The sequence below is a fragment of the Helicobacter pylori genome (assembly GCF_014496965.1).
GTDB classification, from domain to species: domain Bacteria; phylum Campylobacterota; class Campylobacteria; order Campylobacterales; family Helicobacteraceae; genus Helicobacter; species Helicobacter pylori_CZ.
Genome location: NZ_JACTCR010000004.1, coordinates 57085 through 102471 on the forward strand (window position 1 = coordinate 57085; position 45387 = coordinate 102471).

Sequence of the window (45387 nt, forward strand, 5' to 3'; positions counted from 1 at the left end):
CCAAACACAACGCTTATTTGTGCATTTATAAGGATTTTATCTTACTCAAGCCCCAAACTTACATGAATTTAAGCGGTGAGAGCGTTTTAAGCGTCAAAAATTTTTACAAACCCAAAGAGCTTTTAATTGTCCATGATGACTTGGATTTACCTTTAGGCGTTGTGAAGTTTAAAAAGGGTGGGGGGAACGGGGGGCATAACGGCTTAAAATCCATTGATTTATTGTGTTCTAATTCTTATTACCGCTTGAGGGTGGGGATCTCTAAAGGGATTGATGTAGTTGAGCATGTGCTTTCAAAATTCCACAACAACGAAGAACCTTTAAAAAACGCTGCGTTTGAACATGCCAAAAACGCCCTAAAATTTTTTATAGAAAGCCATGATTTTAACGCCATGCAAAATCGTTTCACGCTTAAAAAACCTTTACAAATAGAAAGTTAGGGGTTTAAAGTGCGTTTGTTTAGATTTGTAGGGTGGTATTATTTCAAATACTTTTTAATCGTGCTTTTAGCTTTGGAATTGTTTTTTGTAGGCATTGATAGCCTGAAATACGCCGATAAAATGCCCGATTCTGCGAACATGATCATCTTATTTTTCACCTATGACATTTTATTCGCGCTCAATTACACCTTGCCCATTTCCTTGCTTTTAGCGATGGTTTTATTTTATATCGCCTTCATTAAATCCAACCAATACACCGCCTTGCTCTCCATTGGCTTTTCCAAACGCCAGATTTTAAACCCTATTTTTTTCATCAGCTTGTTTTTCACGGCTGTTTATGTGGGGTTGAACGCGACTCCTTTTGTGTATATGGAAGAAAAAACGCAAAATTTGATCTATAAAGACAATTCTTTGAGCGTTTCAGAGCATTTGTTAGTGAAATATAATGACGATTACGTGTATTTTGATAAGATTAATCCCTTATTGCAAAAAGCCCAAAATATCAAGGTGTTTCGCTTAAAAGACAGGACTTTAGAATCTTATGCTGAAGCTAAAGAGGCTTTTTTTGAAGACAAATATTGGATCTTGCATGACACTACTATCTATGAAATGCCCTTAAGTTTTGAACTGGGTGTAAACGCTTTAAACACCACGCGTTTAAAAACCTTTAAAACGCTCAAAAATTTCCGCCCTAAAGTTTTAGACACCATTTATCAAAACAAGCCCGCGGTTTCTATCACAGACGCTCTTTTATCCTTGCATGCTTTAATGCGCCAAAACGCAGACACGAAAAAAGTGCGCTCGTTTTTGTATGTGTTTGCGATTTTGCCCTTTTTTGTGCCGTTTTTAAGCGTTTTAATCGCTTATTTTTCGCCCAGTCTCGCCCGCTATGAAAACCTGGCTCTTTTAGGGCTAAAGTTTATCATTATCACGCTCGTTGTTTGGGGGCTATTCTTTGCTTTAGGGAAGTTCAGCATTTCAGGGATACTCATTCCTGAAATAGGCGTGCTATCGCCCTTTTTTTTATTCTTAGCTCTTAGTCTTTGGTATTTTAAAAAGCTTAATAAGAGATTATGATTTTTAAATCTTACATATTACTAAGTGGTTTTATCCTCTTATTTTAAAGGTGGCTAGTGGAAAGATTTAATCTAAAAAACCGCCGGTATATCGGCTCAAAAACCAAGCTCATAGAGTGGGTATTTGGGAATTTAATAAAAGACTCGTTTATTGCGATCATGTTGATTTTTATAGCATTTTTGCTATAGTATTTGCCAAGAAATCAAAATTTTATAGGAATACTTGTTTTGTTAACTTATGTAGATTTATTTGCAGGTATCGGTGGCTTTAGGCTTGCTTTAGATTCTTTAGGCTTAAAATGTGTTTTTAGTGCAGAGAATAACTCTCATGCTATAGCCATGTATAAAGCGAATTTCAATGATGACTCCACTTGTGATATTACTATTTTAAATCCAAATACTATGCCAGATTTTGATATTTTATGTGCAGGGTTTCCTTGTCAAGCATTCTCGGTATGTGGCAAACAAAAAGGTTTTGAAGACACAACAAGAGGAACGCTGTTTTTTGATATTTGTAGAATTTTAGAAAACAAAAAGCCAAAAATTTTTATCTTGGAAAATGTAAAAAATCTCTTAAAACACAATAAAGGCAACACACTATTTGTAATGCTACAAGCCCTTAGTAATTTAGGCTATAGTGTTAGTTATAAAATTTTAAACGCTAAAGATTTTTCAGTCCCACAAAACAGAGAGAGAATTATCATTGTAGGATATTTAGGTTCTCAAGTATTTGATTTTGATCCTATCAAAACAAATCCTATTATTAACATGCAAAATTTTTTAGACAAGAGTGGTTGTTTTGAGATTTTAAAACCTTGTGAATACACATTATTAGATAGTCAATTGCTCAAAAGACAAAATTCAGGACTCATTTTTTGTGGCTATCGCAATAAGAAAATCCGCACTAAAGGTACAAGAGAAAATACGGAACACTTAAGCAGAGTTCATAAACAGCCTAATAGAATTTATCATGCAAAGGGTATACACCCAACACTTGCCAGTCAAGAACAAAGCGGTCGCTACTTTATCTACACTGATAATTTAGTGAGAAAATTAACCATAAATGAATGTTTTTCTTTTATGGGTTTTCCTAAAGATTTCAAAAAAATCGGCACAAATTCACAGCTTTACGAACGCATTGGTAACAGTATATGTGTTCCTATGGTTAAGGCTATCATAAAAGAAGTGTTAAATCAATTTTACAAACAACCCCTTAAGGAAAATAACATGCAAAATAAAACTTTGGAATTTTTAGAAAAAATTTATAAAGAATGCGTGAGCTTAAAAAATTTAGATAGCTTGGGTTTAAGCGAAATGCAACTTCAAAAAACTCAAATGATTGTTGAAAAAGAAGAAACATTTAAAGGTGTCTATACGGTTCTAATTACAAGTTTAGTCTATAAGAGCAATTACCCTAATCAAGATATTAGATTTCATCAAGCAAATATGGATAATGGGTATAGTGGCAGAAGTTTTGATACTAAATTTATCACACCTTTTTTAAAACAAAAACAATTTCTAGGGGCTATGAAAGAGAGTGGATGGCTTACGAGAAGTTTAGAACAAAATTTACCATATACACTAGACTATCCGGGAAAAATTTCAAATATTGCCATTAAAAAAGCGTTTTTAGAAATCTTAGATGATATAGAAAAAAATCCGGACTTATCTATACCATACTTAAAAGCCTTATTCTATTTGAGTATTAGAGAAAAATCTAAAAAAGCCATTATTCTTGTTAAACCTACCATAAAGGAATCTAGCTATACTATAGACTTTATTATCAATACACTGCAAAAACATTTTAACTTCACTTATAAAAGTAGGGGAGCTTCTATATTGCCTGTAGTAGCTTTGTTCAGTCTATATGAATGTCTAGTTTTGGAATTAGATCGTTTTACTAACAAAAGTTTAAAACCTTTAGATTCTCATTATAGTTGTGATAAGAGCAGTGGTAATGCTGGAGATATTGTAATTTTAGATGAACAAAAACAATTGTTTGAAGTTATAGAGATTAAATTTAATATCGCTATAGACAGCATTATATTACAAGATTCTTATAAGAAAATTGCTCAAACACCTATTAAACGATACTACATTTTAAGCACTCTACCTATTCAAAATAAAGCAGAATTACAAAAGATTACAGATAAAATTGAACATGAACATGGTTGTCAAGTAATTGTTAATGGGGTTTATGATACTTTAAAATACTATTTAAGACTGATTAAAAACACGGAAAATTTTATAAACAATTATCTTAAAAATATCTCACAAAATACGGAAATCAATGAAGAACACAAGCTTGCATGGAATAGTGTTATTGACTTAAATAAATAATTTTTTAACAAGTCCAACAACGAACTTTTAAAAAATAAAATAGTTGGGGCTATATTTTTAAACGCTCTGTCTAAATATGAAGTGGGAAACCCTTACAAAAAGAACTTAAACCATAACAACCCTTTCAAATTATTGCTCTCGCTTTTAAAACGGCTCAAAAATGCCAATCTGACTCCTCTCTCTGTCAAAGAAATCCCTATCTTACTTTGTTGGAAAGACGATAACGCTAATGGGCTTTATGACTATATCATTCATTTAAGACAAGAAATTATTACTATCAATAAAACAGAATTCAGTTACTCAGATGAATTTATCTATGAAAAATGCCTAAAACTTTTAGAAAGTGTTAATAAAACACGATTCAAAATGAGCCAAATCACTAACGAAGCCGTTGATGAATACATTAGAAAAATGCGTATTACAGGACTTATTTCATTGCGTGGTAATGGTAGGTTTATTGATATTAATACTAATGAAAATAATAAAATAGATTATATTTTACAAACCCATAAGGCTTTTAAAGGGGATTATTTAAACGACACTCAAGCTAACAGACTCGCCTTTTTTAACTACATGGCGATCGTGGATAGCTTTCTTGTTAGCGTTACTCCAACCAGCGCTGATGAGAGCGTTAAATCAAGTAAATTGAATGAACTAGCAACCACTTATACTAAAGATTTTATCAAGCAAGAATTACTCATTACTTGCAACAAGCAAGAATCAAAAGATAATTTCTTAAGACTCATTGATAAACCTTTACGCTTAGAATTTTTAAGCGCTATTTTCTTGAAACAACATTTTGAAAATTTAAGCGTGATGCCCAATTATAAAAGCGATGATGAAGGCTTGCCCGTATACACAGCAAGCGGTAATAAACCTGATATTATAGCTATGGACACAAAAGCCCAAAGTTATATAGAAGTGAGCTTGATTAGGGATAGAAGTCAAAGCACCTTGGAAATGATACCTATTGCCAGACATTTAAAAGAATTGATTAAAAATAGCGCTGATATTAGAGAGAAATTTAGCGTTTTCGTGGCTTCAAATATCCATGATGACGCCAAAGAATATGCGGGATTTGCCCATTTCAAAGACAATATTAATATACGCTGTTATGCTATCAATGATTTTATCAAAAAAGTAGAAAACAGCGCAGAGTTATTGCAACTCAATGACAACCCAAAAGCTTGACAAATCAAGCTTTCATATATAAGTATAAGTTATAAGCCTTACCCCAAAACCCTACTAAACTTAAAAAGTATAAACATAACGCAAATACATAGAATACTGACGGCGTAAGGTTTGGGTTAAGCTGAAATTGGTTTCTGCTCCGGTGATAGTGGTTGGTTTGCCATCTTTTAGCGGGCCTTGGCTTTGCTCTTTGATAGTGGTAGAACCTTTGAAAAAGTAATTAGGGAGCGTGGGGATTTTGATACCAAACTCAATGCCATGGTGTTCAAAAATATTGGTTCTAATGCCCACATTCACTAAGAATTGGAAAATCGTGTGATTCACTTTAGCGTTTAATTTTCCTGTGGTATAGACGCTGTTAGGGTTAATCCCCACATTACAACTCGCCGGCGTCGTGTCCCCGCAAGTGATTGTGCCATCAGCGTTAGTCATGTAAGCGTTAGCGTCCGTATTGACGCCATAAACATACCCGTCCTTAAAATACCCCACACGATTGTTAGTCCAAGTGTTACCCGCAAAATTCACGCCTAGAAAAAACCCGGCCGTGGCCTTAGGCTTGTCTATAATGTTAAAAAGCATGTCTGTGCCAAAACCATAAGTATACATGTCCGCTTTTTGATCGCTCAAATAAAAGGGCGATATGGCGTTAGCGGCTCTGGAGTTAGAGAAATTGGTATGCCCGTAATCAAAAAAGCCATAATAGCGCAGCCCAAACCACCTTTTTTTACCCACAAAATGCTTATACCCTGTCATCACGCCTAGCCCATACATCGGCTGGTTACGGCCAGGAATGTCCTTATTGGTGCTAAGCATGGTGCGAGAAGTCCAATTAACCACGCAATTAGCTTTAGTATAGCCTGGCGTTCCTGGCGTCCCTGAAGCTGGCTGACAGCCACCGGTCTGCCCGTCAGGGACTTTGCCATCATCATTAGCCGAAACATCGCCAAAAGGCACTTGAAACAACTCGCCGTTTTTATAAGCGTTGGTCTTTTGATCAGCCCTACCCACTTCCAAGCTAATCCCCACAAACGCGCCATTCTTTTCATGGGCATTTAAGGGGTTTGTCAGCCATAACGAACTCAAAAGAGCGCCTAAAATTACCGAGCCTTTTTTAGAAATATCTAAAGATTGAGCTATCAAAACAGATTCCTTACGATTAAAATTTTTACAAACCATTTTGCAATCTTGCATTCTATTTTTCTTCTTTGTCATAAAATTGAGCATCACTCTCTAGGGTCTCCGTTTAAGTGTTACTTTTTTAATTATTTTATTATAGCTAATTGCAATCTTAAAAGTCAAACAAAAACCACCCCTAAAATTCCCATAATAGTGGGATACTTGACAATAAAACCCTTTTATAGTAGATTAAAAACTCTTTAATTTTCCCATGAATAAAGGATTTTAAATGGATGCGATTTATCCTTATGTGTTGGTTGTTCATTTATTGTGCGCCATTATTTTTATTGGCTACTTGTTTTTTGATGGGGTAATTTTCCCTAATGTGAAGAAAATGTTTGGCGAAGAGTTTGCCAATAAAGCGAATACAGGAATCGCTCAAAGAGCGATCAAAATCATGCCCTTATGCGTTTTAGGGCTTGTTTTGACAGGGGGCATGATGCTTAGTCAATACATGGGGGGCGATAAAGGCTGGTGTGAAACCCCTTTTCAAAAAATACTCATGCTTAAAGTGATCTTAGCGTTAAGCATTTTTCTTTTGGTGCTTTTTTCTTTATCTTGTAAATTTTTGGGCAAGAAAAACCCTATTGGTAAATACACCCATCACATCGCTCTAGCTTTTGGCTTTTTAATCGCTATTTTGGCCAAAACGATGTGGTTTGTTTAAGAGCGTTTCAACCTCAAAGAATTTAAGACCACTAAGAGCGAGCTAGCACTCATGCTCAAACTCGCTATTAAAGGGTTGATGTATCCTAGCATAGCGACTGGGATTAAAATAGCGTTATAAATCAAGCTCAAAACAATGTTTTGCAACACCACTTGATAGACTTTTTGAGCGTTATCAAACGCTTTTTTTAGCAAACTCAAATCCTCTTCTAAAAGCAAAATATCGCATGCGCTTTTACTCAAAGCGCTTTTTTCAAACCCTAAAGAAACGCTCGCTTGTTTCAAGGCCAGCGCATCATTATTGCCATCGCCTATCATCGCGCAAACGCCCTGATAAGAACTGACGATTTGAGCCTTATCTTCAGGGGTCAAATGGGCATGATACTTAGAAATCCCTAATTTTTTCGCGCACTCCTTAACCGAGCTTTCATTATCCCCGCTTAAAATTTCTAATTCCAAGCCTTTATTTTGCAAAGCCTGAATGACTTCTTTAGCGTTAGCTTTCAAACGCTCTTCTAAAATGAATAACGCGCATAAAGTCTTGTTTTTCGCAAAGCCTACCATGATATTAGCACTCTCTTTAACCTTTAAATCAACCCCCATGGATTTTAAAAATTTCAAACTCCCCACTAGCAAGGTTTCGTTTTGATAGCTCGCTTTCAGGCCATGAGCGAAAAACTCTATCTTTTCTAAATCAACCTCATCGCCATTTAGAGTTTTAAGGATCGCGCTATGGGCTAAATGCTCCCTGGTTTTTAAAAGGCTCTTTAAAAGCCTTCCATCAAATTCTTCATGAATGATTTTTTCTTTTAAAAGGACTTCTTTTTGCGTGAGGGTGCCGGTTTTGTCTATAAAGATTTTTTTCACTTTAGCCAGGGTTTCTAAAAACAACGCTTCTTTAAACACGATCAAAGGGTTTTTAAACACCCCTATCACTAACGCAATGGGCGTAGCTAAAGCGAACGCGCAAGGGCAGCTTATGACTAACACGCTAATACACACCATTAAGGCTTTTTCAAAATTACCCCCCAAACCAAATTGCCACAATAAAAAGCTCACAAAGGCTAAAAACAACACCGCTTTAGAAAAAATATCCGCGATTTGATTCGCGCTGCTCTCAATTAAGGGCTTTTCTAAAAAACTCTTTTTTAAAGTTTCTAACAAACTAGAAAGGCGTGAGTTTTGAAAAGTCGCGCCCACTTGATAGCTAAAAGGCACGCCCACATTCACATAACCCCCTAAAATTGGATCATTAACCCCCAATTCCAAAGGCTTAAACTCCCCACTGATCAAAGACGCATCCACGCTCGCGTTATTTAAAAGCACGCCATCTAAAGCGATTTTAGCCCCGCTTGGCACCCAAACAACCGAGCCTATCGCCACATCTTTAGGGTGTTTTTCTATCTGCTTGCCATTTTCTACAATAATCACGCTATGGATCTCATGCGATTCTAGGGCCAAACATTTTTCATTCGCAAACAGCCTGGCCTTTAATTCCAAAAACTTAGAGCCAAAAACAAGCGTTAAAATCGTGCTGCTCGCTTCAAAATAGGTCTCTTGAGACACCAACATCGCATAAAGGGAATAAACAAACGCCGACAACGCCCCAAAAGACACGCTCAAATCCATGCCCAAAACGCCATTTTTTAGCCCATAAAACGCCCCCTTAATGAAAAAACGCCCCACCACCACTAGCACCAACAAGCTTAAAAAGAGCGATACGAGATCCAAATTCCTTTGCATGAGTTTATCCATGCCGCTACTATAACTCGCAGCGCCATAACTCGCGTTACCGTAGCTTGCGTATTTGGCAATGGCAATAAACATCAAATTCATGGTAGCAAAAAACCCCACGCTTAAAGTGAGCAAGTAGGAGCGTTGCTCTTTTTGGGCTTTTAGGGTGTAATTTTGCGCATTATAAATTTTAGCCCCATAGCCCAAACTCTCAATCTTTTGAATAATCTCTTTAGGGTTTAAGGATTTGTCAAACACGATTTGCAAGTGGTGGGTGGTGAAATTCACGCTCACTTTTTTAACCCCCTTTAAGCGTTCTAAAACCTTTTGATTGAGCCACAAGCAAGCGTTACAATGCGTTTTTTCTAGCAAAAGATTGAGGATAAAATCGCCCTTATTGTTTTCTTCAAGGGCTTGTTCTAATTCCAAAGCGCTCATTGAATCCTGGGGCGTTACGGGGGCTAAAGTGGAATCGTTTAATTTGTCATAAAAGCTCTCTAAATTCAAATCCAATAATAACGCATACACCCTAGCGCACCCTGCACAGCAAAAATGCAATTCTTTATGATTAATGGTCTCTTTAAAAAGATCGCTTTCTTTAAACTCCAACTGGCAATGCGAACATTTCATTTTTAATCCTCAATCTAAAGGCGCTTTGATAGAATAAGTGTTACAAATTTGATAGATGTTTAAAACTTCTTTGGTGTTGTCGCTTTGGTTTTTGGAATTGTGCGTGATTAAGGGGGGCAGAACCTTTAAAGCGCTTTTGGAATTATTCCTAGCCGCTCCAAGCATCAAATGGGCGTTTTTGTCTTTAAAACTTTGGACAAACCTTAAAGCCTCTAGCGTGAGTTTAACGCTTTTTAAGCTCTCTATGACCAAGCAAAGCGACAAGGCTTCATAGCAAAAAATAAAATACCCTTTAGGTTTCAGGCATTTTTTCACTTTAGCCGCTAAAGAAGCGAAGTCTAGTTCGCTCTGGTGCCTCGCATGCCCTTTGTTCTTGGATTTAATAGAGCCTAAAGCATAAAAAGGAGGGTTGCACACAATCGCATCATACAAAATCGGAGAGTTAAAATCTAAAAAATCGCTCTCAAACGCTTGGGCGTTAGGGAATTTAAGGGCGTTTTTTTGGGAGCAAAACGCCATTTTGCTATCCTTTTCCACTAAATGAACGCTCGCTAGCGGGTTATCTCTAGCGCAGAGCAAGCCTAGAACCCCACACCCTGAGCCTATGTCTAAAATCGCACCGCTATTTTTGATAAAAGGGCGTGAAAAATCGTATAAAAAAAGCGAATCGCTATTGTAAGAATAAGCGTTTAAAGGCTGGTATAACCTTAAGAGTTTTCTATCCATAAAAGGGCTTCATTTTCTAAGATTTGCGCATGCAACAACCGCCCTTTAAAAGGGGTTTTTAAAGCGAATACATTAAACGCTTTGCCAATCATAGACGCATGCGAATGCAAAAGCAACACATCAATTTTATCCCTCAAACTCTCAAACAATCCCCACCCCCCTTCAATGAAATTAAACCCCTTATCTAGGGGTAAATCTTTAGGGTCATGGAAAGTATTGACTAAGCGATTAAGCGCAGAAAAAACTTTTGAACTAGGGCTAATTGAACGCTTGGATAAAATAGCGATATTGGGGTTTTTACCTTGATAAAAATTATCGCAAAAGCGGGTGTCTAATAAGGGGTTATCCGTTCTTATGGTTTTCCCAGAAATGATGAGCGTGTCGCATACCGCTCGCTGGTTGTGCGTAAAAATAACGCTTTTTTGCCCGGTGATCTTGCCATGATGATAATCCCCATTCATCCTTAAAGCGAGTTTGAACAAATTAAAACGCCCCTTTTGTTCCATTATCCTAAAAGGCAAGAGCAAATCCTTAGCCTTGTTTTCTAAATTATGACAAATCATTGTTTCAATGTGAGCCTTTTGTAGCCTTGCTAACCCCCCTTTTTTGGCTTCGTTTTCTTCTGCGGCAATGATCACTCTTTTAGGTTTTAAGATTTCTAACAACCCGCTGCACGCCGGGGTTTTGCCATAAGAATTGCATGGCTCTAGGGTGATTAAAAAAACGCAGTCTTTAAAGGCGTTATCGTGGCGCGTTTTTAAAAAATCGCTTAAAATTTTAGGGTCTTCTAATTTTTCTAAATCGCTTTTTAAATGGGGGCGTAAAATCTTTAACGCCGATTTAGCAGCCAAGACTTCTGCATGCGGGGTTTTGGCTTTTTTATGGGTTTCTAAACTCAAGATCTCATGGTTTTTATCTAGCACCATGCAAGCCACGCTTGGATTTTCTAAGGCTAGGGTTTGATATTCCCACGCCTTATTCAAACAAATTTCTAATAAACTCTCATAAAGTCTCATGGTTTAACTAGGGAAAAAAGGCAAAAGCAAAAAGCCTTTAATCGCTAAAGCGTTAATAATATCAACAAAAAACGCTCCCACTAAAGGCACGACGATAAACGCCACATGCGATGGCCCATAGTGGTTGGTGATGGTTTGCATATTCACCATAGCCGTTGGGGTCGCTCCAAGCCCAAAACCGCAATGCCCCGCGCACAACACCGCCGCATCATAATCCTTCCCGCATACCCTAAAGGTTACAAGCACCACGTAAAGGATCATAAACACCACTTGAACGCTCAAAATAACCGCTAAAGGCACAGCGAGTTTTAACAATTCCAATAAATTCACGCTCATTAAAGCGTAGGCTAAAAACAGACTCAAACTCACGTTCCCTATGACTGAAACCTCTCTGTCAAACACGCTATGGATCTTAAAAAACGACAAGGCGTTCCTTAAGATAACCCCCACAAACAAACACCACACGAAAGTCGGTAAGGTGAAACTTTTAGGCATCAGATGCGATAAAAAAGTCCCCACTAACAAGGCGATCGCAATTAAAGCTAAAGTTTCCACAAAACTGGATGCGGTGATTAGGCGCTGCTCTTTAGGGGTTTCAAAACCTTTAGACACCACGCCCTCTAAAGTGTCTTTTTCTTTAGTGTCTTTAGGTTCTAGTTTGTATTTAGAAATCAAATACTTAGCGACAGGCCCTCCAATAATCCCTCCGCTCACCAAGCCAAAAGTCGCGCACGCCATGCCCACTTCCAAGCTAGAGCTAAAATTATAAGGTGGTTGGGTGAAAAAATTAGCCCATGCCGCGCTAGTGCCATGCCCACCCACTAAAGCGATCGATCCCCCTAAAAGCCCCATTAAAGGATTGACCCCTAAAAGGCTAGCGATAGAAATCCCCACTGCATTTTGGCACACCACAAACCCCGCCACAGCCAGCAAAAAAACCGCAAGCATTTTCCCGCCTTTTTGTAAAGATTTGAAATCCGCACTCAAACCAATGGTGATAAAAAAAGTCAGCATTAAAGGATCTTTTAAAGAAGAATCAAATTGCAAGCCAAAATGATAAAACTGACGCGCTAACATGATAAAAAAAGCGACTAAAACCCCACCCACAACAGGCTCTGGAATATCATAATCTCTTAAAAACTTGACTTTAGAAATCACATAACGCCCCAAAAGCAACACCAAAACCATGCACACTAAAGTGGCATAAATGTCTAATTTAATTTCTTGCAAGCCTGTATCCTTGTTATCAAATTTATCTTATTATAATATAATAGCCCCCTAAAAGAACGAGATTAGTTAGAAAGTAGGTGTTCCTTGCATACAGTATTACAAATTGGAGCTGGTGGCGTAGGCAGTGTCGTGGCACACAAAATGGGCATGAACAGAGACGTGTTTAAAAATATCATTTTGGCGAGCAGGAGTTTAGACAAATGCCATGCGATTAAAGAAAGCATGCTCAAAAAGGGTTTGGGGGAAATTGGCGTTGAACAAGTGGATGCAGATGATACGCAAGCTTTAATCGCTTTAATCCAAAAATACAAGCCCAAAGTCGTTGTTAATGTGGCTTTACCCTATCAGGATTTAACGATCATGCAAGCATGTTTAGAGACTAAAACGCATTACATTGATACCGCCAATTACGAGCACCCGGATTTAGCGAAATTTGAATACAAAGAGCAATGGGCGTTTGATAAGGCTTATAAAGAAGCAGGGATTTTAGGGGTTTTAGGGGCTGGGTTTGATCCGGGCGTTACGAACGCTTATGTCGCTCACGCTCAAAAACACCATTTTGACACTATCCACACTTTAGACATTTTAGACTGCAACGCTGGAGATCACAAACGCCCTTTTGCCACGAATTTTAACCCTGAAATCAATTTGAGGGAAGTCAGCTCTAAAGGGCGTTATTATGAAAATGGCAAGTGGATTGAAACTAAGCCTTTAGAAATCAAGCAAGTGTGGGCTTACCCGCAGATTGGCGAAATGGATTCGTATCTTTTATACCATGAAGAATTGGAATCCTTAGTCAAAAACATTAAAGGCTTGAGGAGGGCGAGGTTTTTTATGACTTTCTCTCAAAACTATTTAACCCACATGAAATGCTTAGAAAATGTCGGCATGCTAGGCATTAAGGAAATAGAGCATCAAGGCGTGAAAATCGTGCCGATACAATTTTTAAAAACCTTACTCCCTGATCCAGCGTCCTTAGCTAAAGACACCACCGGTAAAACCAACATTGGGTGCTATATGACCGGCATTAAAAACAACCAAGACAAAACGCTCTACATTTACAACGTGTGCGATCATAAAAAATGCTATGAAGAAGTGGGTTCGCAAGCCATAAGCTACACCACCGGCGTGCCAGCGATGTGCGTGGCTAAAATGATTTGTAATGACACTTGGAGCGTGGAGCATTTTAAAGCCGGGGTGTTTAACATAGAAGAATTAAACACCGATCCTTTCATGGAAGAATTGATCAAACAAGGCTTGCCTTATGAAGTGATTGAGCGCTAATTTTAGGCTTCAATCTTCACTGGGCGCGATAAACACCGATTCCCTTTCTATCGTAATATTCTTATCGTCTGCACTGTAAGCTTGTATCGTAATAGGGATTAAAGCGTCTTTAGCGTTCTTGTATTCTGTGGCGTTACTTTTTAGGGGTTTTCTTAAAATCACCACCGCTTTGATCTTTTGCCCGGCTTTAATGGCGATAGGGTTTAAAGGCTTTTTGATGTGAATGTCTTTTTGCCCTAAAATTTTGAAATAAAACTCATGGTCTTTATTGTCCGTGTTATGGAATAAAAACACGTAATCGTTATCCACATACCCACTAGAGCGCAATTCATACAGATCGCTGTTGCGGTTAATGTCTAAAAGCATGCGTTCTTTTTTAAACGAAGTGATGGCTAAAAGAGCTACCACAATAGCGATAACTCCCATGTAAGCGATCGTTTTTAAACGCACTAGGCGCACTTTTTGGCGCGTGTTGGTGGCGTTGGTTGAAGACCATTGGATGAGTGAAGGGCGGTTGTATTTAGCCATGGTAATCGTGCATGCATCCACGCATTCTAAGCAATTGATGCATTCTAATTGCAAGCCCTTCCTGATGTCAATATGCGTGGGGCAAACCTGCACGCAATGCAAGCAATTCACGCATTCGTTTTCAGCGCTGCGTTTTTTGGGGGGTAAGGGAAAAAGGCGACCCTGATTGTCATAAAGCACCCCGCCGCGCTTTTCATCATAAATAGGGTTTAAGGTGTCATTATCATACAACACCGATTGCACCCTAGCGTAAGGGCATAAATAGATGCAAAAACGCTCCGCAACCACCACTATATCAAACAGCACCACTAAGGCGCTAAAAAGCCAAAAACCCATAGCGATAGGGTGATCGCTAGGGTTTTTAAGATACATAAAAAAGTCTTCTGGAGCGATGAAATAAAAGAAAAACAACATCATTAGCCCCGCCACAACAGGAGCGAACAATAAAACGCTTAATGCTTTACGGATCTTATAGCTTGGGGTGTTTTTAGGGCTTTCTTGCTTGTTGCTGATCTTTTTATGGAGTTTGAAAATCTTGGTTTCAATCACATCTCTATAAAGCACCCTTAAAAAGGTTTGCGGGCAAGCCCAACCGCACCACACGCGCCCAAGGCTAGTAGTGATGAAAAAAATCCCTATAAAAAGCAAAATAACCATGAAAGGCAAAATTTGCAATTCTTCAGCGCTAAAGATCTTGCCTAAAAAATGCAGTTGTTTATGCTCAAAAGAGATCAAAAACAAATGCGCCCCATCAATGCGAACAAATGGCGTGATTAATAGCGCTAAAGAAATCAATAAAAACCCTATATAACGCTTCAAACGAAACGATTTTAAAAAATGGCTAGAAGATTCAAGCATTCTCAATATCCTAAAATTTTTAAGCCACTATACCCTAACAACTTAACGCTTTCACTTAAAAAGCAACATGTTATAATGATCGCTATTTTATTTGAAAGGGTATTTATGGAAGGCGTTTTAAATTTCCTAACCAATATCAATGTGATTTTCACCCTTTTGGGCTATTTGATTGGGGGGATTCCTTTTGGCTATGCGTTAATGAAAATCTTTTATGGCATGGATATTACTAAAATCGGATCGGGCGGTATTGGCGCGACGAATGTCTTGCGAGCCTTACAAAGTAAGGGCGTGAGTAACGCTAAACAAATGGCCTTATTAGTTTTAATCTTGGATCTATTCAAAGGCATGTTTGCGGTTTTTTTAAGCAAATTGTTTGGGTTGGATTATAGTTTGCAATGGATGGTCGCTATTGCGAGCATTTTGGGGCATTGTTATTCGCCTTTTTTGAATTTCAATGGAGGCAAGGGCGTTTCTACGATCATGGGCTCTGTGGTGTTGCTCATCCCTATTGAAAGCCTGATCGGCTTGACGGTGTGGTTTTTTGTGGGTAAGGCGCTTAAAATCTCTTCACTCGCTAGCATTCTAGGGGTAGGCACAGCGACTGTTCTTATCTTTTTTGTGCCTTATATGCATATCCCAGATAGCGTCAATATCCTTAAAGAAGTCGGCACGCAAACGCCGATGGTGCTTATTTTTATTTTCACCCTTATCAAGCATGCGGGCAATATTTTTAATTTATTAGCCGGTAAGGAAAAGAAAGTCTTATGAAAACTAAACAAGGCGTCCATATCCATAACTTGGTGTTTGAAACGATTTTAGGGATTTTAGAGTTTGAACGCTTAAAACCCCAAAAAATAAGCGTAAATGTGGATCTTTTCTACACGGAATTACCCAATAAGGCTTATTTGGACTACATGGAAATCCAAGAAATCATTCAAAACACCATGCGAGAAAAACAATACCTTCTCATTGAAGACGCCCTGAAAGATTTAAGCCAAATTTTAAAAACGCGCTACAAGGAGATCACTGAACTTTATTTGAAAATCAGTAAGTTAGAAATTTCTCCCAATTCTCAAGTGGGGGCGAGCGTGAAAATTTGCTATGAAAACGATCTTTAGTCTCTTTTTCCTCCTTATGGTTTTAAAAGCGCACCCCATAAACCCTTTATTAGAGCCGTTATATTTCCCCAGTTACGCGCAATTTTTAGATTTAGAACCTCATTTTGTCATTAAAAAAAAGCGTGCTTATAGACCCTTTCAATGGGGGAACACCATTATCATCAAACGCCATGATTTAGAAGAGCGCCAAAGCAACCAGCCAAGCGATATTTTCCGCCAGAACGCTGAAATCAATGTGTCTTCTCAAACTTTTTTAAGAGGGATCAGCAGCGTTTCTTCACGCATAGTGATCGATTCAGTCGCTCAGTAATCAGCCACTCAATAAAATGCTAAAACTTTTTTAATCACATTTTTCTTCATATTTTCTTAATCCTAAAACAAATTTAAGGTATTATTAAATAGAATAATGTAATAATAACCTTAGGTTTAAAACTTGACTAAATTTTTAGAAGAAAGTAAATAAAAAGGCTAAAAGAAATGCTTAGAAATCAATTTCGTATCGTGTTTGTCTCTTGTATTGTCGCTAGCAGTTTGCAAGCTCAAGAAAATACCCACACTTTGGGTAAGGTAACCACTAAGGGTGAAAGGACTTTTGAATACAACAACAAAATGTATATTGAAAGGAAAGAGCTCCAACAGCGCCAAAGTAACCAAATCCGTGATATTTTTAGGACTCGAGCGGATGTGAATGTGGCAAGTGGGGGCTTGATGGCGCAAAAAATCTATGTTAGGGGGATTGAGAGCCGTCTCTTAAGGGTAACGATAGATGGCGTCGCTCAAAATGGTAACATTTTCCACCATGACGCTAACACCGTGATCGATCCTAATATGATTAAAGAAGTGGAAGTGATTAAGGGGGCAGCGAACGCTTCAGCGGGTCCTGGTGCGGTTGCGGGTAAATTGTCTTTCACCACGATTGACGCTAACGACTTCTTAAGAAAGAATCAAACTTATGGGGCTAAAGCGGAAGCGGGCTTTTATACCAACTTTGGGTATCGCATGAACGCCACTGCGGCTTACCGGGGTAAAAATTGGGACATACTCGCTTATTACAACCATCAAAATATTTTTTATTACAGAGACGGGAACAACGCTTTTAGGGATCTCTTCCACCCTACTTTTGACTTGCAAGATCCGAGCAATAGCGACATTGGCGTAGGGACTCCGAGTGAAGTCAATAGCGTTTTAGGTAAAGTCAATGGCTATATCAACGACACGGATACCATCAGCTTAAGCTACAACATGACAAGGGAAAATTCCACCAGGCTTTTACGCCCTAACACCACTTCAGCCCTCTCCAAAGCCAATGACCCAGGAAGCCAGCCAGCGCCTTTTGTGATTGACTTTGGGAAAGAATTAGCCCATACGATCAACTTCAACCACAATTTGAGCCTGAAATACAAGCATGATGGAGGCACTAGTTTTAGTCAGCCGCGCGTTGAATCCACTGCCTTTTTAGGGGTAAGGGGGGGCGATTATAACCCTGTGGTGAATCCTTTCGCTTACAATTCTAATGAGCCGGCTAATCCGGATTATATCCCTGAAGTGAAAGAGTGGTGTAATAACCCGGACAATATCAGCCAGTGCACGCAAGGAGCTATCAGACCCTCTGATGGAGGCTATCAAATAGGCTATGGGCAGCCGGGATCGATCAATTGGCAAGGCGCTTCTGCAATTTCCACAGGATCTAATATTTACCATGGGCTTGTCCCTAAAAATCCTGATTATGACATGACCCCCCCTAACGCTCAAAACCCTAGCGCAAACGATTGGACTTTAGGGAATGCGGACGCTGAAGGGACTTTAGCCAGAAGGATTTTCTTAATCAACTCAGGCGTTAATTTTAAAGTAACCCACCCCATTAGCGAAGATTATGGGAATGTGTTTGAATACGGCATGATTTATCAAAACCTGAGCGTTTTCTCTGGATTGGATAAAGGCAAAAACGGCTATTATAAAAACAACATTGATCCTAACGACCCTAATGGGCCGGGCTTGCCTTACCGCCATTACTACACCGATCAAAGCTCTCAATACCCTCAAAATCTGAACGCGCCTAACCCGCTCTATCGTAACATGCCCCAAAATTCGCATGCGATTGGGAATATCATCGGTGGGTTTATGCAAGCGAACTACAATCTCTTGAAAAACCTCATCGTGGGTGCGGGAACTCGTTATGATATTTACACCTTGCTAGATAAAAACGGCCGCACGCATGTAACTTCTGGATTTTCACCTTCTGCAACCGTGCTTTATAACCCCATTGAAAGCATCGGTTTGAAAGTGAGCTATGCGTATGTAACTAAGGGGGCTTTGCCTGGCGATGGCGTTTTGATGCGTGATCCCACGGTGATTTATCAAAGGAATTTACGCCCTGCGATCGGTCAAAATGTGGAATTCAATGTGGATTACAACAGCAAGTATTTCAATGTGCGCGGGGCAGCGTTCTATCAAGTGATCAATAACTTCATCAACAGCTACGGGCAAGACACTTCTAAAAATGGTGGGGGTAACGCGACTGCAAAAAACATGTCAGGGAATTTACCCGAAACCATTAATATTTATGGTTATGAAGTTTCAGGGAATGTGCAATATAAAAATTTCGTAGGGACTTTCTCAGTAGCTCGCTCTTGGCCGACAGCTAGGGGGCATTTATTAGCCGATACTTACGCTTTAGCCGCCACGACTGGGAATGTGTTTATCTTAAAAGCCGATTACAATATCCACAAATGGGGGCTTACTTTAACTTGGCTCTCACGCTTTGTAACCAACATGTTCTATGAAGGCTATTCTATCTACTACCCTCAATACGGCTTGATGAAAATCCATAAGCCTGGGTATGGTGTGCATAATGTCTTTATCAATTGGACCCCCACTTCTAAAAAATGGCAGGGGTTAAGGATTTCAGCCGTGTTTAACAATATCTTAAACAAGCAATATGTCAGCCAGGCTTCCGTGTGGCAAGCGAGCGCGGACGCTCCAGCGAGCGATATGATCCCTAAAAATAAGCGCATGGCGCTCCCGGCTCCTGGGTTTAATGCGCGTTTTGAGGTATCCTATCAGTTCTAAAATGAAAGAAACCTTAGGATTTCTTTTTGAATTTTGAACATGGAAACAAGCATGAAAAAACCCTATAGAAACCGCCAAGCTCTATGGAAAAAGTTCCGCTCGCTCAACAAACTCATTAAAACGCTCTTAAGGATTTTAAAAAAGTAGTTTTATCAAAAATTTAGCGGGTTTAGATTAAAATAACGCTTTACTTTAACTCTCAAAAAAGGAATCAAACGCGCTTATTATGGCTAAAGAAACGCCCCCAACAACCCCGGATCTTTTGAAAAGCCCTTATCAAAAAATCATCAATGCGAGCGCGAGCGTTTTTGATGAAAACCATGGGCGATCGTTTTTTAGCCCGCAATTTTATGAAAAAATTGAACCTTATTTAAAAGAAGTTTTAACCCAACCCATTGATTTAGAATGCGATCTCAACACCGCTAAAAAAAAGAACCGCTTAACCCCTTTAAAACAGCTTTTTAAGGCGTGCTTTAACGCTGAAGAAATTTTAATTGTCAATAACAACACCAGCGCGATATTTCTCATCGCTAACGCTTTAGCGCAAGAAAAAGAAATCATTGTTTCTTATGGCGAATTAGTGGGGGGGGATTTTAACCTTAAAGATATTTTATTGAGTAGTGGGGCTAGGCTGCATTTAGTGGGGAATATTAATCGCGCTTATTTAAGGGATTACCGCTTGGCCTTGAATGAAAACAGCAAAATGCTATTCAAAACCCACAACCCCACTTTTCAAAAAGACACGCCCTTTAAAGATTTGCAAGCCCTGGCTAAAGAGCATGATTTGATAGATTATTACAATTTAGGGGATGTGGATTTGTTAAATAAAAGGGCTTTAGAAGAAGTTTTAGCTCTAAAACCATCGCTTGTAAGCTTTAGCGCGGATAAATGTTTTAATGGCGCGCAAGCGGGCATTATTATGGGGCAAAAAGAATGGGTTGAAACCTTAAAAAACCACCCCCTTTATAGAGCTTTGAGAGTGGGTAAAATCACGCTCACCTTGCTTTTTCACAGCCTAAACGCATGGGTCAATCACCAAGAAGAAATCACCATTCATGCACTACTAAACCAAACTAAAGACGCCTTATTGCAAAAAGCCCTCAAACTCTACGCCCTTTTAAAGCCTTTAGAATTGAACGTGAGCATAGCCTCTAGCTTTTCTAAAATAGGGAATTTATTTGGTAGGGAATTGGAATCCTTTTGCGTGAAAGTCCAGCCCAAAAACACCCAGAATTTAGATTGCGAGAAACTTTATTTAAAGCTTTTCCAAAAAGGCGTTATTACAAGAATTTCATGCGCATTTGTGTGCTTTGAAGTCTTTAGTTTGAATGGAGAAGATTTGGAAAAAATCGCTCTGGTTTTAAAAGAAATCCTTAACAAGGCTTAAAAATTCGCTATAATAAAATTTCTTTTAAACGCTATCTCCCCTACAAAATTTAAAGGAACTTAAGAATGGAAAAAATCAGCGATCTTATAGAGTGCATTGCGTATGAAAAAAATTTGCCTAAAGAGATGATTTCAAAAGTGATTCAAGGCTGTTTGTTAAAAATGGCGCAAAATGAGTTAGACCCCCTAGCGCGTTACTCGGTAATTGAAGAAAACAAGCAGCTCCAGCTTATCCAGTTGGTGGAAGTTTTAGAAGACGATGATGAAAGGTTGGTTAACGATCCTTCTAAATACATCAGCCTGTCTAAAGCCAAAGAAATGGATCCAAGCGTTAAGATTAAAGACGAATTGTCTTACAGCTTGAGTTTGGAGAGCATGAAACAAGGAGCGATCAACCGCCTTTTTAAAGATTTGCAATACCAACTAGAAAAAGCGTTAGAAGACAGCCACTTTGAAGCGTTTCAAAAGCGTCTTAACAGCGTTTTAATGGGGAAAGTGATTTTAGTGGATCACAATCAAAACACCTTTACTGAGATTGAGCAGCAATTTCAGGGCGTTCTTTCCATGCGCCATCGCATCAAGGGCGAGAGTTTTAAAATAGGCGATAGCATCAAGGCGGTTTTAACGCAAGTCAAACGCACGAAAAAAGGCTTACTATTAGAGCTGAGCCGCACCACCCCTAAAATGCTTGAAGCCTTGTTGGAATTAGAAGTCCCTGAAATTAAAGATAAAGAAATTGAAATCATCCATTGCGCGCGAATCCCAGGCAACAGAGCGAAAGTGAGCTTTTTTTCCCATAACGCTAGGATTGATCCCATAGGCGCGGCTGTGGGGGTTAAGGGCGTGCGCATTAATGCGATAAGTAACGAATTGAATAAAGAAAACATTGATTGCATAGAGTATTCTAATGTGCCTGAAATTTATATCACTTTAGCGCTCGCTCCAGCCAAAATTTTAAGCGTTGAGGTTAAAAAAATCCCCATAGAAGAATTGAATGCTGAAGAAAAAGAATCCGTTCAAGAGCGTTTCATTGTCAATAACCATTTGCAAAAGGCTAAGGTGCGTTTATTAGACATTGAAAAATCTAAGGCTATCGGTAAAGGCGGGGTGAATGTGTGCTTAGCGTCCATGCTTACAGGCTATCACATAGAGTTTGAAACCATTCCTAGCGTCAAAGAAAACGCAGAAAATGAAAGCGAAAAAGAAACGCCAAAAGTAGGGGTAGAAGCTTTAGAGTCTTTGTTTAAGAATTGAAATGATTTCTGTGAAACTTATTGAGTCCTTAATCAAAAGGGCTTTAGAAAATGCTATTCAAGATTTAAAACATTTTAAAAATGATATTACGCTCATTCTATCTAAAGAAAAATTAGCTGCTTATGACAGCCTAGAGCAATACAAAGAAAATTTAAAACTCATTTCTTTCATCACGCTTAAAATTTCTAATTTAGAGATTTATTTACGCAATGCTTTAGACTATTGCTTAACCCAAATTAAGGGGAGCGATTGGGTGTTTAATGAAAGTGCTTTAACCCCTTTAATCAAAGAATTAAAAGAAAAGAAAAAAGAAATCACGCATTCTTTAATCTTATCTAAAATGTCTTTAGGGGCAGTGATCAGGCTTATTTTTTGTTATAAGTTAGAGGGGGTAATATTAGATTTGAGAGCGTATCGTTTGAGAGCTTATTATCACGAAAATAAAGATACCTTGCTTATTAAAGGCAAAAAACGCCTTCTTTACAATTATATTAAAGCCCATATTGTTTTAAACTTGCTATGGACGATTAGAAATCGCGCGTATCATTGGGAAAATTTACTCAAAATCCAACCAAACAAGCGCCCACGAATAGCCACATCATTCAATGGAAAAACAAAAAACATTCCAATGGACAAAATTTTAGTGATTGGTGTTGAGCCTAATAAAATTACCTTATTTCTAGATGACTTGATCAAAAGCATTGGGAACAAAAACCTGGAAAGTTTAAGCAGTTTATAAAGAAAGTTGGGCTTCGGTCAGCCCTTATAATGTAAATGCATTATAACCCAAAAATCAAAATAAATCAAATTTCTTAAAAACCTACTCGCTTTTTTTATTTTTTAACAACCCCCCTAACACAAGAGCCGTTTTTTATTTAATTCTTCCACTAACATTACCCTCTTTTTGAAAGTTTTCCCATTGCCAATATACAGATTCAAAAGCAATTCTATGGTATTTTTTACACCGAATTTTTAAGGCGTTTGCTTTAAACATTACGATCCCTACTATTTATGGTTTTAGTCCAAAGCCATGCGGTAGAAAAAGCTTTTTTAATCTTTAAATCGCATTTGATTGTTCTTGCTTGTTTTTATAGGGTTAGGATAAAATCACGCTCACCCCCTAGTTTTTTTGCTAGAGATTAGGGGGTAAATCACCTTCAAAGGATTACTATGTCCAAAAAACATGGTAAAAAGCCCTTGTATTATACTTAAAAATACCTTTTTTTAAGTATAGGGTTAAAATTGTTGTTAAAAAAACCCATTAAACCAAAGGTTTCCCCTATTTAAGGGGTTTCCTTTAAGGTGAATCGTTTTTATTACTTGTGAAGTTTTTTAATATGATTTTAAATTAGTGATTTAAAGCTTTTATAAAAATCGTTTTTGCGAGATTAGGATAAAATAACGCTCACCCCCTAGTTTTTTTGCTAGAGATTAGGGGGTAAAATCCACTTTTAGGAGCTTACTATGAAAAATCATCGTAGTAAACACTCTTGGAGAGAATTATACCTAAAAATCAGTTTTTTTGGTTTAAAGTTTGATCTAGTGATTAAACGCTAATTCTTAAAAAGAGTTGCCCCCTAGATTAGGGGGTCATCCTTAAGTGGGAAATCAGCTTATTCACTGCCCGTTTTCAATGGTTTTGATTTCTTCATCGGTGAGGTGGTAGAGCTGATAGACTAAGGCGTCAATTTCTTTTTCTAATTCTTGGGTGTTGGCTTTAGGGTCTTTTTCTTTTACTTTTAAGATCCGCTTCGCGCCATCGGTGATTTTATCGGCTAATTCTTGGTTTTTATGAGTGATTTTAGGAATGGGGAGCCGTTCTATAAAAGCCTTTTTATAGCGATAACCACTCTCACCTAGTCCACCGCCTGCGTAGAAAGTTTTGAAAGCAAAAGTGATCAATTTAGAATGCAACATTCCTAAAAGATAGCGCAAATGTTCTCCTGTGAGAATGAAGCTCGTGGCTTCTGCGTAGAAACACCCTAATTCGCATTCTCCATTATCTAAATAAAATCGTGGCTCTTGCACGATCTCGCTATACACAATTTTCTCTTTTTCAAAATCTTGCAAATAACTATCTTTTGGATTATTGTCAAGTTCCAACCAATGATGTTGACCTGGATATGGCTTATTGCTGTTCTGTGGGCCTCTAGAATAACGACATTGTCCCCTTTGCTCCAATTGATCTTTATATTGTAATAGGTGATTATAGATTGTAGGATATTCAACTTCTAAAAATTCATGGCTACCAAATTTTGCGATAATCACCCACAAATCCGCCCACTCATAAGAATACCTTTTAATGTCTTTCCCTCTTAAAATGGGTTTGATGAGCGCTTCTGTGCGCTTTCTTTCTTCTTGCGTCTTGCAAGCGTTTAAGATTGCGTCTCTTTTTTCAGTGGGAATGATGAAGGCTTCGTTCGCGCCGGTTTTTATCCCGTAATTGATTTGAATGTCCCAGTCTTTAAGCGGGGTGCCAACACTCTCTATTTTGTCCCTCAAATCCAAAAGCGTGGCGTTGGCAAAAATAAAGCTTTCTGTTGAAAGCGCGTTTTGCCTCATGGAAAGGGAGGGGGTGCTTTTCAAATCGTCTTTATCGTTTGGGGTGGGTTCGTAATATTTAAAATCGCTCTCTTTAGGGGGCGTTTGTTTGATGAAACTCATGATGCTGGTATCCACTGCAGCGCTCTCAAAGACTTTTAAGGCGTTTAATTCCATGTAGCTGACAAGGGTGGTTTTTTTAAGCAGCCATTCTCTCAATTTAGCGCCGTATTTGGCTCGCGCGTATTTGTTGGAAGTGATGAAAGCGTTAAACCCCTTTTCTTTTAAAAGGTGGTAAGATAGGGCAAAAAAGTAGGTGTAAATGTCAGCGGTGCTGTTATAGAAATCTTGGTATTGCTTTTCTAATAAAGGCTTTAAGTTTTTGATTTGTTCTTGGCGGATATAAGGCGGGTTGCCTATGATGCAATCAAAGCCTAAAAAATCCCCCTCATCGTCTAAAACTTCAGGGAATTCAAAGCGCCATTCAAGAGCGTTAGCGTAGCGTTCGTTTTCATCTTGTAAATCTTTATAAGATGTTAGGACATAGCGGTTAAAATGTTCTAGCCCCACTACTTTATCCGTTTTGTCTAGTTTGGGGTAGGGTGTATAATCATGAAAAAGACCTTCATGCGCCATTTTCTTTTCTAATGCTAGGGCTTCCAATTCTAAGCCGTTATCGTTTGCCTCCTCTAAGATACTCTTGCCATAGAGTTCTAAATGCTCTTTTAAAAATTTTTTAAATTTTAATTCTTTTTGAGGGGGTTCTAAAGTGAGTTTAAAAGCTTCTTTAATTTTCTCTATCCTATCATTGAGAGCCTTTTTAAAATCTTTGTTAGGGTTTTGCGCTAATTCTTGATAAAGACGTTCTTTAGCGTATTTTCTAACGGCGTTAGAGTCTTTTATGGGGCGCGTTAGGGTTTCTAAGATTTTAGGGTCTTTGTAAATTTTAACGAGTTCTTTATATTCAGCGATGTAGTATTCTAGGTTTTTATTTTTTTCGGTTTTTAATAAGGCTTTATCTTTGAGGGCAAACCTAGAAATGAGCGAATTACCGCACTTAATGTTAATGTCAATGTTGGGGAGGGTTTCAAGTGCGTTAGTGTTCTTACCCTCTTCAAAAATATAATAGCTGTATTTTAAAAGCTCTATCCATAGCCTGAGCTTGGTGATTTCGCATGAATTGGGGTTAATATCCACGCCAAAAAGGCAGTTTTCAATGATGGATTTTTTAAGCTCAAAAAGTTCTTTTTGGATTTGGTGGTGGGGGTCGTTTTCGCTATGCGGTATGGTGTAGTTAAAGACTTTATCCTCTGGCGTGTGAATGATGATTTCATCGTTTTCTAATCTAAGATCGTGGCGATACAAGGAAGCAATAAGCCCTAGCTCGTAAGCAATTAACACCATTTCATTGAGCGCTGAAACTAAAAAATGCCCGCTCCCCACCGCCGGATCGCAAATGCGTAAAGTTAAAAGCGTGTTTAGGTATTCTTTAGCTTTTTCATTTGAAAAATTTCTGTCTATTTTTCCTTTCACAGTCCCACTGATAAATGGCGTTGAATTTATCCCGTACGATGGGCGTGATACTCTCTTTGCACATGTAGCTTGTGATGAAGCTTGGGGTATAAAAGCTCCCCTCTTTATAGCCGTTGAGTTTTTCAAAAACAAGCCCTAAAACGCTAGGGTTAATCAAACGGCTTTCGCTCTTATTTTGATTATCTTTAATGTCTTTAGGGGTGGTGGTGAAATCATAAACGCGCAAAAATTCAAAAAGGTATTCCAGCAAGGGCAAAGCTTTTTCTTTTTGATAATCTTCATGTTTTTTGAGAACGGAATTTTTATAGATTTCTAGCTTTTTATTGTCTAAAAGCTTGATTTCATGCCCCTTTAATTCCAAAGGCGTTTTATCAAACAAACTGGAATTCAAATAAGGGATTTTTTCTAAAATCTTGTCTTCTTTAATCTCTGATAAACGCTCGCTGTTTTTCTTGGCTAGGACTTCAAAAAAGAGGGTGTTTAGGGCGTTGAAATTCTCAAAATTTTCTGTGGTTAAGAAAGGATTTTCAAAATGCTTGAAAGAAATTAAAAGGCTTTCTAAAAGCCGTAAAAACAAGATGCGGTTATTCCAAGCGATGAGTAACGCCATGACTTCTTCATCGTCTAAATTTTTGTATTTCTCTTTTAGGGCATAACTTAGGGAGTTTTGGGTGCGGCTGGGCTTGATTAAAATTTTCCCTTTGTCATTTTGCTCTTCTAACCCTAAAATGTAAAGCAATTCTTCATAAAAATCTTTGTTAAGCGTGTTAGCGTCAGAATATTTTGGAATTTTGAGCAAAAAATTAGGGCTTAGGGCTTGATAGATTAGGGCTAAATTTTCTTTTTTGAGAGAGATATGGTGGTATTTCAAAGAACGATCAAGTTCATTAAGGCGCTTTTGGCAAACATCATAAAACGCTTCTGTGCGTGTATCGTTACCCTTTCTATCGTGGCAATTTTTAAAGGCGTTTTCAATTTCTTTATCTTTATTAAAAACCTCAAATTCGTTTGCATCAATGATATAAAGCTCTTTAATAGTGGCTAAGATAAGATGCTTAAGGTTGTTATTACCATTTTTTCTTTCTGTGAGGTAATAGAAAAGGCTTTCATGCAAGGCTTTAACATTCAAATCACCCTTTTTAATAAATTCGTTGGGGTTTTTAAGGGCTTTAAATTCAATGATCACCTCCACTTTGTCATTGTCATTAAGAATAGCGCTGTCTATTTTTTTGGTGGGCTTAACCTTGTATTTAAAAACACCTTTCAATAAATCATTAAAAGCGTCGTTTTGGTGATTTTCATTTTCTTGTGGGTTGGTTTCTAAAAAGGCGTTAAAAGCGGTTTCAAAAGCTTTCAGTTGCTCTTGATTTGGGTGGTTTGTGTTGGGTAAATCTAATTTTTTATAATCCATTCTAATTCCTTATACCGCTTAAAAACGCATGCTTTAAAAGTTTATCGTTGTTTATAAAAGCGTTTTTTAATGCCACGCTTTTATAAGTGTAATGCTCTTTAATACTTGAGATTTTGCCTAAAAACTTATTGATTTCATTTTTTTGAAATTCTTCATCATCTTGTCTTGGCGCGTTTTCTAATAAGCTGTTTATTTCTTTTTCAAAATTTTCTATAGTTTCTTTTGTGGGTGTTGGGGGATTGTATTTTTTAATGAAATCCTTGAGTAAAATGCGAGTGAAACTCATCATAAAACGCCTTTAAAATTGGATAAAAACGATTATAACAAAAGCACCATGAATTTTAAATAAAACGCTTTTCTTTAAAATTGTTCCATGTGAAACATTAGGGTAATCAGTTTGTTGATAATCCTTGTTTAATTTAAATTTTTGACTTTCTCCAAACATTGTATATAGATGATCAAGGGATATGTCCAAAATAGGTTCAAACATGAAAGAGTTAATGTGGATATTTTCAGAAGTAATCATTAAAACCTTTTGTATAACCCTTTTTTCATCATCAGATAGTTCTTTTTTGGTGGCATCATATAACTCCCTTGTTTGATTTTTCTCCGATTTGAATTCTCGATTTAGTTTATTTAACATCCATTCTTCAGCTTTTAATCTGATCGCCATTGAAAGAATAATCTTATTTTGTAATTCAATATGATTACAATCTTTATCGTTATAAATTTCTTCTGCAATATCATAAATTGCTTGAAAGTATAATTTTGAGTTATCTTTTTCAATCTTTTTATTTTTTCGCTCTATGCCAAAAACGCTATCAAAAATCTTTGAAATATCCTGAATGTGAATAGTTTTTGTATCTTTTTTCATGTGCAAGCAATTTGTAAGTTTTATATAATTGCTGTCTTTGTCTGCTTGAGAACTTGTGTATTCAATCAAATTCCTCACAAAAGGTATCAGTGCGAAAAAGTCTTTATCATTTTCTGAGTCTCTAATACATTTAATAAAACTCTTCAAATACCCACCATTTTCAAAAATTATTTCTCTAGCATCATTTTTGCGGATCATTTTAATCTGTTCTCTAGGAATATTCAAACGGCTTGCTAGGGTGCGATAAAAATCAAAATTATGCGTCATCACGAGCAATTTAAATTGTCTGCATTCTTGCAAATCCTTAAGATACTCAATAATTGCATATTTATTTCTATAATCAAAAGAGTCTGAAATATCATCAAAAACTAAGAGTTGGATTTCGTCGCTTCTTTTTCTAGCCTCAATTTCAAACAAGATTTGTAAGATATATAACGCTCTCTTTTCTCCTCCGCTTAAATGTTTTTGCAAATCTTCTTTTTGAACATTCATATCCTGATTGTCATCAGAAAATATAAATCTAAATTGCGCGGTGTCTTTATTCAATAAAATATCTTTTTGATTTTGAAGCTCCACTTTAAAGGGAACAAGAAATCTTTGATTAAAAATTTCAATGACAGATTCCCATTCTTTCTGGTCTTTGTTAGCCTGTTTTATAATTTCTTCTATTTTAGGCTTTTTCTCTCTATAAAGATTAACCAAACTTTTAACATTTTGAATAACTTGTTTAAGATAGCTAAACAACACCTTTTTTCTAAAAGAATCATAATCTAAAAGTTCTGTTAATAATGTATTATCCTTATTGATAGAATCTTTAAAGGCTTTAAGTTCCTTATTAGCATTTATGACTTTTTCAATCTTATCAAAGCTCTCTTTAAGCTTCTCATCATTGACAATTCTATTTTTTCATTTTCAAAAATATCTGACAATTTTTGATAATTCGTAATTTCCTCTCCAGCAATTTTCAAACTATGGTTAGCTTTAAAAAACCTGTTATTTTCTAAAGCTTTTTTAAGATCATCAGCATGGTTTGTTCCAAAATCCCCACCATCCATATGTTTAAAAATCTCAGATTGAGACAATAATTCTTGATATTTATTAAAATACTGCTCAATCAAATTACGATGCTCATTGACAAAATCTTTCACTTTTTTTGATCTATCAAATATATCACGATATTCAAAAGAATAGTGTTTTTCGCTGTTTTCTATTTCAGTCAAATAAGTGTCTAAAATTTCATAAAAATTTTTATTTTTTTCATTTTTAATTATTTCTTCTTCACAATCAAAACCGCTTGCAATATCTCTAAGACTTTTTAAAAGTGCCTTCTTTTCTTTTTCTAATTCTGAAAGAATATTATCATATCGTTGTTTGAGGTCTGATTTTGCCATAAAAGTTGTAACGCTATCTTCAGAGCTAAATTTTTCATCATAAGAATGAAAAACAGCAACATTTTCTTTTGACATTTTCTTACCATTAAACTCAATCTTTATTTCACTTTCACGATTAGGATAAAAATTATCTTTTGGCATTTCGTTATTTATCAAATCTGTCAGGCTTTTTGCAAATGAAGTTTTAAAAACCCCATTTTGAGCATATAAAAGATAGCTATTTGTTTTTGAAAAATCTAAAGATGTTTTTTGTATCTTTCCTATCCCATAACAATTCTCTATATTGATAATTTTTAACTCTATTGACTACTCCTTAGTAAATTTAATCAAACCTTATCGTATTCATTTTAATAAGACCTTTTTAAAGATTAAGTTTAAATTGATCCAAATTGAAATTGTTCCATGTGAAACATTAGAGTAATTGAGCTTATTAACTCTAATCTTTACGATTTAAAACTTCATTGATCAACGCGCTCAATTGATCATCATTCAGCTTGGTTTGGTATTCAATATTCACGCCTTGCTTTTTTAAAGCTTCAAAAAATTTCTTAGCGGTTGAAATTTTCCGCTCTTCTTCAGGGCGCAATTCGCTTTTTTTATCAACCCCTTTAGTTTCTACCACTAACAACACTTTTTTATCGTTATTTTCAACCACATACCCAAAATCAGGGCTATAAGTTTGGTTTAACCCTACCGGGATCTTAACCCTAGGGAGCTTGCCAAAAACAATGATTTTAGTGTCGTTAGATTCTTCAATCGTGTCTTTTTCAATCTCGCTATCCACTTGCATGAAATTTTCATACAGGCATTTTTCTCGCGCGCTTGAATTTTTAATCTCATATTTATCCGCCCCCAAACTCCCGTCTAAAAACTCTCTAATCTCTCCCTTTTCATCATAAAACGCATCGTTTTTTCTGTTTTTAATCGTCGTTTCGCGCATTTGATAGGAAATTTTATCTTCAATATTTTGATAAATGATTTCCAAAAACAGCTCTTCTAAGCGCTTTAAGCCCTCTTGTTCGTTTTTTTTAATTTCATTAAACTTGTTTTCATCAATGTTTTCCAACACTTTAGCCACGCTTTTAAAACTCAATTTCACCTTATTGGACAAGGCGCTGATAAATTCATGCAGACTCCACACGCATGCGTTTTCTCGCTCAAAAGTCTCTGTTTTAGCGTTATTCCCCATCGTTTCTACTTTTTTATGAGTCGTAACCGAAACGATTTTTGACTTGACTTTAAAAGAAGAATTAATATTTTTGACAATCTCATCAATCAAGCTCTCGCTATCCATAGCATAAGCGATCCTAGCTTGATGATTCAAACCCGCCCATAAGGTTTCAAATTTTTTAAAATTTTCTTTATTGATTTTGATTTTTTCAGTTTTTCGCTCGTTTTTGTTCCTAACTCTAAAATGGCCAACTAAACGATCTTTTAAAAAATCTTTTAATTTTTCAAAATCCAAGTATGTTTCATTTTTTAATGTTTCTAGTTCCGGTTCTTTTTTTAAAAATTCGTTTTGATTGAGAGTGAGTTTAAAGTTTTCATCATCTGTTCTTTCTCCAAAGCCCAAACCCTCTAACTTTTCAAATAAAGCCCCGTAATACCCTTTTTTAACCATGCCGCTTTTTTCTAACTCTCCCCCACTAAACGCTTGTTTGATCAAGCTGTGTTCGCTTATCTCTTGCTGGATCGCTCCCACAAAATCCCCCTCCACTTGCGGCACGATCACCACCAATTCATTGACAAAATCAAAATCAGCATGCTCTTTAGTGATGCGTTCGCCCTTATCATTCACAGCGAGCCTTAGCCCCCTACCGATTTGTTGCAATTTAGTGATGTTGGAATGGCTGGGGGCTAATTTGCAAATCGTCATCACATTAGGGTTATCCCACCCCTCTTGCAACGCCCATTGCGAAAAAATAAACCTGAGATCGGAATCAAAACTCAGCAATTTTTCCTTTTCTTTTAAAATGAGTTCGATCGCTTTATCTTCATCGCCCACTTTCTTGCTTTTAGCGAAATACCCTCCATGCACTCTTTTAATGTCTTCTCTAGTGCGCTCTAAATACGCTCTATAATTTTCATCTAAAGGCTTTTTTAAGACTTCTTCAAGTTCTTGTTGGTAAAGTTTTTCAAATAAAAGGGCTAATTTGGCCGGCTGTTCATTTTCGCTTAAATAGCTATTCACCCCGCTAATAAACACCATGCACAAGGCTTTAATCCCCTTTTTAAAAAGCCCTTCTTCTCTTTCAAAATGGCTTTTTATCGCTTCTTTCAGCATCACTTCTTGCTCGCCCTCTACAAAATAAGAAAAAGGCTCTTTTTGATCCAGCAACAAATTAACGCCGTTCAAAAAACGAACCTCATTTTTAGCGATGTTTTCTACAATGTAATCTTCTAAAGCGCTGATATGAGTTAGCGCCCCTAAATTATCATGCGTTTTGACTTTGACGCTTTGAGTTTTATTTTCCAAATTCGTGTAATTGATCGTGGCTTCATTTTGTTTTTTGTTAGCCTCTTTAAGCTCTAAAAAATACTCATCACTCTCCCCCACAGACGCCACGCTAATGCTTTTCACTAGGGCGCAATCAAACGCTTTTTTGCTGTCTAGCGCGTAAATCAAATTATTATAATCATCTTTAAAAGTCGCCCCAAACCTGAGCGTGATTAAAGCGTTTAATTGTTCCAAATATTTTTTTGTTTTATCGCCTAAAAATCGGTGCGGTTCGTCTAAGATCACGATAGGGCGGATACTGGCTAAAGCTTGCATGTAGCTTTTTGCGCCATTGAATAGATTCGTGTTTTCTAAGCATGATTGATTGATAGTGTTTTTCTCTTTATTAAAAGCAGAAAAAGTCATCACCAACACACAGCATTTATGGTTGCTCGCTAGAATGAATCTTTCTGCATTTTCATAGCTTTCTAAATGCGTGTTAGAATACTCGCTTTTAAAAAATTCTCTTGTGATTTCAATACTCTTTAAAACCCCTAATTTAATGGCGTTGCTTGGCACTAAAACGATAAATTTTGACAAATGGTAGTTTTTGTGCAAGGCATAAACGCATTCCAAAAAGCAAAAGGTCTTCCCGGTGCCTGTTTCCATTAAAATATCGCAGTTTAACGACTTCTCAATCCCCACGCTTCCCTGGGTTATTTTTTGCTCTGATCGTAAATCCTCAATATTTTCTAATAAAACACCTTTGAGCACCTCTGTTTCAAAAACAGGGTTAGCAATCCTTTGAGCGTCATTTTCTGGCTCCCTCAAATCAATCCCCTTAAACACCCCTAAAATCTGATTCAAGCATTTTTCTTGATAATCCAATCGTTTGAATTTGATTTTCACCTCTACCCCCTAATCTTTAAATCGCCGCTCTCTAATTTCAAATCAAACAAATTACTGCCCAATTCCAAACACAGCCTATCATTACTGATAGCGGGCATATACATGCTAATTTTTTCCACCCCTTTATCTTTCAAGTTTTCTAAAACCTCGCTCATTTCTATATCCCCCACAATGAAAGCCGTATTTTCAGCCAGATACAAGGCGTTTTCAATCAAGCAGGTTATAGGGGTAGTGAGCTCCAAACCCTCGCAACCTAAAAGCTTGATTAAAATCGTTTGGGTTTCCATTTTGTCAGGGTTAGAATAAGCGAACAAATCCTTTTGATGGGCTTGACTGAGATTTTTATCATTCGCATGCGTTCCATCATCAACGATTTCAAACGCTTGAAATCCCACATCTAAATTGGGGCAAGCTTCTTTTATTTTAGCCCCCGCTCTTTTAATCCTTTCTTCGGTGATGTCAAAAATGCTTGGGGATTCAGATTTTAAGGTGTTCAAACAAAAATCATGCGCGCTTTTGTTGTTTTTGGGATCAATTTTTTCATCTAACTGGACGAGAATGAAGCGCCTTTCTTTAAATGCGACGTTCAAGCCATTAAATAACCCCCCCCCTCACTTAATTTTTGATAATCGCTCTTATTACTCTCTAACACGGCATGCGCGGTCGTCCCGCTCCCGGCGAAAAAGTCTAAGATGATGTCGCCTTTTTCGGTAGCATGTTCTACAATCTTAGCCATAAAATCCACACCCTTTGGATAACTAAAATACTCCGCTAATTCAAGGCTTAATAATTCTTTAGTCGCCGCTTGGTTCATATAACAATTATCGCTAAATACTAAACTATCAAAAGTTTTTTGCGTGGTTTTTAAATCTTTCAAATAGCGTTTGTAAATAAAGCCCCTTTCATTATCCTTATGTTCTTTTTTAAAGCAAATCCGCCCCTCATCAATGTGTTTTTGTAATGTATTTCGTGTGGGTATCCACGAACGCCCTTTAGGCGGATAATCCACTTTACCTGTATAAGGATTAGTAATAGGATAATATTGTATTTCAGCATAGCCAGCCTTGCTAGGGTCAGCACTAATCCATGCCCCATTAGGGTCGTTATCGGGGTTTTTGTAATTTTCTAAATTCTTTTCTCCCCCCAAGAGATTGACAAATTCTTTATTTTTCGCATAACAGAGTAAAAATTCATGTTGGTAATTGACGCCCGTTTTAGCGTCATTAGTCGTGCTTTTAGTTTTTCTAATGAAATCAGCTACAAAATTCCCCTCTCCAAAAATTTCATCGCATAAAAGTTTGAGTTGGGCGGCTTCGTTATCGTCAATGCTGATGAAAATCACGCCGTCTTGCTTGAGCAAATCTTTAGCGAGTAGCAATCTAGGATACATGAAACTAAGCCACCCGCTATGGCTTTTTGACCCAAAAAGATTCTTGATATAATCCAGCTTTTCTTTAGAATAATCCAATGTTTTTAAAACCTCTTCATTGGATTGCGAGAAATCATCGCCATAGATAAAATTGTCGTTTTTCGTGTTGTAAGGGGGGTCAATGTAAATCATTTTGATTTTTTCACTATAGCTTTGTCTTAAGATTTTGAGAGCGTCTAAATTATCGCCCTTGATGAGAATGTGCTTGCTCGTGGATTTATTTAAGGGCTTTAAAATCTTATGATTTTTCTTAAAAGCTTGATTTAAGGCGATTTTCTTACCCACAAAATCCAACCCATAGCCCTCTTCTTTTATCTCGCTAAAATCCCCTAGTAACGCTTTTAATTTTCCTGTATCCAGCGTGAGCTTATTATCATTTTCTATACTCAAGCAACCGGGAAAATAACGATTAAAAACCTCTACATTTTTTTCATTAACGCTTTTTTCTCCACCCATTTCTTTATTTTGCATTGCTATCCTTTTTTTAAATGATGTGAATTACCCAATTCCGCCTTAATTTTCAAATGTTCCCCGTGAAACGCTAGCGGCCTTTAAAAAATCCTGTTTCACTTCAGCGATAATGTTTTCATCTTTGGCTAAGTCAATGTATTCAAAACTATTCCCGCTCTGCTCTCCGCCCTGAAGTAAATCCCCGCTTTTTCTGTATTCTAAATCCAATTCAGCGATTTTAAAGCCGTCTAATTCATCAGCAAATTTTTCTAATCGTTCGTTTTCTTCTTGGATCGTGCATAAAAAACAATAGCCTTTCAAGCCGTTACGAGACACACGCCCCCTTAACTGGTGCAAAGTCGCTAAGCCTAACCTTTCAGGCGCTAAGATCACTATCACGCTCAATCGTGGTAAAGAAATGCCCACCTCAATGAGCGTAGTCGCTAAAAGAATGCTCCCAAACTCTCTAAATTCTTCAATCACTTCTTCTTTATTTTTATCTTGCCCTGAAGTGGTATAAACCTTTTTAAAGCGTTTTTGCCAAAAACTTGCCCCCTCACTGAGCGATAAATACGGGATTTTTTCGCTTTCATTCACCAGCGGATAGACGACAATGACTTGGTGGTTTTTAGCGATTTCTTCGCTGATTTTTTCCATCACTATTTTAAAATCTCTTTTATGCAAGACCAGAGTTTCAATTTCTTTAGGGTAAGGGATTTCTCTAATCATGGTCGTTTTCACAAACGCGCTTTTGGCTAGGGCGAGCGTGCGAGGAATGGGGGTAGCGGAAAATTGCAAGGAATGGGGTTTATTACCCTTACTGCTCGCCATTTTTTCTAATTGATAGCGCTGCTTGGTGCCAAATCTATGCTGTTCATCAGTGATTACTAGTGCGAATTCATTCAAATCGCGCTTATCAAACAACAACGCTTGCGTGCCTATAATAACATGCGTGATTGTTTCAAACAAATGATTGGATCGCTTCTTGTGGCTCCCGCCAAGCAATAATTCCACTTCAAAATAAGGGGGTAAAAATTTTAAGGCTTCGTTATAAAGCTGTTTAGCGAGAATGGAAGTGGGCGCCATTAAAAGGGTTTTATTAGGGTAAGCTAATACCATGCTCGCTAAAATCACCATCGTTTTCCCGCACCCCACATCGCCTATAATCAAACGCTTGCACGCTATGGAGCTGGTGAGATCGTTTTGAATTTCTTTAATGGCGTTTTGTTGATCGCGCGTGAGTTTAAAGGGTAAAGAAGCGATAAACGCTTTCAAGCGTTCGCTGTTATTGGGGCATGCGATTTTAGCGCCAAATTGCAATTTTTTGCGCTCTAAATTTTTCATATAAAAAAGCATTTCAATGTATTTTAATGCATTTAAATGTTGTGAAGGGAAATTTTTATTCGTTTCAAAATCCTTGACAAAATGCGGCGTGGGGAAAAAGATTTCTAACAATAAACGCGCGATATTCTCTTTAACGCCTTCCTTTTTTAAATTTTCTAATGAAATGAGTTTTTGTAAATTTTCTTGTATTTTTTTATGATTTTTAACTTTTTTAAAAATTAAAGAAATTTTTCCAAATTCGGTAAGGATTTTAGGCGTGTTAATGATATAAGCTTGATTAAAAGAGCTTTGCTCTAATTTACCATAAATGAATAAACTCTCGCCGGTTTTAAACTGGCTGTAATAAAACGCGCTGTGATTGAAAAAAACAAGCTCTAAATTTTTGCAAAATCGTTTGGAATAGGCGAAAATCTTTAAAACTTTGGCGTAGTTTCTTTTATCTAAAATACCCACTTCTAAAACGCCGCTCAAGCCCATTTCAAAACGCTCTAATAAATTCAAATCTTTATAGCCTTTGGGCGTATAAACAAGCAAGGCTTCTAAAAGCGATTTCACATTCAATATTTTTAATAAGTCATCTGTTTCTTGCAATTTGTTCTTACCCTAGCCAATCCTTAATCGTTTTTATGATAAGATAGTCAAATTATACATTGACTTAAGGAAATTTAATTGATGAAATCTAAAATCACTCATTTTATCGCTATCTCTTTTGTTTTAAGCCTGTTTATTGCATGTAAAGATGAAGTTAAAAAATCGTCCCAATCGCACCAAAACAACACTAAAACCACTCAAAACAATCCAATCAATCAAGCGAATAAGGATATAAAAAAGATTGAGCATGAAGAAGAAGATGAAAAAGTCACTAAAGAGGTGAATGATCTGATCAATAACGAAAATAAAATTGATGAAATCAATAATGAAGAAAACGCTGATCCTTCGCAAAAAAGAACGAACAACGTTTTGCAACGAGCCACTAACCACCAAGACAATCTCAACTCCCCACTCAACAGGAAGTATTAAAGTGTGAAATTTTTTTCAAAGGATTTATTTAAAAAAGTAACCCCCTTATTTTTAAGCGTTTATTTTTTAAACCCTACCATTATGCAAGCTAAAAGCCGTTTTTATGTGGCTTCTCAATATCAAGTAGGCAAAATGATTATGAAAAAATACAACGATCTTAAACGCACGATTGAAGGGGCGAGCTTTTCTTTAGGCTGGGAGATTAACCCCACTCATTACTGGTTTTATTCTCGCTATTACTTTTTTATGGATTATGGGAATGTCATACTCAATAAAAGAACGGGCGCTCAAGCGAATATGTTCACTTATGGCTTTGGAGGGGATTTGATCGTGGAATACAACAAGAACCCCTTGTATGTTTTTTCCCTTTTTTATGGCATGCAAATTGCCGAAAACACATGGACGATTTCCAAACACAGCGCGAATTTCATCATTGACGATTGGCGCAGCATTCAAGGGTTTTCGCTCAAAACTTCCAATTTTAGGATGTTGGGTTTAGTGGGGTTTAAATTCCAAACTGTGCTATTCAACCATGACGCTAGTATTGAAGTGGGGATCAAATGGCCTTTTGAATTTGAATACGACTCAGCCTTTGTGAGGCTTTTTTCTGTCTTTATTTCGCACACTTTCTATCTTTAAACTAATTCCAACCCTACCGGGCAATGATCGCTCCCTAAAATATCTTTATAGATTAAAGCGTCTTTTAAGCGCGTTTTTAAAGGATGAGAGCATAAAAAATAATCAATGCGCCAACCAATGTTTTTATCCCTTGCTTGTTGCATGTAACTCCACCAGGTGTAAGCCTTTTCTTTGTTAGGGTAAAAATAACGGAAAGTGTCAATAAAACCGGCGTTCAAAAGCTCGTTGAATTTCCCTCTCTCTTCATCGCTAAAGCCCGCATTTTTTCGGTTTGTTTTAGGGTTTTCTAAATCAATTTCATTGTGAGCCACATTCAAATCCCCGCACACAATGACAGGTTTTTTTAACTCTAAAGCTTTTAAAAATTTTCTAAATTCCACCTCCCAACTCATGCGATAACTAAGCCTGGATAGGGCTTGTTGGGAATTAGGGACATAAACATTCACTAAATAAAACGACTCAAATTCGCAAGTTACCACGCGCCCTTCTTTGTCATGCTCTTCTATATTGATACCATAGCTCACGCTTAAAGGCTCTTTTTTAGTGAAAGTTACCACCCCAGAATAGCCCTTTTTAATCGCGCAATTCCAAAAATCAAAATACCCTTTAAATTCAAAGGTGTTTTGTTCTTGCTGCATTTTAGATTCTTGAATGCAAAAAACATCCGCATCAACGCTATTGAAAAAATCCATAAAGCCCTTAGTCATGCAAGCTCTTAGCCCGTTCACATTCCATGAAATCAATTTCATTGTAATCCTTGTTCCCTTTTGAGTAAATTATATTTTTTAGTCATTTTTTAAAAATTAAGCTTTATTTTACCTTTTTTATGTAATAATTGTCTTTTGCTTGGCTTGATAGCTCAGTCGGTAGAGCAGAAGACTGAAAATCTTCGTGTCGGTGGTTCGATTCCGCCTCAAGCCACCATCTTAAACTTCGTTGAATAAATAATTCCCCTTTTTGACACAAACAACACGAGAGTTTTCAATACTCAAAGGCGTGCTTTTGGCTCGTGGCTGCTCTTCTATTTCTAAAACCATGCACACCCCTTCTTTAAAGCGCACATGGTTTTTAACCCATTCTTTGTATTCACTGCTTTCTTTGACTATATCGTTTAAATAATGCCCCTCATACACTTCCACAAATTCCATGAACTTTTCATTTAAATTCAATTCATCGCGCGTTATTTCGCTTTTTCGTGTGGAAGAATAAGCCAATTCGCTGGTTTCATAAAAAGTCGGCTCTATTTGGTCGTCTTGTTTGGGGCGCTCATAAATGGCTTTCACTAATTGCGTGGTGATTTCATACTCGCTCTCCCATGCTTGTTTTAAAGGCTCTTCTATCAGATAGCATTGCCTAGTCGTGCCGTCTTTTCTCGCTCTAGCCCTTTTACACTTTTCTGTAGAGCTTCTGGCTTGGAGAATGGCGAAATTATTTTTAGCTTCAAAAGTTTGAGGGTCTTCTAAAGGCTCTGTTTTATGAACAGAGATTTTAGTATAGGGGGTAATGATCTTACCGCTTTTATTTTCAGCGGTGCTGTAATCGCAAGGGGTAATGTCTGTTGTAACCTCTTTGTCTTTATCAATGCGTTTTAAAATGCTTGGGCGATAGGCTTGTAGATTTTCATCATCATAAACCCACTTCCCGCATGCAAATTCCTTAATATTAGGATCTCTAATCGCTTGTTTTTCCACATTGTCCCTATTTTCGTTGCTTTCATTGTTTTCACTCGCATCAGCGTTAGAGGTGTTGTTATTAGGGAGCGTTTTTTCAGTGGGGGGTGCTATAAAGAGGTTGTTTTCTTGATCTTCTGAAGAATGTTTTAAGGGGGGTTTAGCGTCGTTTGTCGGCGTTTTAACTTCATTAGTAGGGCTTACTTTGCTAGGAGTTACTAAAGGCTGTAAAAGGCTGTTTTTAGAGTTTTTAGAGCTTAATTTGGACTCTGGGTAAGAAAAGTTTTGAGGGGATTGTTGCGATGAGCTGGGTTTGTTTTGTGGTTTTTGCATGGGCACGTTTAAAGAAGGTATTGGGTTTGAGTGCGGTTCTTTCAATTCTTTTGAAGAAAAAACGATTTGAGTGTTTCTAGGGATAGTAGGGCGGTTAGGGTTTAAGGTCGTTTCTAAAGAAAGTTTTTCATCAAGGGGTTGATAGACGATTGCCGTGGATATGTGGGTGATAGTGAGCGTGAGTTTTTTGTGTGGGGAGATATTATAAATACCTAAAACCTGTTTGGGTTCTTTAGAATCAAGGACTTTAGCCTTAAAAGTGCCTTTATGCGGCGAAGTTTTGATTTCTTCTAAAAGCTCAATGACAAGGGCTTGAAGAGGGTTAGAGAAAGTCAGAAAGAAAGACAAACAAAGGGATTTTTTCATGCTTATTCCTTTTTATTTTTGATTTTTGGATTATATCTTAAAAAGAGGTTTAATAAAAGTTGTAAATAGGTTATAGATAGGTAACACTTTAATTAATAATAATTAGTAACAGTAGTAGGGGCGTGAATGGATGGAATGAAAAATTAAAAAGCTTTAGGGGTGCGCGTTTTTAAGGGGGTTGTAGGATTTGAAAAAGAGTGAATGAAACGCTTTTTCATAAGCCTTTTTTCATTCACTCAAATTGAAAGCGGTTTTTTTGTCGTTCAATTCGTTTAGGCGGTTTTTGATTTCTTCTCTAAGGCTTAAAATAAAAGGGCTTTTTTCTTCTTCAAGCATTTTTTTAACGCTAGAATACATTTTAGAAATGCTTGAATGATCCTTTAAATCCAAAAATTGAGCGAGCGAGAGCGTGGGGTTGGGGGTGTAGAGCCTAGCGAAATACACGACTAACTTTCTCGCTAAAGCGACGTTTTTTTGGCGCGAAGAGACCTTGATCTCACTGGATTTGAGATTCAAGCTTTGCGCGATAGCGAGCAAGATATTTTCCAGGCTTGAGCCTTCAGCATGATCTTTTTGCAAATCTTCTAAAACGGTTTTAGCGAGGTTCAAATCAATGGTGGCGTTCATTAAGTTCGCGTTCACGCTGATTTTAATGATCGCGCCTTCCATTTGGCGGATATTGTCGCTGATGTGTTGGGCGATGTATTCCATCACCTCTTCGGGCAAAGTGATTTTATTGAGCTGGCATTTTTGTTTGACAATGGAAAGTTTGGTTTCTAAATCAGGGGGCATGACTTTGGCGGTTATCCCCCATTCAAAGCGCGATTTTAAGCGATCTTCTAAGCCGGCGATGTTTTTAGGCGATCGGTCTGAAATCAATACGATCTGTTTGCTGTTGGCGTGCAATTCGTTAAAGGTGTGGAAAAATTCTTCTTCTAGCTTGGGTTTTCCTTGCAAAAATTGGGCGTCATCTAACAAGAAAAAGTCGCAATGGCGGTATTTTTTTTTAAAAGAATCCATGTTTTTGTTGTCTAAATGCTTTAGAAAGTCTGTCAAAAAATCTTCTGAAGTCACTAACACGACTTTTTTATGCTTTTCTAGGGCATGGTTACCGATAGCGTTTAAAATGTGCGTTTTGCCTAACCCTGTGCCGCCATAAAAAAGCACCGGGTTATAAGGGGGGGTATCGCTTTGGGCGACTTTTTTAGCGATTTCATAAACGGTGTTGTTGCATGAGCCTACGACAAAATTTTCAAAAGTGTAAGAGTCTTTGACGCTCGTTTTTGTGGCTTTGTAATTGATATTAGATTGGGCATTAACCTGGATTTTAGGCGCTACTTCAATACGCACATCCACGCTGTGGGCTAAATGCATGCCGACTTTATTCTGGCTTAAAATTTCTTTAAGCAACGCGCCGTATTTAGCCGTAATCGTGGTGCATAAGACTTTGTTGGGGGCATAAAAAAAGGCAATATCGCTCTTGCTCGCGTTAGGGTTGTATTTGAGTTGGCTAAAGTAATTTTCATATTCTATGAGGCTAACTTTAGGATTTTGTTTGACTAGCGCCAAGATTTCTTTTTCAATATTGTTGTTGGTATCCATGGCGTTATTATAGCGTGAATAAGTGGTGAATGAAAAAGGAATGGCATGTGAATGAAATGTGAATGAAGCCCTAAAATTAAGGTGTTTCTTTTAAGGGTTTGTCTATAATGCTTGTTTTATAATAAGCTAATGGATGCGAAAAAAGGATTTTCATGCTGCTTTGTGCGGGAAGGAATGAGACTTTAAAAAAAGCGGTGCCTATTGGCGTGGGCTTGATAGAAAGCACGATCAATTTAACGAGAATGTGTTTAAAAAACCCTGATACAGAAAGCCTTATTTTTATAGGGAGTGCGGGGAGTTATAGCCCAGAAACGGAGCTTTTGAGTGTGTTTGAAAGCGTTCAAGGCTATCAAATTGAAGAGAGTTTTAGCCATTTAAACAGCTACACGCCTTTAGATAATTTCATTCACATAGAAACTAAAGAGCAGGCTCTTTTTGAAAGGGTACGTGTGAATAGCAGTAACTACATCCACACCGGCGAAATGTTTGCTAAAAAAATGGTTCAAAAGGGCGTTTTATTAGAAAACATGGAGTTTTTTAGCGTCTTAAGCGTGGCTAAAATTTTTTCTTTAAAGGCTAAAGGGATCTTTTGCGTGAGTAATCATGTAGGACTTAACGCGCATAAGGAATTTAAAGAAAACCACGCCAAAGTCAAACAGATTTTAGAAAACATCATTGATAGTTTAATAATTTAATAGTTTAGCTATCATGGAGCATTCTAAATTAAAGGCGATCACATGTTTGAAAAAATACGCAAGATTTTAGCGGATATTGAAGATTCGCAAAATGAAATTGAAATGCTTTTAAAATTAGCGAATTTGAGTTTGGGGGATTTTATTGAGATTAAAAGAGGGAGCATGGACATGCCAAAGGGCGTGAATGAAGCGTTTTTTACGCAATTAAGCGAAGAAGTGGAGCGCCTAAAGGAGCTTATCAACGCTTTGAATAAAATCAAAAAAGGGTTATTGGTGTTTTAAATGTGCGGGATTGTAGGTTATATAGGGGATAGCGAGAAAAAATCCATCCTTTTAGAGGGTTTAAAGGAATTGGAATACAGAGGTTATGACAGCGCGGGTTTAGCCGTATTGAGCAATGATCGTTTGGAAGTGTTTAAAACTCAAGGGAAATTAGAAAACCTTAAATCAGAGCTTAAAAATAAAGAGTTTTTAAATTTTGGCGTGAGTATCGCTCACACCAGATGGGCGACGCATGGCAAGCCAAGCAGCGCGAACGCCCACCCGCATTTTACAGAAAATTTAGCCTTAGTGCATAACGGCATCATTGAAAATTACGCGAGTTTGAAAAAGGAATTGGAAAATAAAGGGCATGCGTTTTTAAGCCAAACGGACACGGAAGTGATTGCGCATTTATTAGAAGAAACGCTTAAAAGCGAGAGCGATTTATTGAAAGCTTTTGAAAAAAGCATCAGCCTTTTAAAAGGGAGCTATGCGATTTTAATGCTCCATAAAAGGGCTAAAGAGAGCTTGTTTTACGCTAAATCTTCTTCGCCTTTGATCGTGGGCAAGGGCAAAGAGGGGGTGTTTTTTGCGTCCAGTTTGAGCGTGTTAGCCCCTAAAGTGGATCAATTTGTCATTTTAGAAGAAAACAGCGTGGGGCGGATTTCTTTAGAAAATTTTAAAGATTTAAAAAATATTGAAAACATGAAAGATTACGCTTTTGAAAACAAGGATTATTCTAAAGGCAATTTTAGGAATTATTTAGAAAAAGAGATTTATGAGCAGCACAGCAGTTTGCTAGAGTGTTTAGAGGGGCGCTTGGAAGCCTTGAGTGTGTATTGCGAGATCGATCCTGAATTTTTAGAAAACGTGAGCGAGATCACGCTGTGTTCTTGCGGAAGCAGTTACCATGCGAGTTTGGCGAGCGTGTATTTGTTTGAAAGATTGGCCAAAATAAGAGCGAGAGCCATTTTAGCGAGCGAGTACCGCTACGCCCATTTTAAAAGCAACCCTAACGAGCTTTTTATAGCGATTTCTCAAAGCGGCGAAACCGCCGACACTTTGGAAGCTTTAAAATTAGCCAAAGCCCAAGGGCTTAAAACCATTAGCTTGTGTAACGCCCCTTTTAGCATGATGAGCCGCATTAGTGATCACACGCTTTTGATTAGAGCGGGGGTGGAGCGGAGCGTGGCATCCACTAAGGCGTTTTCTTCGCAAGTGATGCTTTTATGGCTTTTGAGCGTGTATCTAGGCAAACAGCTAGGGACCATCTCTAAAGAAGAAGAAAGAATCCAAGCCAAAAACATGCTCAATAGCGTGAATGCGATGAAAGTAGAGCCTAAATTGCATGAAAAGATCAAGCGCTTATCCAAACGCTACTTGCATGGGCATGGCTTTTTTTATATCGGGCGCGATGTGTTTTACCCGCTCGCTTTAGAAGGGGCGCTAAAACTTAAAGAAATCAGCTACTTGCACGCTGAGGGGTATGCGAGTGCGGAAATGAAGCATGGGCCTATTGCGTTAGTGGATTCTAACCTTTTTACCATTGCTCTATTGTCTAAGCACTTGTTATTTGATAAAACCAAAAGCAATATTGAAGAATTGAGTGCTAGGGATTCTACGATTTGCGTGTTAAGCTCTGAAATTTTAGAGATCGCTGATGATTTTATCCAATTAGAAGAGAGCGAAAGCTACATGGAGGAATTTTTCCGCATGAATTTAGCGATGCAGCTTTTAGCTTTAGAAATCGCTATGCGTTTGAACCACGATGTGGATCACCCAAGAAACTTGGCTAAAAGCGTTACCGTGGAATAAAAAGCGATATTAGGAGTCAAATAATGGAAGTGATTTGCAAGCATTACACCCCTTTAGACATTGCGAGCCAAGCGATCCGCACTTGTTGGCAGAGCTTTGAATACAGCGATAATGGAGGTTGTAAGGATAGGGATTTGATCCACAGGGTGGGGAATATTTTTAGGCATTCTTCCACTTTAGAGCATCTTTATTACAATTTTGAAATCAAGGGTTTGAGCAGGGGGGCGTTGCAAGAATTGAGCCGGCATCGAATAGCGAGCTTGAGCGTGAAATCAAGCCGTTACACTTTAAGGGAATTGAAAGAAGTGGAGAGCTTTTTACCCCTTAATGAAACGAATTTAGAAAGAGCTAAAGAGTTTTTAGTTTTTGTAGATGATGAAAAAGTGAATGAAATGAGCGTTTTAGCTTTAGAAAACCTCAGGGTTTTATTGAGCGAGCATAACATTAAAAACGATTTGGCCAAATACGCCATGCCTGAAAGCTATAAAACGCATTTAGCTTATAGCATTAACGCTAGGAGCTTGCAAAATTTATTGACTTTAAGAAGCAGTAATAAAGCCTTAAAAGAAATGCAAGATTTAGCCAAAGCCTTATTTGACGCTTTACCTGGCGAGCATCAATATTTGTTTGAAGATTGTTTGAAACATTAGTTTTAAACAATACCGCTTAATAACGCTCATTCTTTAATGTTTTAAGAACGCCTTGTGTTTGATTAGATGAGATTTTAAGGGGGTTTGTTGTAGAATCTCATCACGCCCCATAAGTTCGCTTTATGGGGCAAACCACATAAAGGAGCATGTTATGCCAAAGCCACATAACAAACGCTCTTGGAGATCATTATACTTTGAGTTTGCTTTTTTGGGGCTTAAAGTGATCGTTTCTGTGAAACGCTGATTTTTCTAAGAGCGTTCCCCTGAGTTTAAAAGCTTAGGGGTTTCCTTTAAA

The 45387-nt window shown here is 37.5% G+C and carries 34 protein-coding genes, 1 tRNA gene and 3 pseudogenes (1 of these 38 only partly in view); 21 read left to right on the forward strand and 17 right to left on the reverse strand.

The genetic code is table 11. The annotated features are described in order from the left end of the window. From pth to H7O61_RS02635, 5 genes and pseudogenes are all read left to right on the forward strand, one after another. Positions 1-440, forward strand: the 3' portion of a protein-coding gene (gene pth / locus H7O61_RS02615; RefSeq protein ID WP_001929856.1) for an aminoacyl-tRNA hydrolase. It extends 121 nt beyond the left edge of the window; 440 of the gene's 561 nt are visible here — the last part of the coding sequence; its start codon lies off the left edge, out of view; it ends in the stop codon at positions 438-440. Between the two features lie 9 nt (positions 441-449). After that, positions 450-1517, forward strand: a complete 1068-nt coding sequence (locus H7O61_RS02620) for an LptF/LptG family permease (protein WP_187875059.1) — start codon at positions 450-452, stop codon at positions 1515-1517. A gap of 56 nt (positions 1518-1573) precedes the next feature. Further along, positions 1574-1652: pseudogene (locus tag H7O61_RS02625) on the forward strand (type II methylase); the annotation flags it as partial. 92 nt (positions 1653-1744) lie between these two features. Next, the gene (locus tag H7O61_RS02630) at positions 1745-3856 is read left to right on the forward strand and encodes a DNA cytosine methyltransferase (RefSeq protein ID WP_025448870.1); all 2112 of its coding nucleotides are present in this window, start codon (positions 1745-1747) and stop codon (positions 3854-3856) included. Between the two features lie 33 nt (positions 3857-3889). Next, positions 3890-5047, forward strand: a pseudogene (locus H7O61_RS02635) (AlwI family type II restriction endonuclease); the annotation flags it as partial. A gap of 60 nt (positions 5048-5107) precedes the next feature. Here the strand turns inward: H7O61_RS02635 and H7O61_RS02640 are convergent. Further along, the gene (locus H7O61_RS02640; protein WP_187875075.1) at positions 5108-6271 is read right to left on the reverse strand and encodes an outer membrane protein; all 1164 of its coding nucleotides are present in this window, start codon (positions 6269-6271) and stop codon (positions 5108-5110) included. Positions 6272-6452: 181 nt separating this feature from the next. Between H7O61_RS02640 and H7O61_RS02645 the strand changes: the two genes are divergently transcribed. Then, positions 6453-6890, forward strand: coding sequence for a CopD family copper resistance protein (locus tag H7O61_RS02645; protein WP_187875060.1), 438 nt, complete (start codon positions 6453-6455; stop codon positions 6888-6890). Here the strand turns inward: H7O61_RS02645 and H7O61_RS02650 are convergent. The 4 genes from H7O61_RS02650 to gltS are packed head-to-tail and all read right to left on the reverse strand — an operon-like array spanning position 6887 to position 12225. After that, a complete protein-coding gene (locus tag H7O61_RS02650; protein ID WP_187875061.1) occupies positions 6887-9253 on the reverse strand; it encodes a heavy metal translocating P-type ATPase in 2367 nt (788 codons plus the stop codon). The two genes, H7O61_RS02645 and H7O61_RS02650, sit on opposite strands and share 4 nt — an antisense overlap. A gap of 9 nt (positions 9254-9262) precedes the next feature. Then, positions 9263-9979, reverse strand: a complete 717-nt coding sequence (locus H7O61_RS02655) for a tRNA1(Val) (adenine(37)-N6)-methyltransferase (RefSeq protein ID WP_079340191.1) — start codon at positions 9977-9979, stop codon at positions 9263-9265. After that, positions 9961-10995 (reverse strand): dihydrofolate reductase family protein, encoded by a 1035-nt coding sequence (locus H7O61_RS02660; protein ID WP_079357744.1) that lies wholly within the window; start codon positions 10993-10995, stop codon positions 9961-9963. Before H7O61_RS02660 ends, H7O61_RS02655 begins: the two co-directional genes overlap by 19 nt. A gap of 3 nt (positions 10996-10998) precedes the next feature. Next, positions 10999-12225, reverse strand: coding sequence for a sodium/glutamate symporter (gltS, locus tag H7O61_RS02665; RefSeq protein ID WP_001156021.1), 1227 nt, complete (start codon positions 12223-12225; stop codon positions 10999-11001). Positions 12226-12309: 84 nt separating this feature from the next. Between gltS and H7O61_RS02670 the strand changes: the two genes are divergently transcribed. Continuing rightward, positions 12310-13509: a saccharopine dehydrogenase family protein gene (locus H7O61_RS02670; protein WP_187875062.1), complete on the forward strand. Its 1200-nt coding sequence runs from the start codon at positions 12310-12312 to the stop codon at positions 13507-13509. A gap of 9 nt (positions 13510-13518) precedes the next feature. On the opposite strand, the gene ccoG is transcribed toward H7O61_RS02670, so the two are convergent. After that, positions 13519-14895, reverse strand: coding sequence for a cytochrome c oxidase accessory protein CcoG (ccoG, locus tag H7O61_RS02675; RefSeq protein ID WP_187875063.1), 1377 nt, complete (start codon positions 14893-14895; stop codon positions 13519-13521). Between the two features lie 105 nt (positions 14896-15000). On the opposite strand from ccoG, the gene plsY reads away from it, so the two are divergent. The 7 genes from plsY (at position 15001) to H7O61_RS02710 (ending at position 22461) form a co-directional block, all read left to right on the forward strand. Next, positions 15001-15663, forward strand: a complete 663-nt coding sequence (plsY, locus tag H7O61_RS02680) for a glycerol-3-phosphate 1-O-acyltransferase PlsY (RefSeq protein ID WP_001872470.1) — start codon at positions 15001-15003, stop codon at positions 15661-15663. After that, positions 15660-16013 (forward strand): FolB domain-containing protein, encoded by a 354-nt coding sequence (locus H7O61_RS02685; RefSeq protein WP_000850911.1) that lies wholly within the window; start codon positions 15660-15662, stop codon positions 16011-16013. The genes plsY and H7O61_RS02685 overlap by 4 nt, the downstream gene beginning before the upstream one ends. Next, a complete protein-coding gene (locus tag H7O61_RS02690; protein ID WP_000848509.1) occupies positions 15997-16323 on the forward strand; it encodes a hypothetical protein in 327 nt (108 codons plus the stop codon). Before H7O61_RS02685 ends, H7O61_RS02690 begins: the two co-directional genes overlap by 17 nt. A gap of 167 nt (positions 16324-16490) precedes the next feature. Beyond that, complete coding sequence (locus tag H7O61_RS02695) at positions 16491-19082, forward strand: TonB-dependent receptor (RefSeq protein ID WP_000945797.1); 2592 nt, start codon at positions 16491-16493, stop codon at positions 19080-19082. A 226-nt stretch (positions 19083-19308) separates the two neighbouring features. Next, a complete protein-coding gene (locus H7O61_RS02700) occupies positions 19309-20469 on the forward strand; it encodes an aminotransferase class V-fold PLP-dependent enzyme (protein ID WP_187875065.1) in 1161 nt (386 codons plus the stop codon). Between the two features lie 65 nt (positions 20470-20534). Next, positions 20535-21722 (forward strand): transcription termination factor NusA, encoded by a 1188-nt coding sequence (gene nusA / locus H7O61_RS02705; protein WP_187875066.1) that lies wholly within the window; start codon positions 20535-20537, stop codon positions 21720-21722. Between the two features lie 55 nt (positions 21723-21777). Beyond that, on the forward strand, positions 21778-22461 hold the full coding sequence (locus H7O61_RS02710; protein WP_187875076.1) for a CAAX protease: 684 nt from the start codon (positions 21778-21780) through the stop codon (positions 22459-22461). A gap of 878 nt (positions 22462-23339) precedes the next feature. Here the strand turns inward: H7O61_RS02710 and H7O61_RS08110 are convergent. From H7O61_RS08110 to recG, 8 genes and pseudogenes are all read right to left on the reverse strand, one after another. Continuing rightward, positions 23340-25796, reverse strand: coding sequence for an Eco57I restriction-modification methylase domain-containing protein (locus tag H7O61_RS08110; RefSeq protein ID WP_415751580.1), 2457 nt, complete (start codon positions 25794-25796; stop codon positions 23340-23342). After that, entirely contained in the window at positions 25762-27207 is a 1446-nt protein-coding gene (locus H7O61_RS08115) for a type IIG restriction enzyme/methyltransferase (RefSeq protein ID WP_414736101.1), read from the reverse strand. Before H7O61_RS08115 ends, H7O61_RS08110 begins: the two co-directional genes overlap by 35 nt. A 1-nt stretch (position 27208) precedes the next feature. Continuing rightward, a complete protein-coding gene (locus tag H7O61_RS02720; RefSeq protein WP_001958744.1) occupies positions 27209-27496 on the reverse strand; it encodes a DUF7149 domain-containing protein in 288 nt (95 codons plus the stop codon). A 125-nt stretch (positions 27497-27621) separates the two neighbouring features. Beyond that, positions 27622-29775: pseudogene (locus H7O61_RS02725) on the reverse strand (hypothetical protein). A gap of 133 nt (positions 29776-29908) precedes the next feature. Continuing rightward, entirely contained in the window at positions 29909-32818 is a 2910-nt protein-coding gene (locus H7O61_RS02730; RefSeq protein WP_187875067.1) for a restriction endonuclease, read from the reverse strand. Between the two features lie 2 nt (positions 32819-32820). Further along, a complete protein-coding gene (locus tag H7O61_RS07850; protein WP_231623804.1) occupies positions 32821-33408 on the reverse strand; it encodes a site-specific DNA-methyltransferase in 588 nt (195 codons plus the stop codon). Further along, complete coding sequence (locus H7O61_RS02735; protein ID WP_231623803.1) at positions 33405-34718, reverse strand: site-specific DNA-methyltransferase; 1314 nt, start codon at positions 34716-34718, stop codon at positions 33405-33407. The genes H7O61_RS07850 and H7O61_RS02735 overlap by 4 nt, the downstream gene beginning before the upstream one ends. Positions 34719-34760: 42 nt before the next feature. Then, entirely contained in the window at positions 34761-36632 is a 1872-nt protein-coding gene (gene recG / locus H7O61_RS02740) for an ATP-dependent DNA helicase RecG (RefSeq protein WP_187875068.1), read from the reverse strand. 81 nt (positions 36633-36713) lie between these two features. Here recG and H7O61_RS02745 point away from each other — a divergent pair, with 81 nt between their 5' ends. Together H7O61_RS02745 and H7O61_RS02750 are read left to right on the forward strand one after the other, a co-directional pair. Next, positions 36714-37061: a hypothetical protein gene (locus tag H7O61_RS02745; RefSeq protein WP_000836991.1), complete on the forward strand. Its 348-nt coding sequence runs from the start codon at positions 36714-36716 to the stop codon at positions 37059-37061. A gap of 3 nt (positions 37062-37064) precedes the next feature. Continuing rightward, positions 37065-37700, forward strand: a complete 636-nt coding sequence (locus H7O61_RS02750) for an outer membrane protein (protein WP_187875069.1) — start codon at positions 37065-37067, stop codon at positions 37698-37700. On the opposite strand, the gene H7O61_RS02755 is transcribed toward H7O61_RS02750, so the two are convergent. Further along, positions 37697-38449 (reverse strand): exodeoxyribonuclease III, encoded by a 753-nt coding sequence (locus tag H7O61_RS02755; RefSeq protein WP_187875070.1) that lies wholly within the window; start codon positions 38447-38449, stop codon positions 37697-37699. The genes H7O61_RS02750 and H7O61_RS02755 overlap by 4 nt on opposite strands. A gap of 99 nt (positions 38450-38548) precedes the next feature. Between H7O61_RS02755 and H7O61_RS02760 the strand changes: the two genes are divergently transcribed. Next, positions 38549-38624 (forward strand) — tRNA-Phe (locus tag H7O61_RS02760). Positions 38625-38626: 2 nt separating this feature from the next. On the opposite strand, the gene H7O61_RS02765 is transcribed toward H7O61_RS02760, so the two are convergent. Together H7O61_RS02765 and dnaA are read right to left on the reverse strand one after the other, a co-directional pair. Beyond that, entirely contained in the window at positions 38627-40069 is a 1443-nt protein-coding gene (locus tag H7O61_RS02765) for a competence protein (RefSeq protein WP_187875071.1), read from the reverse strand. A 228-nt stretch (positions 40070-40297) separates the two neighbouring features. Beyond that, positions 40298-41671 (reverse strand): chromosomal replication initiator protein DnaA, encoded by a 1374-nt coding sequence (gene dnaA / locus H7O61_RS02770; protein ID WP_187875072.1) that lies wholly within the window; start codon positions 41669-41671, stop codon positions 40298-40300. Positions 41672-41823: 152 nt separating this feature from the next. On the opposite strand from dnaA, the gene H7O61_RS02775 reads away from it, so the two are divergent. Genes H7O61_RS02775 through thyX form a run of 4 tightly spaced genes read left to right on the forward strand, consistent with a single transcriptional unit; the run spans position 41824 to position 45092 of the window. Then, positions 41824-42366: a nucleoside phosphorylase-I family protein gene (locus H7O61_RS02775; protein ID WP_187833543.1), complete on the forward strand. Its 543-nt coding sequence runs from the start codon at positions 41824-41826 to the stop codon at positions 42364-42366. Positions 42367-42408: 42 nt separating this feature from the next. Continuing rightward, on the forward strand, positions 42409-42648 hold the full coding sequence (locus H7O61_RS02780) for a DUF2443 domain-containing protein (RefSeq protein WP_000461837.1): 240 nt from the start codon (positions 42409-42411) through the stop codon (positions 42646-42648). Next, entirely contained in the window at positions 42649-44442 is a 1794-nt protein-coding gene (gene glmS, locus H7O61_RS02785) for a glutamine--fructose-6-phosphate transaminase (isomerizing) (RefSeq protein WP_187875073.1), read from the forward strand. Between the two features lie 23 nt (positions 44443-44465). Next, entirely contained in the window at positions 44466-45092 is a 627-nt protein-coding gene (gene thyX, locus H7O61_RS02790) for an FAD-dependent thymidylate synthase (RefSeq protein ID WP_079295359.1), read from the forward strand. The last annotated feature ends 295 nt before the right edge of the window (positions 45093-45387 follow it).

Coding starts and splice junctions, on each gene's coding strand:
- H7O61_RS02640 (WP_187875075.1), bottom strand. CDS start 6,271: ATGCTCAATTTTATGACAAAGAAGAAAAATAGAATGCAAGATTGCAAA.
- H7O61_RS02645 (WP_187875060.1), top strand. CDS start 6,453: ATGGATGCGATTTATCCTTATGTGTTGGTTGTTCATTTATTGTGCGCC.
- H7O61_RS02650 (WP_187875061.1), bottom strand. CDS start 9,253: ATGAAATGTTCGCATTGCCAGTTGGAGTTTAAAGAAAGCGATCTTTTT.
- H7O61_RS02655 (WP_079340191.1), bottom strand. CDS start 9,979: ATGGATAGAAAACTCTTAAGGTTATACCAGCCTTTAAACGCTTATTCT.
- H7O61_RS02660 (WP_079357744.1), bottom strand. CDS start 10,995: ATGAGACTTTATGAGAGTTTATTAGAAATTTGTTTGAATAAGGCGTGG.
- ccoG (WP_187875063.1), bottom strand. CDS start 14,895: ATGCTTGAATCTTCTAGCCATTTTTTAAAATCGTTTCGTTTGAAGCGT.
- plsY (WP_001872470.1), top strand. CDS start 15,001: ATGGAAGGCGTTTTAAATTTCCTAACCAATATCAATGTGATTTTCACC.
- H7O61_RS02685 (WP_000850911.1), top strand. CDS start 15,660: ATGAAAACTAAACAAGGCGTCCATATCCATAACTTGGTGTTTGAAACG.
- H7O61_RS02690 (WP_000848509.1), top strand. CDS start 15,997: ATGAAAACGATCTTTAGTCTCTTTTTCCTCCTTATGGTTTTAAAAGCG.
- H7O61_RS02695 (WP_000945797.1), top strand. CDS start 16,491: ATGCTTAGAAATCAATTTCGTATCGTGTTTGTCTCTTGTATTGTCGCT.
- H7O61_RS02700 (WP_187875065.1), top strand. CDS start 19,309: ATGGCTAAAGAAACGCCCCCAACAACCCCGGATCTTTTGAAAAGCCCT.
- nusA (WP_187875066.1), top strand. CDS start 20,535: ATGGAAAAAATCAGCGATCTTATAGAGTGCATTGCGTATGAAAAAAAT.
- H7O61_RS08115 (WP_414736101.1), bottom strand. CDS start 27,207: ATGGATTATAAAAAATTAGATTTACCCAACACAAACCACCCAAATCAA.
- H7O61_RS02720 (WP_001958744.1), bottom strand. CDS start 27,496: ATGATGAGTTTCACTCGCATTTTACTCAAGGATTTCATTAAAAAATAC.
- H7O61_RS02735 (WP_231623803.1), bottom strand. CDS start 34,718: ATGCAAAATAAAGAAATGGGTGGAGAAAAAAGCGTTAATGAAAAAAAT.
- H7O61_RS02745 (WP_000836991.1), top strand. CDS start 36,714: ATGAAATCTAAAATCACTCATTTTATCGCTATCTCTTTTGTTTTAAGC.
- H7O61_RS02755 (WP_187875070.1), bottom strand. CDS start 38,449: ATGAAATTGATTTCATGGAATGTGAACGGGCTAAGAGCTTGCATGACT.
- H7O61_RS02765 (WP_187875071.1), bottom strand. CDS start 40,069: ATGAAAAAATCCCTTTGTTTGTCTTTCTTTCTGACTTTCTCTAACCCT.
- dnaA (WP_187875072.1), bottom strand. CDS start 41,671: ATGGATACCAACAACAATATTGAAAAAGAAATCTTGGCGCTAGTCAAA.
- H7O61_RS02775 (WP_187833543.1), top strand. CDS start 41,824: ATGCTGCTTTGTGCGGGAAGGAATGAGACTTTAAAAAAAGCGGTGCCT.
- H7O61_RS02780 (WP_000461837.1), top strand. CDS start 42,409: ATGTTTGAAAAAATACGCAAGATTTTAGCGGATATTGAAGATTCGCAA.
- glmS (WP_187875073.1), top strand. CDS start 42,649: ATGTGCGGGATTGTAGGTTATATAGGGGATAGCGAGAAAAAATCCATC.
- thyX (WP_079295359.1), top strand. CDS start 44,466: ATGGAAGTGATTTGCAAGCATTACACCCCTTTAGACATTGCGAGCCAA.